The 57,671-nt window shown below is 70.5% G+C and carries 57 protein-coding genes (1 of these 57 running past the window's edge); 20 read left to right on the top strand and 37 right to left on the bottom strand.

Annotated features, from left to right (window positions below):
- The first annotated feature begins 4 nt into the window (after positions 1–4).
- Together ER308_RS11435 and ER308_RS11430 are read left to right on the top strand one after the other, a co-directional pair.
- Positions 5–2,098, top strand: coding sequence for a hypothetical protein (locus ER308_RS11435; protein ID WP_131155112.1), 2,094 nt, complete (start codon positions 5–7; stop codon positions 2,096–2,098).
- A 13-nt stretch (positions 2,099–2,111) separates the two neighbouring features.
- Positions 2,112–2,810: an ABC transporter ATP-binding protein gene (locus tag ER308_RS11430; protein ID WP_131155111.1), complete on the top strand. Its 699-nt coding sequence runs from the start codon at positions 2,112–2,114 to the stop codon at positions 2,808–2,810.
- Between the two features lie 97 nt (positions 2,811–2,907).
- On the opposite strand, the gene ER308_RS11425 is transcribed toward ER308_RS11430, so the two are convergent.
- A complete protein-coding gene (locus ER308_RS11425) occupies positions 2,908–3,837 on the bottom strand; it encodes an NADP-dependent oxidoreductase (protein ID WP_205745576.1) in 930 nt (309 codons plus the stop codon).
- A gap of 376 nt (positions 3,838–4,213) precedes the next feature.
- Between ER308_RS11425 and ER308_RS11420 the strand changes: the two genes are divergently transcribed.
- The 7 genes from ER308_RS11420 (at position 4,214) to ER308_RS11395 (ending at position 8,085) form a co-directional block, all read left to right on the top strand.
- A complete protein-coding gene (locus tag ER308_RS11420; protein ID WP_205745575.1) occupies positions 4,214–4,759 on the top strand; it encodes a class I SAM-dependent methyltransferase in 546 nt (181 codons plus the stop codon).
- Positions 4,756–5,394 (top strand): phosphatidylserine decarboxylase, encoded by a 639-nt coding sequence (locus ER308_RS11415; RefSeq protein ID WP_131155109.1) that lies wholly within the window; start codon positions 4,756–4,758, stop codon positions 5,392–5,394. The genes ER308_RS11420 and ER308_RS11415 overlap by 4 nt, the downstream gene beginning before the upstream one ends.
- Before the next feature lie 5 nt (positions 5,395–5,399).
- A complete protein-coding gene (locus ER308_RS11410; RefSeq protein ID WP_240732090.1) occupies positions 5,400–5,942 on the top strand; it encodes a CDP-alcohol phosphatidyltransferase family protein in 543 nt (180 codons plus the stop codon).
- A gap of 162 nt (positions 5,943–6,104) precedes the next feature.
- A complete protein-coding gene (locus ER308_RS21600) occupies positions 6,105–6,260 on the top strand; it encodes a hypothetical protein (RefSeq protein WP_165492019.1) in 156 nt (51 codons plus the stop codon).
- A gap of 47 nt (positions 6,261–6,307) precedes the next feature.
- Positions 6,308–6,811, top strand: a complete 504-nt coding sequence (locus ER308_RS11405; RefSeq protein ID WP_131155107.1) for an RDD family protein — start codon at positions 6,308–6,310, stop codon at positions 6,809–6,811.
- 191 nt (positions 6,812–7,002) lie between these two features.
- Positions 7,003–7,218, top strand: coding sequence for a hypothetical protein (locus ER308_RS11400; RefSeq protein WP_131155106.1), 216 nt, complete (start codon positions 7,003–7,005; stop codon positions 7,216–7,218).
- 252 nt (positions 7,219–7,470) lie between these two features.
- Positions 7,471–8,085 carry a GNAT family N-acetyltransferase gene (locus tag ER308_RS11395; protein ID WP_131155105.1) on the top strand — a complete coding sequence of 205 codons (615 nt, stop codon included), beginning with the start codon at positions 7,471–7,473 and terminating at the stop codon, positions 8,083–8,085.
- 59 nt (positions 8,086–8,144) lie between these two features.
- Here the strand turns inward: ER308_RS11395 and ER308_RS11390 are convergent, their stop codons facing one another.
- The gene (locus ER308_RS11390; RefSeq protein ID WP_131156994.1) at positions 8,145–8,690 is read right to left on the bottom strand and encodes a class I SAM-dependent methyltransferase; all 546 of its coding nucleotides are present in this window, start codon (positions 8,688–8,690) and stop codon (positions 8,145–8,147) included.
- Positions 8,691–8,941: 251 nt separating this feature from the next.
- Between ER308_RS11390 and ER308_RS11385 the strand changes: the two genes are divergently transcribed.
- The gene (locus ER308_RS11385) at positions 8,942–11,026 is read left to right on the top strand and encodes a M64 family metallopeptidase (RefSeq protein ID WP_131155104.1); all 2,085 of its coding nucleotides are present in this window, start codon (positions 8,942–8,944) and stop codon (positions 11,024–11,026) included.
- Between the two features lie 236 nt (positions 11,027–11,262).
- Here the strand turns inward: ER308_RS11385 and ER308_RS11380 are convergent, their stop codons facing one another.
- Entirely contained in the window at positions 11,263–11,703 is a 441-nt protein-coding gene (locus tag ER308_RS11380) for an ester cyclase (RefSeq protein WP_131155103.1), read from the bottom strand.
- A gap of 111 nt (positions 11,704–11,814) precedes the next feature.
- Between ER308_RS11380 and ER308_RS22800 the strand changes: the two genes are divergently transcribed.
- Positions 11,815–14,484, top strand: coding sequence for a LuxR C-terminal-related transcriptional regulator (locus tag ER308_RS22800; protein ID WP_131155102.1), 2,670 nt, complete (start codon positions 11,815–11,817; stop codon positions 14,482–14,484).
- A 191-nt stretch (positions 14,485–14,675) separates the two neighbouring features.
- Positions 14,676–15,053 (top strand): DoxX family protein, encoded by a 378-nt coding sequence (locus ER308_RS11370; RefSeq protein WP_131155101.1) that lies wholly within the window; start codon positions 14,676–14,678, stop codon positions 15,051–15,053.
- A 53-nt stretch (positions 15,054–15,106) separates the two neighbouring features.
- On the opposite strand, the gene ER308_RS11365 is transcribed toward ER308_RS11370, so the two are convergent.
- Both ER308_RS11365 and ER308_RS11360 read right to left on the bottom strand, forming a co-directional pair.
- On the bottom strand, positions 15,107–15,946 hold the full coding sequence (locus tag ER308_RS11365) for an alpha/beta fold hydrolase (protein ID WP_131155100.1): 840 nt from the start codon (positions 15,944–15,946) through the stop codon (positions 15,107–15,109).
- 75 nt (positions 15,947–16,021) lie between these two features.
- Complete coding sequence (locus ER308_RS11360; protein ID WP_131155099.1) at positions 16,022–17,581, bottom strand: HD domain-containing phosphohydrolase; 1,560 nt, start codon at positions 17,579–17,581, stop codon at positions 16,022–16,024.
- A gap of 526 nt (positions 17,582–18,107) precedes the next feature.
- Here ER308_RS11360 and ER308_RS11355 point away from each other — a divergent pair.
- Complete coding sequence (locus ER308_RS11355; protein ID WP_131155098.1) at positions 18,108–18,413, top strand: hypothetical protein; 306 nt, start codon at positions 18,108–18,110, stop codon at positions 18,411–18,413.
- Positions 18,406–19,167 (top strand): GAF and ANTAR domain-containing protein, encoded by a 762-nt coding sequence (locus ER308_RS11350; RefSeq protein ID WP_131155097.1) that lies wholly within the window; start codon positions 18,406–18,408, stop codon positions 19,165–19,167. The genes ER308_RS11355 and ER308_RS11350 overlap by 8 nt, the downstream gene beginning before the upstream one ends.
- Before the next feature lie 346 nt (positions 19,168–19,513).
- Here the strand turns inward: ER308_RS11350 and ER308_RS11345 are convergent, their stop codons facing one another.
- From ER308_RS11345 to ER308_RS11325, 4 genes are all read right to left on the bottom strand, one after another.
- Complete coding sequence (locus ER308_RS11345) at positions 19,514–20,461, bottom strand: permease (RefSeq protein WP_131155096.1); 948 nt, start codon at positions 20,459–20,461, stop codon at positions 19,514–19,516.
- On the bottom strand, positions 20,458–20,802 hold the full coding sequence (locus ER308_RS11340; protein WP_131155095.1) for an ArsR/SmtB family transcription factor: 345 nt from the start codon (positions 20,800–20,802) through the stop codon (positions 20,458–20,460). The genes ER308_RS11345 and ER308_RS11340 overlap by 4 nt, the downstream gene beginning before the upstream one ends.
- Before the next feature lie 263 nt (positions 20,803–21,065).
- Positions 21,066–21,878 (bottom strand): class I SAM-dependent methyltransferase, encoded by an 813-nt coding sequence (locus ER308_RS11330; protein WP_165492018.1) that lies wholly within the window; start codon positions 21,876–21,878, stop codon positions 21,066–21,068.
- 122 nt (positions 21,879–22,000) lie between these two features.
- Positions 22,001–23,659 (bottom strand): LuxR family transcriptional regulator, encoded by a 1,659-nt coding sequence (locus ER308_RS11325; RefSeq protein WP_131155093.1) that lies wholly within the window; start codon positions 23,657–23,659, stop codon positions 22,001–22,003.
- 185 nt (positions 23,660–23,844) lie between these two features.
- Between ER308_RS11325 and ER308_RS11320 the strand changes: the two genes are divergently transcribed.
- Positions 23,845–24,609, top strand: a complete 765-nt coding sequence (locus tag ER308_RS11320; protein WP_165492017.1) for a DUF72 domain-containing protein — start codon at positions 23,845–23,847, stop codon at positions 24,607–24,609.
- Here ER308_RS11320 and ER308_RS11315 read toward each other — a convergent pair.
- The 5 genes from ER308_RS11315 to ER308_RS11295 all read right to left on the bottom strand — a co-directional run bounded on the left by ER308_RS11315 (position 24,515) and on the right by ER308_RS11295 (position 28,687).
- Positions 24,515–25,621: a hemolysin family protein gene (locus ER308_RS11315; RefSeq protein ID WP_131155091.1), complete on the bottom strand. Its 1,107-nt coding sequence runs from the start codon at positions 25,619–25,621 to the stop codon at positions 24,515–24,517. The two genes, ER308_RS11320 and ER308_RS11315, sit on opposite strands and share 95 nt — an antisense overlap.
- Before the next feature lie 56 nt (positions 25,622–25,677).
- A complete protein-coding gene (locus ER308_RS11310) occupies positions 25,678–25,935 on the bottom strand; it encodes a helix-turn-helix domain-containing protein (RefSeq protein WP_131155090.1) in 258 nt (85 codons plus the stop codon).
- Entirely contained in the window at positions 25,935–26,618 is a 684-nt protein-coding gene (locus tag ER308_RS11305; RefSeq protein ID WP_131155089.1) for a DUF2975 domain-containing protein, read from the bottom strand. Before ER308_RS11305 ends, ER308_RS11310 begins: the two co-directional genes overlap by 1 nt.
- A gap of 351 nt (positions 26,619–26,969) precedes the next feature.
- The gene (locus ER308_RS11300; protein WP_131155088.1) at positions 26,970–28,244 is read right to left on the bottom strand and encodes an RNA polymerase sigma factor; all 1,275 of its coding nucleotides are present in this window, start codon (positions 28,242–28,244) and stop codon (positions 26,970–26,972) included.
- A gap of 11 nt (positions 28,245–28,255) precedes the next feature.
- A complete protein-coding gene (locus ER308_RS11295; protein WP_131155087.1) occupies positions 28,256–28,687 on the bottom strand; it encodes a YciI family protein in 432 nt (143 codons plus the stop codon).
- Between the two features lie 265 nt (positions 28,688–28,952).
- Here ER308_RS11295 and ER308_RS11290 point away from each other — a divergent pair, with 265 nt between their 5' ends.
- From ER308_RS11290 to ER308_RS21595, 5 genes are all read left to right on the top strand, one after another.
- Positions 28,953–29,489: a GAP family protein gene (locus tag ER308_RS11290; protein ID WP_165492016.1), complete on the top strand. Its 537-nt coding sequence runs from the start codon at positions 28,953–28,955 to the stop codon at positions 29,487–29,489.
- 154 nt (positions 29,490–29,643) lie between these two features.
- The gene (locus tag ER308_RS11285) at positions 29,644–30,012 is read left to right on the top strand and encodes a hypothetical protein (RefSeq protein ID WP_131155085.1); all 369 of its coding nucleotides are present in this window, start codon (positions 29,644–29,646) and stop codon (positions 30,010–30,012) included.
- 291 nt (positions 30,013–30,303) lie between these two features.
- Positions 30,304–30,639 carry a ferredoxin gene (fdxA, locus tag ER308_RS11280; RefSeq protein WP_131155084.1) on the top strand — a complete coding sequence of 112 codons (336 nt, stop codon included), beginning with the start codon at positions 30,304–30,306 and terminating at the stop codon, positions 30,637–30,639.
- A 38-nt stretch (positions 30,640–30,677) separates the two neighbouring features.
- A complete protein-coding gene (locus tag ER308_RS11275) occupies positions 30,678–31,208 on the top strand; it encodes a flavodoxin family protein (protein ID WP_131155083.1) in 531 nt (176 codons plus the stop codon).
- 635 nt (positions 31,209–31,843) lie between these two features.
- On the top strand, positions 31,844–32,458 hold the full coding sequence (locus tag ER308_RS21595; RefSeq protein ID WP_165492015.1) for a class I SAM-dependent methyltransferase: 615 nt from the start codon (positions 31,844–31,846) through the stop codon (positions 32,456–32,458).
- 81 nt (positions 32,459–32,539) lie between these two features.
- On the opposite strand, the gene ER308_RS11265 is transcribed toward ER308_RS21595, so the two are convergent.
- From ER308_RS11265 to ER308_RS11155, 23 genes are all read right to left on the bottom strand, one after another.
- Entirely contained in the window at positions 32,540–33,307 is a 768-nt protein-coding gene (locus ER308_RS11265; protein WP_240732083.1) for a cyclase family protein, read from the bottom strand.
- A 91-nt stretch (positions 33,308–33,398) separates the two neighbouring features.
- A complete protein-coding gene (locus tag ER308_RS11260; protein ID WP_131155080.1) occupies positions 33,399–34,709 on the bottom strand; it encodes a TRAP transporter large permease in 1,311 nt (436 codons plus the stop codon).
- Positions 34,710–34,845: 136 nt separating this feature from the next.
- On the bottom strand, positions 34,846–35,349 hold the full coding sequence (locus ER308_RS11255; protein ID WP_165492014.1) for a TRAP transporter small permease: 504 nt from the start codon (positions 35,347–35,349) through the stop codon (positions 34,846–34,848).
- Between the two features lie 94 nt (positions 35,350–35,443).
- Complete coding sequence (gene dctP, locus ER308_RS11250) at positions 35,444–36,514, bottom strand: TRAP transporter substrate-binding protein DctP (protein ID WP_131155078.1); 1,071 nt, start codon at positions 36,512–36,514, stop codon at positions 35,444–35,446.
- A gap of 84 nt (positions 36,515–36,598) precedes the next feature.
- Positions 36,599–37,540: a branched-chain amino acid transaminase gene (locus tag ER308_RS11245; RefSeq protein ID WP_131155077.1), complete on the bottom strand. Its 942-nt coding sequence runs from the start codon at positions 37,538–37,540 to the stop codon at positions 36,599–36,601.
- A gap of 25 nt (positions 37,541–37,565) precedes the next feature.
- Positions 37,566–38,777, bottom strand: a complete 1,212-nt coding sequence (locus tag ER308_RS11240; RefSeq protein WP_131155076.1) for a metal-dependent hydrolase family protein — start codon at positions 38,775–38,777, stop codon at positions 37,566–37,568.
- Positions 38,777–39,748: an NAD(P)-binding domain-containing protein gene (locus ER308_RS11235; RefSeq protein WP_276319839.1), complete on the bottom strand. Its 972-nt coding sequence runs from the start codon at positions 39,746–39,748 to the stop codon at positions 38,777–38,779. The genes ER308_RS11240 and ER308_RS11235 overlap by 1 nt, the downstream gene beginning before the upstream one ends.
- Before the next feature lie 41 nt (positions 39,749–39,789).
- Entirely contained in the window at positions 39,790–40,908 is a 1,119-nt protein-coding gene (locus tag ER308_RS11230; RefSeq protein ID WP_165492013.1) for a M24 family metallopeptidase, read from the bottom strand.
- A gap of 167 nt (positions 40,909–41,075) precedes the next feature.
- Entirely contained in the window at positions 41,076–42,401 is a 1,326-nt protein-coding gene (locus tag ER308_RS11225) for an alpha/beta fold hydrolase (protein WP_131155073.1), read from the bottom strand.
- 299 nt (positions 42,402–42,700) lie between these two features.
- On the bottom strand, positions 42,701–43,759 hold the full coding sequence (locus ER308_RS11220; RefSeq protein WP_131155072.1) for an alpha/beta fold hydrolase: 1,059 nt from the start codon (positions 43,757–43,759) through the stop codon (positions 42,701–42,703).
- 189 nt (positions 43,760–43,948) lie between these two features.
- On the bottom strand, positions 43,949–44,272 hold the full coding sequence (locus ER308_RS11215) for a DsbA family protein (RefSeq protein WP_276319895.1): 324 nt from the start codon (positions 44,270–44,272) through the stop codon (positions 43,949–43,951).
- Between the two features lie 216 nt (positions 44,273–44,488).
- Positions 44,489–45,919: a sensor histidine kinase gene (locus ER308_RS22795; protein ID WP_131155070.1), complete on the bottom strand. Its 1,431-nt coding sequence runs from the start codon at positions 45,917–45,919 to the stop codon at positions 44,489–44,491.
- On the bottom strand, positions 45,916–47,559 hold the full coding sequence (locus tag ER308_RS11205; RefSeq protein ID WP_131155069.1) for an FAD-dependent oxidoreductase: 1,644 nt from the start codon (positions 47,557–47,559) through the stop codon (positions 45,916–45,918). Before ER308_RS11205 ends, ER308_RS22795 begins: the two co-directional genes overlap by 4 nt.
- 324 nt (positions 47,560–47,883) lie before the next feature.
- Positions 47,884–49,374, bottom strand: a complete 1,491-nt coding sequence (locus ER308_RS11200; protein ID WP_131155068.1) for an MFS transporter — start codon at positions 49,372–49,374, stop codon at positions 47,884–47,886.
- 46 nt (positions 49,375–49,420) lie between these two features.
- Positions 49,421–50,839, bottom strand: coding sequence for an adenylate/guanylate cyclase domain-containing protein (locus ER308_RS11195; protein ID WP_131155067.1), 1,419 nt, complete (start codon positions 50,837–50,839; stop codon positions 49,421–49,423).
- Positions 50,840–50,996: 157 nt separating this feature from the next.
- Positions 50,997–52,070 carry a cell wall-binding repeat-containing protein gene (locus ER308_RS11190; RefSeq protein WP_131155066.1) on the bottom strand — a complete coding sequence of 358 codons (1,074 nt, stop codon included), beginning with the start codon at positions 52,068–52,070 and terminating at the stop codon, positions 50,997–50,999.
- A gap of 34 nt (positions 52,071–52,104) precedes the next feature.
- Complete coding sequence (locus tag ER308_RS11185; protein WP_131155065.1) at positions 52,105–52,755, bottom strand: DUF2510 domain-containing protein; 651 nt, start codon at positions 52,753–52,755, stop codon at positions 52,105–52,107.
- Entirely contained in the window at positions 52,752–53,609 is an 858-nt protein-coding gene (locus ER308_RS11180; protein ID WP_131156993.1) for a DUF4328 domain-containing protein, read from the bottom strand. The genes ER308_RS11185 and ER308_RS11180 overlap by 4 nt, the downstream gene beginning before the upstream one ends.
- 40 nt (positions 53,610–53,649) lie before the next feature.
- The gene (locus tag ER308_RS11175) at positions 53,650–54,309 is read right to left on the bottom strand and encodes an OmpA family protein (protein WP_131155064.1); all 660 of its coding nucleotides are present in this window, start codon (positions 54,307–54,309) and stop codon (positions 53,650–53,652) included.
- A complete protein-coding gene (locus tag ER308_RS11170) occupies positions 54,309–55,055 on the bottom strand; it encodes a hypothetical protein (protein WP_131155063.1) in 747 nt (248 codons plus the stop codon). Before ER308_RS11170 ends, ER308_RS11175 begins: the two co-directional genes overlap by 1 nt.
- Positions 55,056–55,156: 101 nt before the next feature.
- A complete protein-coding gene (locus tag ER308_RS22055) occupies positions 55,157–56,557 on the bottom strand; it encodes a serine/threonine-protein kinase (RefSeq protein WP_205745573.1) in 1,401 nt (466 codons plus the stop codon).
- Positions 56,557–57,195: an RNA polymerase sigma factor gene (locus tag ER308_RS11160; protein WP_131155062.1), complete on the bottom strand. Its 639-nt coding sequence runs from the start codon at positions 57,193–57,195 to the stop codon at positions 56,557–56,559. Before ER308_RS11160 ends, ER308_RS22055 begins: the two co-directional genes overlap by 1 nt.
- Positions 57,196–57,292: 97 nt before the next feature.
- Positions 57,293–57,671, bottom strand: partial view of an NAD(P)/FAD-dependent oxidoreductase gene (locus tag ER308_RS11155; protein WP_131155061.1) — the 3' portion only. The gene runs 1,025 nt beyond the window's last position; 379 of the gene's 1,404 nt are visible here — the last part of the coding sequence; the start codon falls outside the window, past its right edge; its stop codon occupies positions 57,293–57,295.

Below are 57,671 nucleotides of genomic sequence, written 5' to 3'. Positions count from 1 at the left end.
AGAGGTGGTCCTTCTGCGATACCGCACCATCAAGCTCACCCATCTGGTGTTGCTCGCCGCGTCGAGCCTCTTCGCGTTCCTGTCGTTGCAAGACCTCGACGACGTCCGCGTCCTCGGCAGCGACGGCGACGTCTGGATCACCGGCAGCGACGGCTCCGCGGAGACTGCGCAGGTAGCCAGGGCTGTCAGCTCATTCGCTCGAGCGCACGGGGTCTCGGTGGTGCGCGAGGAAGCCGACCCGGCTGAGCCCGACACGGTGACGCACCTTTATGTCGCGGCAGGCAATCCCGAGTCGGCGCCGGCGTCCTGGCTGGCAGAGGGCCACGTTCCCTTCGGCCACCGCATGGACGTCCACGTGCACGCGTTCGAGGCCATCAGCCAAGGTGATGCCCGCGGCGTCTACCACGTCTACGGGTCCGAGGAGGCCGCCGCCGCCCTGCAGGATGAGCTCACTGGCCTGGGACTCAGTGGAGAGGTGGTGGCGCCGTTCGACCTCAGGCAACGGTTCCTGTACCAGGCCGGGGCCGGGGCTCCCCTCGGGCTGCTGTTCGCGGTGGTGGCCCTCGGGGCAGCGTTGACGGTCGGGGCCAGCGTGCTGTTGGGCGCGAGGGACTACGCGGTGCTGCGTCTGCATGGGACGTCGTTTCCGCGAATGCTGTGGCATGAGGCGGCTCGGGTGCTGCCGTTCTGGGTGTTCGCCGCCGCCGGCGTGGTGGTTGTGACGTCGATCGTGTTGGCTCTCTACAACGGGTTCGCGCGCGCTGGCTTGTTCCTCGCCGTCGCGGCCGCTCTGGCCGGTGTGTTGAGCGCGGTCGCCGCGGTCGCGCATGTGGGGGCGCTCGTCGCGGCGAGCAGCACGAAAGCGCTGCGTGCCTTGAAGGGGGGTATCCCGACCAAGCCGTCCATGGTGGGCGTCTATCTGGTGCGGCTCTGCGCGGCACTGCTGGTGCTGCTGTTGAGCGAGAGCGCTGTGGAGTCCTGGCAGCGGACCTCACAACATGAGGGCAGTCAGGAGGAGCTCGCGGCGCTGGGAGAGGACGCGACCTACGTGGCGCTGCCCGGCAGTCGCACGCGGCAGGCAGCAGAGGCCATGTCCGAGGAGGTCGGCGAGTGGCTCCGCCGGGCCGACGAGCGGGATCAGATCATCGCCTCGTATCAGTGGCCCATGGCGCAAGTCTTGCCAGAGGTCGGCCTTCCAGAGCGCCGCGTGCTCCGCGTCAACGAGACGTTCCTCCGGCAGCAGCCCATCCTGGATGCCTCCGGGCAGCGCCACGCCCCCGATCGGGACAACGAGGCGGTGCGGGTCCTGATCCCGGAGTCGCTGCAGGACCACGCCGACGCCATCGTTGAGCGCGTGCCGGAGCTCGTCGATCCCGAGCAGGCGGGAGCCCCAGTGTCCGACGTCGAGCCAGCGTGGTCGAGGGATGGCCAGACCGTGGCGACCCTCCAGTCCGAGCAGAACACCAACAGTCTCGGCAGGGTGCTGGTCGACGATCCCGTGGTCATCGTGGTTCCCAACGGGTCGTCGGTGACCTCGCCAGCCAATTACACGGCGATGGCGACCAGTGACGGGATCATCTTCCCGGACCGTGACGACGCGTTGTCCGCGCTTGGGGAGGAGGTGTCAGCTGAGCACGTCGCCGGCCTCGCCCCGGTGGGCCATCGCGCCGCCGCCGAGCATGCGGACGCGATGCACGAGCGCCGGATCAACGTGCTGAGCCTGACGACGGCGGTGCTCGTGCTGTTCGTCACCGGGCTCGCAGTGGCTGGCATCTACGGCCGTCACGGCGCCCAGGCCATCTTCGCCAAGCACGTCAGCGGCTGGTCCTTCTGGGCCACCCACCGGAAACTGTTCCTTCTTGATGCGCTCGTCGCGAGCGCGCTCGTGACGTGGGTCGGCCAGAGCATCTGGGCGACGATCAACCGGGTCGAGCAGTTTGCCGAGCGCGGTGTCCCACCGCCGCCCAACCTCCCACAAGCCGACTGGTGGCAGCTCGCTGCCGCTGCCGGCGTCGCGGTGGTCGCGACGACCCTGTTGATGGCCACCACAGGCCTCATCCACCGACGCATCGTCGCCGAGCACGCAGCCGACGCCTGAGGGGGTGAGGTCCATGATCACGATCAATGGCCTGGCGAAGTCTTTCGGCCCGCGCACACTGTGGTCCAACCTGGACTGCCGTGTCGCTGACGGTGAGATGCTGGCCGTGACCGGCCCCAGCGGAGCGGGCAAGTCGACCCTGCTCAACTGCATCGGCCTGCTCGAGCGGCCCACCCACGGCCAGATCCTGTGCCGCGGCGCCGACATCACCCGCTTCGGCCCGCGAGCACGACGTCGGTTCCGACGCGACGTCCTAGGCTATCTGTTCCAGAGCTACGCGCTCATCGAGACCGCCACGGTCGCCGAGAACCTCAGGGTCACGATGGCTCCCAAGGGGCAGCGACGCGCGGTCTTGCGCGACGCGCTCGACCACGTGGGGCTGGCGGGACACGAGAACGAGCGGATCCATCACCTCAGCGGCGGTGAACAGCAGCGCGTCGCGGTCGCCCGGCTGTTGGTCAAGCAGCCGTCGGTGATCCTGGCCGACGAGCCGACCGGTGCCCTCGACCGCGCCAACGCCGCCGTCGTGATGGACGCGCTACGGGAGATGAGCGCTGCCGGCGCCGCCGTGCTCATCGCCAGCCACACGCCCTCGATCTGGAGCCGATGCGATGCCGTACTCGAGCTCTCGGCCCCGCGGCCCGTGGACGAGCAACCCGGCGCCAGCGCGGGCTCGCGGCCTGGGCGGGGCGTTCAGGCGGCTCGAACCTAGGGAGAGGCTGTTCTTCGACTGCAGTACCGCGAAGAGCTGGGGGTCAGGACTGAGGCGCCGCCAACGTTCGCTCCGCAGACCGTCTCGGCGCGCTGGTCTACTCGACGCGCAGGACGACCTTCCCGCGGACGGTTCCCTCCGAGGCCTCGGCGACGGCGGCCCTGACGTCGGCGAGCTCGTGAACCGACTGGACGCGGGGCGCGAGCCGGCCAGCATCGGCGAGTTCGGCGAGCGAGCGCAGGTGGTCGACGTCCGGGCGGACGAACACGTACGTGCCGCCGCGCTCGTACGCAGCCTGCGGGTCGCGGACGCTCACGACCCGCCCCGGGCTGCGCAGCACGGGGTCGCTGGCCGCCAGCGACCCCTGCGGTGAGAAGTCCGCGACGGCGTCGACCCCGTCGGGCGCGACCTCTCGAACGCGGTCGGCGAGCCCCTCACCGTAGGTCACCGGTTCGCCCCCGAGCTCGCGAAGAACGTCGTGGTTGGCCTCGCGGCAGGTCCCGACCACACGGGCGCCTCGAGCGAGGGCGATCTGCGTCGCGAGGTGGCCCACCCCGCCGGTCGCGGCGTGGATGAGCACGGTGTCGCCACGGCCGACCTCGAGATCCTCGACCAGCGCCTGCCAGGCCGTCATGCCCGCCAGCGGCAGGCAGCTCGCCGCGACTGCGTCGAGCTGCCGCGGCGCGGGCGCGATTCCACGGGCCGGCACCGCGACCTGCTCGGCCCACGTGCCCGCGCCCACGAAGTCCTTGCGGGCGTAGCCGAACACGGCCTGGCCTGGCTCGACGTGGCGCACGGCGGGGCCCACCCCGACGACCTCCCCGGCGACGTCCCACCCGGTGATCAGCGGCCAGATCACCGGGAACGCCGCGTCGAGGCCGCCCTCCACGATCTTGTAGTCGACCGGGTTGATGCTCGCGGCGTGGACGCGCACGAGCGCGTAGTCCGGCCCCACCTTCGGGTCGTCGACCTCGCGGACCTCGAGGACGTCGGGAGCTCCGTAGTCGTCCGCGACGGCAGCGCGCACACGGCACCTCCTCATCGGGCACGGGCGCAGCGTCCCCACTGAAAGCGGGTGGCATCCCTGCCCAGCGCTGCCGACACTCGGCCCGTGGCCGTGAGGCGCGACTCGGGGGAGGTGGCATTCTGCGCAGCGCTGCCGAGACCCCGAACGATCAGCGGGCACGAGCAGGCCGGACCGGTTTCCATGTCGAAAGACGGTGAGCGGGTCGCGTCGGCCAGGATGCGGCTGCACCTCGGTGGCATGGCATGGCACGATGATGAGATTCCTGGTGGCACCCTGTCACGCTGGAAGTGCAACCACCCCGAGCGCTGGGTCCGATCTGTCCGACAAGCTGCTGTTCCTACGCTCCTTCGCCGCGCACCCCCGACGAGTCGGAGCGGTGCTCCCGACGTCGCGCCGTGCGGTGGAATCCATGCTGGCGATGGCCGAGCTCGGACAGGCCGAGCTGGTGGCCGAGCTCGGAGCGGGCACGGGCTCGCACACGCGGGCCATCCTGTCGCAGCTGGGGGCCCGGGCGCGCCTGGTGGCCTTCGAGATCGACCCCGCGATGGCCGCGACGGTGCGCGAGCGTTTGCCCGACCCCCGACTGGAGGTGGTCACGGCCTCGGCCGAGGAGCTGGAACACCACCTCGACGGTCAACGTCCCCAGGTAGTGGTCTCGGCGTTGCCGTTCACGTCGCTGCCCGCGGGCGCCGGCACCGCGATCCTCGACCGCACGGCGCGGACACTGGCCCCGGGCGGTGTGCTGCTGGTCCTGCAGTACTCCCCTCTGATCACCTCGGAGCTGACCCGCCGCTTCGGCTGGGTGCGTCGCAAGATGTGCCTGCGCAACGTGCCGCCCGCGTTCCTCTTCGCCTGTCGCGATCCGCGACCCGCCGACGACGGGCAAGATGCACCCGGCCTCGCCAGTGGACCCTCCTCATGAGCCGGCGCACCTGGCCGCTGGCGTGTCGCTACGCCGTCCCCGCGCTGGCTGCCGGCGCCCTGCTGGTCCGGTCGGGACGGCGCGTCGGCTGGCCCCTGGTCGGGCTGGCGGCTGGCGTGATGGCGTTCTTCCGGGACCCCGCCCGGCCGCTGCCGCGCGAACCCGGCGTGGCCTATGCCGCGTCGGACGGGTTCGTGGCGGCGGTCGACCACCACGTCGAGGAACCGTGGCTGCCGGAGGGACGAGCGACCCGGATCACGGTGTTCCTCTCCTTGACCGACGTGCACGTCAACCGCAGCCCGCTCCCCGGGCGGGTGCAGCGGATGGAGCGCCTCGGGGCGGGCTTCGCGCCAGCTTTGTTGCGCAGAGCGCAGGACAACCACCGCAATCGGCTCCTGCTCGAGGGGCCGGGCGAACCCGTCGTCCTCGTCCAGGTCGCGGGAGCGATCGCCCGCACCATCAGCTGTTGGGTGCGCACGGGCGACGAGCTCGCCGCCGGCCAACGAGTCGGGCTGATCCACTTCGGGTCCCGCACCGACGTGCTGCTGCCGGCGGGTACCGCTGACGTGCTCGTCTCGCCCGGCGATCGAGTCCGCGCCGGCGTCACCCGCCTCGCACGGCTCAAGGACCGGTGAGCGCCATGCGCGAGCACCTCAACTTCCCGAACCTGATCACCAGCGTGAGCCTGTCCGCCGGTTTCGCCGCGCTGCTCCTGGTCCCGGCACGGCCCCTGGCGGCCACCATCCTCGTAGTCGTCGCGGCCGCACTCGACGGCGTCGATGGTTGGCTGGCCAGGCGCCGCGGCGGCGATCTCACGTTCGGGGCGCAACTGGACTCGCTGTCGGATCTGCTGTGCTTCTGCGTCGTCCCGGCCTTCGCGCTGTACCAGGTCGCGGAGCCACTGACCGCCTCCGCCGGGTCGATCATCGCCGGCCTGTTCCTGCTGGCAGGAGCGTGGCGACTCGCCCGCTTCGCACTGCTGCAGCGGCGAGACCACTTCGTCGGGCTCCCGACGCCCGCCGCCGGGATCCTGGTCATGCTGCTGGCGTTCTGGACACCGGTCGTGCCCGCGCTGCTGGGCACCGCCCTGCTCGCGACGCTCATGGCCAGCACCTTGCGATTCCCGACCGTGGCCACCGCCGCAGCCGTGGTGCGGTCCGGTCGCCCGGGGGGCCGATCCTGAGGCGAGCCCCGCTGCGGGTTGCCGCGCACCCACCGCACGAGAGGCCATGACCCCGCTGAGGGACCGCCTTGATGTTCTCGCGGAAGGGAAGCGTTAGCGTGAGTCGGCGTCACCAACGGTCTGGGGTGGCTGATGGCAGGTCTCGGAGGTAGCGGGCGCAGCGTGGCGACCCGAACCGAGAAGGACGCGAAGCTGTTCCAGAAGCAGCAGCGGGAGCGCTCGACGTCCCTCTCGCGCTGGTCCCCGCGGGCCCGCCGGCTGTGGGCCGTGGTCTTCGCCGTGCTGGGTGTCGCTGCGCTCCTCAGCGGCCTTCTCTGACGGCATCGGGACCTGCCGACCGAGCGCGATCGAGGAGGAGGCCCCGTATGGCCCAGGAACCCACGCCACCCGAGGGTGGCCCCCCGCCCGGCGAGGGTGGCTCGGGAGGCATGCCCGTTGCTGGCGCCGGATTGGGGCGGCGATTCCTCGCCCGCCTGCTGGACGGCATCCTCGTGGGGGTGGCCATCAGCATCCTCGCGCCGGTGCTCGGCCTCCCCCCGCCCACCATGGGGCTCGGCGGTCTCGACGCGTGGACCACCGCCGCGGTCACCTCGGGGATCTGGCTCGCCTACTACGTGGCGACCGAAGCGCAGCTGGGCACGACGCTCGGCAAGCGGCTCCTGGGGCTACACGTGGTGGGGCCGGACGGAGGTCACCCGAGCGTGACGGCGGCGACGATCCGCAACGTGTGGCTCCTCTTCGGCCTCGTCCCGCTGGTGGGTGGGCTCGTCCAGCTGGTCGCCGTGATCATCATCGCCGTCACCATCGCCACGAGCGACACCCACCGCGGCAAACACGACGAGTTCGCGGGAACCGCCGTCATCCGGTGAGCAGCCTCGGCGCGGGAGCGTGTTGACCGGCCTCGCGGCGGAAAGCCTCGGGCAGTGATCGGACGGCGGACCAGCGGGGTGGCCTGTGGGCCATCCACTGGAGTGCCGACCGGACCAACGTCGCGCAATTGCGCCCCGTCGAAGCGTCGGGGCTGGTAGCCGAGAAAGTCGAGTGAACCGTGAGTGCTTGGATGAGCCTGTTGGCCGCCTTCGCGACCCCGCTGGGGATGATGGCCCTCGTGCTGCTGGTCGCTCGCTACGAAGCCCGGCTGGTCGCGCCGGACGAGCGTGCCGAACGCATCCGCGGGCTCCTTGCCAGCCCAGCGCATCCGGACGAGATCGAGAAGACGGCCGTCGACATCATCGACTCCGCGTGGCCGCACCGGGAGCGGAAGGACAAGGCGTAGCGCGCCGCCCGACCGCCGCCACGGACGCGTGATCGGAAGGCGGCGAGGCCCACTCGAGCACGCCTCGTCCCGCACGCGCTCGCGCAGCCGGCCGAGTGCGGGCTCTCGGACACCACCCAGTATTCGCTCGTGCCATCCCTTGACGAGATTGCACGGTCGTGCACACTTAGATCGCACGTCCGTACTGTCTATCCGTTCCGCACGGCACGAGGGAACCTCGTCCCCGACGTGCGACCGATCCAGGAGGAGAGCATGTCGGAAGCGACCGTCCCCGTGCCCCACGCCACGACGGCCGACGTCCCCATGGTGGCCGGCGTGCTCGCCCGGTCCTTCCAGGACGATCCCGTGTTCACCTGGAGCATCCCCGATCCGGACCGGCGGCGTGCGCGCTTGCCGACGGTGTTCACCGCCTTCGCCAAGCTCTACCTGCCACACGAGGAGATCTACCTCACCGAAGGCGGGACGGGCGCGGCGATCTGGGCGCCGGCACACGTCGACCCCTTCGACGGCGCAGCCGGGGAGGCCTTCGGCCAGCGCATGGCCGCGCTCCTGGACGAGGCCGAGACCCAGCGCTTCCTCACGGTCGGAGAGGTGTTCGCCGAGCACCACCCCGCCCAGCCGTGGGTGTACCTGCAGCTCATCGGGGTCGAGCCCAACCACCAGGGACGCGGCTTGGGCAGCCAACTGCTGGCGCCGGTGCTCGCGCGCTGCGATGCGAGCGGCACGCCCGCCTATCTCGAGGCCTCGACGGTGCACAACCGACGCCTGTACGAGCGGCACGGCTTCGACACGATGCGCGAGGTCACTCTGCCCGATGGCGGCCCGACGCTGTGGTTGATGTGGCGTGAACCGGGGCGGCCTGGCTAGGGACGATCGCCCTCGCTGCCCACCGACACACCGGGCCGCTGTCGCGAACCCTCAACCGTTCACGCGGCGCGGTGCACCGAGACGGCGTACTCGCTCGAAGCCTCGAAGGGGTCGAGGTCCCAGGTGGCATACCGCTCGACCAGCGAGAGCCCTGCTGCCGAGGCCTCGGCGTCGTAGGTGGCGAGGTCGTAGCTTTTGTCGAGCTGGAAGCCGGTGATGAGCCACCCGCCAGACGTGAGGTGCCGGGCGCAACCGGCCACGACCCCGGCCGTCGTGCCCGGCGCGGTGAACAGCGGGACGTTCCCGGCCATCACGACGACGTCGGACCGGCGCGCGAGATCGAGGTCGGAGAGGTCGGCGCACACCCATTCGATCGCGGGCTCGAGGCGTCGCGCGGTGGACAGCATGGACTCGCTCACGTCGGCGCCCACCACCTGGTAGCCGCGCCGGGCCAGCTCGATGGCCACTCGTCCGGTGCCGCAGCCGGCGTCGAGCACCGTACCGGGCGCGTAGCGCTCGACGAACCGCACCTCCCCGTGCGGGTCCTCCTCGTCGGCCAGTCGCTCAGCGATCCGGCGCTGGTAGTCCTCACCATCCGTGTTCATCATGCGGCCAACCTAACCGCGCGCTCCCCGCGACGGCGTGGGGATCCCGACAACTGACGACATCACCGGCGTGCGGACCGCGGACGAACCTGCGCCGGACGCAATCAAACGGCCGTCGTCGATGCCCTCCACGTTGGATCCCGTTCGCGATGTCGAGGGCGACGAGGCGAGCAGCCCGCGGCATCGGACGAGGGACCGCACGGCCACGGGGCGGTCTGAAGGGGCCGCCAGGCGATCAGGGGGAGGACATCGTGACCCGAGCAGACGACGTCAAGTATCTCGACCGCTTCGTCAAAGACCTTTGGCCCCTCGCAACCGATGTGATCGGCGCGGACGTGACACACGAGGCCGTCGCCGACTCCTCGGACGAACTCCCGGGACCGTTCCGGCTGTCGCGGTCGCGGACACGGCTCGACCTGTCGGCGCCGCCCGCCTTCAGGCCCGACGGGAGCGCCGGGGTCAAGCTCCACATTCCGGACAGCGGTGTGAACACGCTGGAGACACGCATCGCGTACCTGCGGCCACGGCCGCGCATCACGGTCGAGCTCGGCCTCGAGCTGGCGATCTCACCCGACGCCGAGCCCAAGCTCGACGTCGACATGAACGTGGACACCAACCGTCGCGGAAGCTTCTGGGATGCGCTCCTGAACTGGATGGACGAGGTCCGGGAGGGGTTCGAGGAAGGCGATCTCCGTGACGAGTTGGTCTTCTTCTCGAGCGCCCGCTACGACCGCGACGCGGTGCCCGACATCCCCGAGGCCGAGCTCGTCTTCCCCGACCGAGAGCTGCTCGAGGACGGCATCAACCTCGTGTTCGTGCCCGACGGCTTCTCCTCCGACGACCTCGAGCAGTTCGACGAGCTGGTGGAGCAATGCCGCGACCGCCTCCTCGCGGCGGCCGACGACCACGCGAACGAGCCGTTCCACAGCTTCAAGACCGCGCTGCACTTCTGGACCATCAAGCCAGAGCAGACCCCCGACGGCGACCACGTCGTCGGCAGCTACACGCGGGGAGGGTCCGAGCGCGTGGCGCTGGCGAACCTCGCACGTCTCGCCGCGATCGGGCGAGTCGCCGAGCAGGCGTGGCCGGGCCCGACGATCCTCACGTTCGTCGCCAACGCCGACGCGGACCACTTCCCGAACGGGCCGCCCCGCGCGATGGCGCTCGGCAACCTGATCCTCCAGCCGGTCCGCGCGGACTACGCCGACGTGTTCCTCCACGAGCTCGGGCACACGCCGCTCGGCCGCCTCGGCGACGAGTACGTCGAGTCGGGCCGCGGGGACGTCGAGTACCAGGGACAGCCCCGCGCCGTGCCCAACCTCACGAGCGACTCGGACCTCGACAAGTGGGAGCGCTGGCAGGGCGCCTCCGGGAAGCTGCCGGAGTGGGACACGCGCCCGATCGAGGGGTTCGAGGGGGGCGGCTACTTCGGCGAGGGCGTCTGGCGGCCGGCCGAGGACTGCGTGATGGAGAGCTCGCCGGTCACCGCACCGTTCTGCGCGGTCTGCCGCGAGGCGCTCACGAACGGCATCCGCGACGCGCTGCCCCAAGGCCAGCTGCTGTTCGCCGTCGAGCGGGACTCCGGCGAGTCCGGGCACGCCCACCTCGATGCCGACGAGGCCTCGGAGGCCGGGGAGGACATCGTCGTGCCCGCCGGCGGCCCGAGCGAGGTGCGGCTCTCGCTGATCGCCGCGACGCTACCCGAGCCGTGGGAGGTCTCCGCCGAGCTCGACGGGAACGGCGAGCTCAGGACGCGCCGGGATCATCGTGGGGCCCTCGGGCGACCCAACCCCTGGACGACGCTGGAGCTGTCCGCGCATCCGGGCGACCGTCTGGAGGTCTCCATCGCGTCCGCGTGCCCCTTCACACCGTGGGACGAGCTGCCGAGCCACACCGTCGAGTTCATCTTCGTGCCCGACCCCGACTCGGTGGAGCCACCGACCACGCCGACCGACGTCGAGGCGACGCAGTCCTCCATTGGACCGCCCGGGACCAGCCAGGGCGCGAGCCTCACAGCGACCGCGGAGGACCCGAACGGGCAGGATCTCAAGCTCCAGTTCGAGGTCGTGCGTGCCCAGGACTCGTTCACCGGTGGCGTCACCGAGGAGACCGACTGGCTCGACGGTCCGAAGGCCACCGCCTCGACGGGCTACCGCACACCGCTGGAGGGCGTCTTCCAGGCTCGGGCACGCGCCCGGAATCGCTCCGGGCGCACATCCGGATGGTCCGAGGGGGTGCGGTTCACGCTCGAAGCCCAACGTCCCGGCGGCGGTGGTCCCGGGGGCGGAGGTGGGGTGAGGCCACCCGGAGGAGGTCGCCCGCCCCAGACACCCTGAGGCGCGGCGGCAGCGCGGCGGAGACGCCACCACCGGCGACCGCGGATTTTGACGGTCGCCGGTGGGACGCGCGGCGGGCGCTCCCCGAACGTTTCGGGCGAACCGGCTGTCCGGGCGAGCGCCCGCCGCCGTCCCCCACCGCCCGCAGTGTGGACACGACCGCTCCCCCGCCCCCACGGTCCAGTCCACACCCAACCGCACCCAGCCTCCGTGAGGCGGCTGGCACTCGGTGCGGGCTACTCGGGGGCGGGGATGTGCCCCAGGCGGGTGAGCAGCCCGAGTTGGTCGTAGTACACGTCGCCCGCGACGGTCTTCCCGCCGCCGTCGAAGCGCACCACCTCACAAAACGCGGTCTCGGTGTGGATGTTCGACGGCGGGAACGGGCCCAGCGGCCCGTCCTGGACGCCGCGCCCGACGAAGCGGCTCACCGACACATCCCCCGCCTCGAGGTACGTGGCGTCCTCGATGCGGGCGTCGGAGAAGGCCGCGCTCCACGTAGCCAGCAGGCCGACGACCTCGTCGGGCCCGTGGGCGGTCACCCCCTGGGCGTGATCGGTGTAGGTCGCATCCGCGGCGACCATCGCTCGCAGGGCACCCCAGTCGCGACGGTTGAACGCGTCCGCGGTCCTCGCGTGCAGCTCGGCCACCGACCTCGTCTCCTTGGTCGCATCGGTCATAGCCTTCCCCTCCTCGCTCGATACCGGCTCGTGTCGTGGTGCGATCCCGCAGGCCGCAAGGTGTGATCGCGCCCGCGGTGCGTCACGTTCACTCACGCCAGCACGGGCCGCATGAGCGCCTACCTACTCAATCCGCGTTGTGGTTCACTACTCAGAGCACTGGACCTGGCGTTCGGGGGCGGGATGGCTGTTCGGTGGCCGCTCGTCGGTCGCGAGGTCGAGCGCGACCGGATCCTGGGGGCGCTGAGGGAACAGCGTGGGGTCCTGCTCTGCGGCGCCGCTGGAGTGGGCAAGACGCGCCTTGCGCAGGCATGCCTCGACCACGCCCGCCACCGCGCCGGCACGACGGTCCACGCGACCGCCACGGAGGCGCTCGCGAGCATCCCGCTGGGCGCGCTCGCGGTCGTTCTCGACCTGGACTCCGGGAACGACGAGCTGGCCCTCGCCCAGCAGGCGGTGCGCGTTCTGCAGGCCCGGGCGAACGCAGGACGCGTCGTTCTCGTCGTCGATGACGCGCACCTGCTCGACGGCCCGTCGACGGCAGTACTGAACCTGCTCGCCGACGTCCGCGGCATCGGCCTCGTGCTGACCGTCCGCGCGGGCGCACCCATGCCTCGGGAAGTCGAGCAACTCTGGACCTCAGGCCGTGTCGAGCGACTCGACGTGGAACCCCTCGATCGAGGCGCGGTCGAGCGCCTGATCAGCGCCGCGCTGGACGGCCCGGTGGCCTCGGCGACCACCGCCGAGCTATGGCGTTTGAGTCGCGGCAACCCCCTCGTGGTGCGCGAGACCGTGGAAGGCGGCCTGGACAGCGGCCTGCTGTATCACCGGGACGGGGTGTGGCAACACCGCGGCTCACTCGCGTCCACGGGGCGGCTCGCCGCGCTCGTGGAGCAGCGTCTCAACCGCCTCCCCGCTGCCGAGCGGAGCGCCCTGGAGCTGATCGCCGTTGGTGAACCGATCGAGCATGCGCTGCTCGAGCGCCTGGTCGGCACGTCCCGCGTGGTGCAGCTGGAGGAGCGCGGCCTCCTGCGTATACGCGAGAACGGCCGGCGACGCAACGCGCACGCCGCGCACCCGCTGCACCGCGAGGTCCTGCGGGCGGGCATGCCCCACGCGCGCCGGAGGCAGCACTGCGGTGCACTCGCCGTTGGGTTGGAGCTCACGGGCATGCGCCGACGCGAGGATCGCCTGCGGCTCGGGGAGTGGAGACTCGAGGCAGGTGGGGTGGTCGAGCCGGGGGTCCTGGTCGAGGCCTCCCGGGGCGCGCTCCTTGCCGGCGCACCCGAGCAGGCAGTGCGGCTCGCGGAGGGCGCCCTGGACACCGGCGGCGCGATCGCTCGCATCGCCCTCGGGGAGGCACTGGCGGGGGCCGGCAGGCGCGACGCCGCGGAACGGGCGTTCTCGATCGCCGCGGCGCACGCGGCCGGCGAGCGCGAGCAGATCGCGGCGGTGATCTCGAAGGCCGAGCACCTCCTCTACGGCGAGCACCGCCTCGACACAGCGCTGGCGATGCTGGACGAGGCGCGCGCGACATGCACCGATCCCCGCCTGCGTGCCGAGCTCGCGTCCGCCGAAGCCATGTTCGTGAGCTTCGCAGGGGACTTCGACGCGGTGCTGCGGATCGCGGAGCCGGTGCTGTTCCAACACGACGTCAGCGACCGGGCTCGCCTGTCGATGGGGCTGATCGTCGCACTGTCACAGGCCATGCTCGGCCAGCCGAGCGCGGCGCTGCGCAGCATCGAACGGTCCGAAGCGCTCGTCCCCCGCCTTCGCGAGGAGCTCCCTTGGGCGGAGACGTTCCTCGGGATCAGCCGCATGTGGGCGCTGTGGACCCTGGGACGTGTGCACGAGGCCGAGCGGATCGCCCGAGGCGGCTACCAGCGAGCGATCGACGCCGACGCCGTCGACCTGATCGGCGGATGGGGGGTCTGGCTGGCCGCGGTGCTCGTCGAGCGGGGCCGGGTGGCCGAGGCCGCGCACCGCCTCGCCGAGGTCACTCCCGCCCTCGAACAGCACGACCGGTTCGGCATCATGCCCGCTTGTCTGGGCCTGCGGGCACAGGCCGCGGCCCTACTCGGCGCGGTGGACGACGCCCGGGCAGCGCTCGGGCGGCTCGACCACGCTCACGAGCCGGGCGAGCACCGGTTCATGTCGTGGCGCGACCGAGGGCTCACGTGGCTCGCCGCCGCGGAGGGCGATCTCGAGAGCGCCGGCGAGCACGCCCGGCAGGGCGCGGCCTGGGCCGAGGCGCACCAGCAACACGTGTGGGCCCTGTGGTCGCACCACGACCTCGTCCGCCTGGGGCTTCCCGGCCCCGCCGGGGCCGCCCTGCGCCGCGCCGTGGAGCGGATCGACACCCCCTACGTCGCCACGCTCGCCGCGCACGCGACCGCGCTCGAGGAGGAGAACGGCGAGGCGCTCCTGGCCGTCGCCGACCGGTTCGACGAGGCGGGATCGTCCCTGCTCGCGGCCGAGGCGGCCGGCCAGGCAGCGGCATCGCACCGTCACACCGGGTCGCAGGGGCCAGCCCGAGCCACCGCGCGCATGCGCCAGCTCACGCGCACGTGCGACGACGTGTTCACGCTGGTCCTCGAGGAACCGCCGCCGGAGCTCACCGACCGGGAACTCGAGATCGCACGGCTCGCCGTGCGGCACCTCACGAGTCCCGAGATCGCCGAGCACCTGACGATCTCGGTGCGCACGGTCGACAACCACCTCCACCGCGTGTACGCCAAGCTCGGTGTCCGCGGACGAGACGAGCTCGCCGGCCTCGTTTGATGCACCGCCTGAAAGCGTCAGCCCGCAAGATCGAGGGGTGCCTCGCGGCCGCTGGGGTGGCGGCACGGGTCCCCACCGTCGCGGCCAGAGTGGACGAGGTCATTTTCGACACGGTGGTGTGCCGATGAGTGCCTCGCGCCCACCGTGCAGCACTACCTCGCCGGAGACATCGAGGCAGGAACGGGGACATCGTGACCGCGCTGGACGCCGTCGCCATCGCGCTGGGCGCGTTCCTGATCCTCGTCGGGATCGCGCACTTCCTTCTCCCGCGCTACTTCCGTTCGCTGGTGCCTCCGTGGATGCGGACCCCGACCGCAGCGGTCGCCGCCACGGGCGCGCTCGAGATCGCCCTCGGAATCGCCGTCCTGGTACCTGCGACACGCGCCGCGGGCGCCTGGGTGACGGCAGCGCTGTTCGCCGTCTACACCGTGGCCGTGCACGGCGACGCGGCCCTGCGTGCCTCCCAACAGCAGGAGCGATGGCTCGACCGGCCGAGCGGGGTCGTCGCCCGGCTGCTCATCCACATCGTCTACCTCGCATGGGCGGTCGGGATCGCGCTCGGCGCCTGAACGAGGGTCCGCTCAACGCCGCCATCGACCACGCGAACCCGGCTGAATGGCGCTCAGGCCCGGGCGGGCGCCCGCTCGAAGAACGCGGCGAGCTCGCCCGCGAGCTGATCCGGATGAGCGGCGGTCGCCAGGTGACCGCAGCCGGGCAGTTCGCGGAGGCGCGGATCGGCGACGTGCGCGGCGACGTGCTGCACGCCGTCGCGGAACCAGGGCATCGGTGTCGCCGCGCCGTACGTGAGCAACACGGGCACGCTGATGCGTGCGAGCCGTGATGGGTCGGTAGCGCTGAAGCCCTCGGAACGGGCGGTCTGGCGGATCTCCTCGAGATCAACGTGGACGTTCCGCCCAGCGGCGTCCAGGTAGCCCGGCTTGGCAGCAATCACCGCGAGTTCGTCGTCGTTGGTGACCCCCTCGAGGAAGATCCGGGCGGCCTCGGCGTGATCACCAGCGGCAGCCGCCTCAACCATCGCCTCGAGAGCCTCCTCGAATCCCGCCAGCGTGTCACCGTCGATCACCTCGAACACCACCGGCTCGTGCGCCGCGACCGCGGACACCGCCGCGCTCTGAGCCGCTGCCGCGAGGACCCACATGCCCCCTCCCGAGACCCCTGCGAGGCGGACCGGCTCGCCGATGCTCTCCACGTAGGCGGTCACGTCCTCGGCGAGGCGCTGCGGGGCGAGGTCGGGGCTCCGGCCACTCGCTCCCCGGTTGCGGGTGCTCACGAGGTGACAGGTGAAGCGATCACGCAGGAACGGGACGACCGCTGCCCACTCGCATTCGCCGTCGGCCATCGCCCCGTGCACGAGGACGAGCGGTGGCCCGACTCCATGGACGGAGCCGGCGATCTCGGTGCCGTCGGGGGACACTGCGCGGTGTTCACGGTCGGCGGGCATCAGAGTGCTCCTTGGTGGGCGAGGTACCGTCGACGAGGAGCGTGCGGGGCGGCTTCCCGGAGCACATTCGTAGAATTACTGATCCTTGGGGCGGGGGAGAAGGTGGTGCTCCATCGCGAACAGCGCCGCCGCGGCCCGACTCGAGACGCCGAGCTTGCGGTAGACGTGCTGCAGGTGCTGCTCGGCCGTGCGGCGCGAGATCACGAGGCGCTCGGCCACCCCTGCATTCGTGCAGCCCTCGGCGACGAGCGCGAGCACCTCGACCTCCCGGTCGGTGAGGCCACCCGGTCGCCGCCCGCCGACCACCGCGTCGTGGCCGGCCGCCGACAGCACGGCCGCGACCGCGTCCGCGTCGAGCCGGCCGGCGCGGGCCTCGACACGCAATCGCTGCTCTGCCTGCTCGGGAGCCCACGCCGAGCGGTGTGGTCGCGACTGGGTCATCGCCTGGTACACGTCCGCGGCGGCGAGCACACGGGCGGCCAGTGGCTGCGCCGCGGGCCCGCAGGCGCGGTGATACCCGCTAGCGTCACAGCGCTCGTGGTGCATGCCGACGATCGGGGCGAGGGCGGCGAGCGGCTGGGAGGCCGTGACGATGCGCTCCGAGTGGTACGCGTGCAGGCGGACCTGCTCCCACTCGTGCGCGGTCAGCGGCCCGGGCTTCTCCCAGAGGTTGTTCGAGATCGCCACGCGCCCGACGTCGTGCAGGTGGGCGGCCGCCTCGAGGTCGGCGGCCTCGGAGGATCCGAGCCGCAGCCGCTCGCCCGCGGTGCGCGCCAGCGCCGCGACCCCGCTGGCGTGGCCATGTGTGAAGGGCGTCTTCAGGTCGGCGAGATCGCCGAACACCGCCGCGACTTCGATGAGCTCCGCACTCGACCGCGTCGCCGTCGGCCGCGGTTCGGCCTCCCGCACCAGTTGCAGGGGGTCGACGGCATCGAGCTCGCCGAGCATCGGTGCGGCACGACGCGCGAGATGCTCGACCATGGTGGGGTCGAGGATGCCGCCAGCGCGTTCGCGGACCGCCTCGACCACGAGATCGGGCCCCCCGAGGGTATCGAACAGCACCGCGGTGTGGCTGAGCTGCGCTACCCGGGCACCCACCGGGATGTCCTCGCCCGCGAGTCCTTCCGGGGCGCCCCTGCCGTTCCACCACTCGGAGGAATGGTAGACGCCTCGTTGCACCTCCGTCGGCAGCCGTAGGCGGCGTGCGGCCTCTCGTCCGACCTCGCAGGAGGCGGTGTCGAACGCGCGGCCGAAGCGCGGCCCGCGGGCGAGCAGGAACGCTGCGATCCGGAGTTGCTCACGCGCGGAGCGGTTGCGTGTCAGCGCCGGTACGAGGGTGGTGGCGACGTCACGTGGGGAGGCGACGTTCGTGCGCTCCCCGGCGAGGTGCACGACGTGCTCATCACCGAACCGCCGCGCGGTCTCGTGCGCGTAGCCGACGCAGCCGATGTGGAATAGCAACGCGGTGTAGAGCGCGGCCCGCACGTCGTCTGCCCGCAGGTCGAGCGAGCGGGCGAGCGCGGCGGCGAGTGCGGACGCGCGCAACGATTCGCCCGCCTGCAGACCGAAGCCGAGATCGGCCAGGCGGGACAACCCGGCCACCAGGTCCGCCAGCCGCACGGTTCCGAGTTCCACAGCTCCATCCTGGCCTGATCGCGCCCAGGGTCACGGGCACGTGCGAGATACTTGCCGCAGAAGCTGTCGGGCGAGCACTCGACGCGCTCGATCCGAAGCCGCAGCGTTCGATCATCGGCTCCAGGAGCCAAGGCACGTCGAGTGTTCGTCGCGAACGTGCTCCTCGATGCGGTATTCGCGGCGAGTTGATAGGTCACTGTCTGACGGCTAGCTTGTTGATTGTACGTAATAGGTCCCGTAGTCACGTCTCGGCTACGGTCGGACCCGTCGAGTCCGTCTCCAGACATTGCGGACGGTGCGTTGCCCGGATACCCGGTGCACCGAGTACCTGGAGAGGCTCCCCTCTCGGATTGCGCTCCTCGTTCGTTGGGCCACCGGCCCGGGATCGACACCCAGCCGGAAGCTCCCCGACTCCCTCCCAGGGGCGATGTGTTGCACTACAGACATTCGAAGGTGTGGTCGGGTCGCGAGCACGCCGAGCGTTGGCGGGACCAGGCCGGCAGTCCTCCGTCCCGGAGCAGGTCGGATGACGGCAACGGACCGACAGGCCGCGGTGTCGGCCACGCTCATCCAACTGGCGGATACGCTGGTCTCGGAATACGACCTGCTGGAGCACCTCGACCTACTGCTCCATCGATCCGCCAACGTGCTGGAAGCCGAAGCCGGCGGCGTGATGCTGTCCAACCGTCGAGGCGAGCTGCAGCTCCTGGCCTCCACGGACGAGCCTGCGCGGCTGATGGAGCTGCACGAGTTGGCCCGCCAACAGGGGCCGAGCGTCGAGTGTTTCCAGGGCGGAGTACAGGTCGAGGAACTGGAACCCGCACGTGAGTGACGGCGCTGGCCGTGGACCCGACCGGCACTTGGACGGCTCCGGTGTCCCCGACGAGCCTGACCGCCTCGATCGCATCTACGCCCTGGTGGCCAGCCATGACGGCGACGCGCGTCCGTTCGGCCGCCTGCAAGCCGCGTGCCGGGCGGCCGTGGACCTGTTGCCCGTGACCGGTGCCGGCGTCATGTTGATGTCCGATCGCGTCCACCAGGGCACCATCCACGCGACCGACGAGCGCATCTCCTCACTCGAGGAGTTGCAGAACGCCGCCGCGGAGGGACCGTGCATCGACGCCTACACCCTCGGCCGGCCCGTGCTCGAGCCCGACCTCGCCGGCCGAGGCGCGCGGGTATGGCCGGTGCTCGCCCGCGCGGCACTGGACGCGGGCATGCAGGCGCTGTTCAGCTTCCCCCTGCAACTCGACGACACTGCGCTCGGTGCGCTGAACCTGTACCGCGACACACCCGGCGGGCTCGACGACGACCAGGCCGACGACGCCCGCCTGCTCGCCGCGATGATCGCCCGCCAAGTCCTCGCCATGCAGGCGCAGGCCGAACCGGGATCGCTGCCGGCCCAGATCGCTGATCTCTCCGGTGACCGCGCCGCGATCGAGCAGGCCACCGGCATGGTCTCCTCCCAACTCGACGTGTCTATCACCGAAGCGGCCAGGCGACTCCGCGCCTTCGCGGGCGAACAGCAGCGGTCCCTCGCCGAGGTCGCCTACGACGTCGTCAACCGCACGATGCGGCTCGACTGACACGCGTTGAGCCGACAGGTGTGGACACGACGGCCCCCCTCTTCCACCGGTGTGGTCCACACCCGGCCCCGACGGCCGCGGCCTCCACCGAGGTGTGGAGCAAACCACCGGTTCCTCCCGACGGCCGTGTCCACACCCCGAGGACGACTGGCCCTCACAGAGTCGCGCGTGGACGGTTCGGCACGTGGGACGCGCCGACTCGTCCACACCTCGCGGTCCACCGGTGGGCGTCGGCCACCCGGGAACGGTTGCGGGTCTTCACCGCGCACTCACCTCCGACCCCGGACACACGAGAGCGGAGAGTCCGTGGGGGCGAGCAGCCGGGATCGGCTCCGCGGGCTGGCAGTCAAGCGACGAGCGGGACGAGATAGCCCGCGAACATCGCCGCGCCGACCACAGCTGCGGCGTACGCGAACAGGAGCCGGGGACGCATGGTCCTGGCGAGGAGCGCGAGCTCCGGAAGATTGATGCCAGCGGCGGAGATCACCAGGGCGAACGCAGCGCCCAGCCCCATCCCGTTGGTGTGAAGCGCGGACGCGATCGGCAGGAACGCCTCGGTGGAGACGTAGAAGGGGGCTCCCAGGACGGCGGCCGCGGGGACCGCCAGCGGGTTGTCCGGTCCCGCCAGTCGAGCGACGAGCTGGTCGGGGACGAAGCCGACGATGGTCGCGGCGATCGCCACGGCCACCGCCATCGGGACCGCCAAGGCGCGGACCAGCTCCCAGGCGTATTTCCCGGCCAGCGGCATCTCGCGGCGCAGGCCTCGCCAGGGGCGTTCATCGACGAAGGGGTCCCCCACACACGCCGCCGCGGCGGACCCGCCGGTCGCTCGCCCGGTGCCGGCACCCACGCGGCGAGGCGCGGGTCGGAGCCAGCGCTCCACCCCCGCGGCATCGGCGAGGAGCGCGAGCACGACGACGGCCGCGGCGATGAAGGCGGTATAGCCGACCGTGGCCTGCCATCCGAACAGGATGATGAGCACGGCCAGGACGATCGGGTCGAGCAGCGGCGCAGCCAGCAGGAAGGCGCCCCATGTGGCGGTGCGCACACGGGCGTCGACCATCCCGACGAGCATCGGGATCGCCGAGTAGGTGCAGAACGGCACGATGAACCCGAGCCCCAGGCCCTTGAGCGCCGCGGAGCGAGCGCTGCCGCCGAGCCACCGCTGCAGGCGCCCCAGGCCCGTGCAACGCACGGCCAACGCGAGCACGGTCGAGACCACCGCGAGCATCACCAAGAGCTCGACGAACAGGAGCCCGAACTCGGCCGCGAGACCGCGCATGTTCAGAGTCACGAGGCCGCCTCGGGGCCCGCCCCTTCGACAGCGGCGCGTGCGTCGTTCTCGCGGTCACCGCCCATGATCGCCGCGGCCGCGGCCGGCAGCGCGATCAGGCAGTCCTCGTTGATCCGCACGTACGTCGCCGTGCCGACACGCTCCACCCACACGAACCCGTCCGCCGCGAGTCGCCGCACGTGACCGGAGACCGAAGACTGTCCCACGCCCACGGCCTCGACGAGCTCCCCGACGGTCATCGGCTCCCCGCCCTCGGCAAGGACACGCAGCAGCTGCAATCGCGTCGCGTCCGCCAAGCAACGGAACCAGCGCGCGTACTCCTCCGCCTCGGACCGCTCCACCCGCGAGCCCTCCTCGGGTCGCCTGCCTTACATCTATAATCGGCGATGATAGATGTAAGGCTGCAACTCGGCAAGGCCCGTCAGCGGGTCCGCCGCCGTGGCACGCCTACCGGATGATGCTGACGACGGTGTTCGCGTTCGGAACCGCCGAGCCCTACGGAGCAGACCGGTTCGATCTCGCCACGACCACTTGACCCCCTGCACCGGTCGTGACCGGTGCAGGGCGTGGTGACCATGCGTACCGGTCGCCACGCGGCCGCGGCTCACCGGCGCTGTCCGGTGATGACCACGTACTCGGCGGGGAACACGACGCGGCCGTCGTCGGCGGTCTGCGCGGCGAACAACTCGCTGAGCTCGGCCTGCAGGGCCGGCCAGCGGCCGTCGGCCTCGGCGAGCGTGCGGGCCTGCACGACCGGCCCCAGATTGTCGACGTAGCAGGCGACCGCGGCCTCGACCGAGGGATGGGCGATCTCCCACGTCTCCCGCGCGAAGCCGAGCGTGACGTCGGTGCCCTCGAACAACTCGGCGACACGGCCCTCGTCGCCCCATCCGAGCGGCGGGTCGACGAACTCGGGATCGGGCGGCAGGTATCCGGCCACGGTGCGGAAGAAGTCGCCGAACACCCCGTCGGGGGTCCAGGCACACAGCCCGATCCGCCCGCCGGGGGCGAGCACCCGCGCGAGCTCGTCGGCGACGACCTCGTGGCGGGGAGCGAACATGCAGCCGAACGTCGACAGCACGACGTCTGCGTGCCCGTCGGGCAGCGGCAGATCCTCGGCGTCGCCCTCGACCCACTCGACGGCCACCCCGGCGCGCTCGGCGCGGGTGCGCGCGCCCTCGAGCATCGCCGGTGAGAGGTCCACCCCGGTCACCCGCGCACCCGCCTGGGCGGCAGGGAGGGTGGCGTTCCCGGTACCGCAGGCGACGTCGACGACCCGTTCACCGGCGGCGACGCCGAGCCGGCGCACCAAGCGTGCACCCACCTCGTAGAGCCCCTCGGCGCGCATCATCGCGTCGTAGTCGCCGAGCGCCCACACCGAGCGCGCGGCGTCCTTGACGTCCGCAACTTCCTGCACGCTGACCCTCCTCGCTCGTGGATGACGGAGCGGGAGTGTCAGCGAGGCACCGCCCGAAGGCTTCGCCTGCGCGGGCCAACCTCGGCGCGACGGTGTGTGGCCCGATCGGGCCATCTGTCGAGTCAGAGCACGCCGAGGCGACCGGCCCGGGCGACCGCGGCCGCCCGCGACGAGCAGCCGAGCCGCGTGTAGATGTTCGCGAGGTGGCGGTGGACGGTGTGCTCGCTCAGGACGAGCCGTGCCGCGATCTCCTGCTCGGTGAGTCCCTCGGCCGCGAGCCGCAGGACCTCGACCTGCCGCGCCGTGAGCGGCGCCGGTCGGCCGCCCGCCGGACCACTGCCAAGCTCCTCGACGAGCGCCGCGGCCCGAGCGGCCTCCGCCTGGGCGCCCAGTCCGGACAGCTCGGCGTGGGCGCGGCGGGCCTCCACCTCGGCGAGCCCTGCCTGCGAGTCCGCCGAGAACGCTCGCGCGAGCTCGAGCCTCGCCTGTGCCGCCTCCAGGGGTGCACTGGCCCCCTCGTACGCCGCCACGGCGTCGGCGTACCGCTCGCCAGCCTCCGCGAACTCCCCGCGTGCAGCGAACAACCTCGCCTCGGCGAGGCGGGCGCTCGCTCGCACGGGACCGGTCGCGACGACCTCGGCGATGGCACGCAACTGCTCGGTGTAGCCGGCGGCGGTGTCGAGCTCGCCCAGCGCAATACGGCAGCGCATCGCGACCTCCAGCGCGTCCGCGCGGCGGGGACTGTGCGCCGGGGTCTGGCGCAGCCCGCGCTCGGCGAGGCCGGCCGCGCCGGCGGCATCGCCGTCCCCGAGGCGCAGTTCGGCCAGCCCCACCAGTGCCAACGGGTGCTCACCGGCCTGCTCGAACGCGCGCGCCGCGTCGTCGTACCGTCCCTGCCGGCGCCGCAGCTCGCCGAGCCGGGCCGCCGCGTCGCGCTGCCACGACACCGGGCCACGGGGGAGGCTGCGCAGCGCGGCCGTCAGCTCGCGCTCGGCCTCGTCCCACCGGCCGCAGCGAGTGAGGATGCTGCCGTGGTGCGCACGGCAGTTGCCGAGCACGAAGCCGCCGCCGAGGCGGTGGCCGAGTGCGATGACCTCGTGGGACCACTGCGCACCGCGATCGACGTCGCGCAGTTCCTCGCACGCCGACAGCAGCAGGCAGCACGCCCACGCCGCCGGAGCGAGCTGCTCGTACTCGCCGGCGAGCGCGGCGGCAGCCGCCTCGTCGAGGCATCGGAGCCCGTCATCCACGGCTCCCTGCTCGAGGCGGACCGTGCCCTCGGTGGCGAGGCCGAACATCTCGAGGTCGACCGCCTCCTGCGCCCGACCGATCCGCTGCGCCTCGCGGGCGAGTCCCCGCGCCGCCTCGAGGTCAGCCGCGCGAAGCCGGACGTGCGCCTCGAACACCGCCAGCCACCCGTGTTCCGGGCACTCGGGGAGGTCGTCGAGGAGCTTCCGGGCGCGAGCGAACCAGCCGTCGGCAACGGCCCCCGCCCCCCGGAAGAACAGGTGATCGTCGCCGGCCCACAGGGCCATGCGCGCAGCGCCTCGCCGGTCGCCCGTCACCCGGTACGCCCGGAACGCGCGATCGCGCGCAGCGAGGCAGGCGTCGAGGTCCTCCTGCCACCAATGCACCCAGCTGAGCCCCTCGAGGGCGGCAGGGTTCTCTCCCTGCTCGAGGACCGACTCGAACGATGTCCGCGCGTGCTCCCACGCGCCCCGAGCCAAGGCGTCGCGCCCGGCCGCCAGTTCGTCGCCCGCTGCCGTGGCCTGCTCGGCCATCCGCGCTGGCCCCTCCCGTCGGGGGTGGGCTGTCCCACCCTGACGGCAGTGTGTGCGCACCGGCCCGGTGCCGTCGATCCCCTGGCCGACGCGCCCGCTCGACCTCCCGCGGTCGACGCGGCACCGGTGGAGGAAGCGGGCAAGCCGGGTACCGTGCCCCGGCGAGGATCGCGAGGAGCGTGAACGTGTCGGGAGAGATCCGGGTCGGCACGAGCGGCTGGCAGTACGACGACTGGCGCGGCGTCGTCTACCCCGACGACGTGCCGAAACGGCGCTGGCTCGCGCACTACGCCGCGCGGTTCCCCACCGTCGAGGTCAACTCGACGTTCTACCGCCTCGCACGCGAGTCGACCGTGGCCGAATGGCGGGACGCCGCACCGAATGAGTTCGAGTTCGTCCTCAAGGGCAGCCGGTTCATCACCCACCAGAAGAAGCTCAACGAGCCGACCGAGGCCCTCGAGCGGTTCTTCGAGCCGCTCGGCCCGGTACTCGACCGCACCGCGGCGATCCTGTGGCAGCTGCCGGGCAGGTGGCGGCGCAACGCAGAGCGTCTGGACCAGTTCCTGACGGCCCTGCCGACGGGGCACCGCTACGCGGTCGAGTTCCGCGACGACGATTGGTTCCACGAGGAGACCTACGAGGTGCTCGATCGGCACGGCGTGGCGAACGTGTGGCTGTCGTCGAGCCTCACCGGCTCACACGAGCTCGTCGCCACCGGCGACCACGTCTATGTCCGCTTCCACGGCCTCGACCCCGAGGAGCCGTACCGCTACGACTACTCGCGCGAGGAGCTGGAACCGTGGGCCGAACGGTTGCGCGACGTCGCCGATCAGGGCACACCGGCGTGGGCGTTCTTCAACAACGACCACCAGGGCCACGCGCCGCGCAACGCCGAGACGCTGATCGACCTGCTCGGGGAGGCCGCGCGGGCGTCGCCGGACGAGAGCTGAGCGTGCGTGGACAAGCGGTCAGGGCTCGGAGGAGCCCGGCGGTGGGTCCGGAGGATGCGACGGGACCAGGTGGACGCGGTGGATGCGGCGGGCACTCGCTTGCGCCACCTCGAGGCGTCATCCACCGAGCGCGAGGCCCTCGCCGACGGCCGAGCGCTCCGAGGGTCTCGGGGAGCACGACGGGGGGCCGCGCAACGTCGCCGACCTGTCCGGTCGCGTCGTACAGGTCCCGCAGGTGCGCGATCCCGACGACGTGGTCGAGGTCGCCGGCATAGACCGGAGCGCGCGAGTGGCGGGTCTCCACGAGTCGACGCGCTGCAACGCTGACGTCCGCGTCGTCGGGCAGGGCAGTGATGTCCGGGCGCGCGACGAGGATCTGCCGCAACGTGCGGTCGGCAACCGCGAAGGCGCCCTCGATGACGGCCCGTCGATGCGCGTCCAGGTCCGGTTGGGCCGCCACCATGTCCCGCAGCTCCTGTTCGGTCACGGCCTGCCGATCGAGCGTGGGGTCACCACCGAGCGCCCGCACGACCGCGTCGGTGATGCGGCCGAGCACCCAGATGACCGGGCGGGCCACCGCAGCGAGCACGGCCAGGGGACACGCCGCCAGCAGGCCCCAGGCCTCGGCGCGCTGCATCGCCAAGCGTTTGGGGACCAGCTCGCCGGCGACGAGGGCGACGAACGTCAACGCGAGCACCACGAGCACGACCGCGGTGGGACGCGCCGCGGCTCCCAGCGGCGCGAGCGGCCCGACGAGCGGCTCCGCGAGCGTCACGGCCGCGGTGGCCGAGGCGAGGAAGCCGGTCAGCGTGATCCCGATCTGCACCGTGGACATGAACCGGTTGGGATCGGGGGCCAGCCGCGCGAGCGCACTGCCGGCCCGACCGCGCTCACCGAGACGGGCCAGTTGACCCTCCCGGAGGCTGATGAGCGCGATCTCGCTGCCCGACAGCAGCGCGTTGATCAGCACCAGGACGGCCACGATCAGCACCTGCACCCAGACGGCGTCCACGACGGGCGCTCCTTCGCGTCGAAGCTCTCTCAGTGCCAGGATCGCGCATGAGCGAGCTACGAACCCCCCGCCTCGTCCGTCGCTGGCTGGTCGACGCTGAAGAGGTCGCCCGGCTGGCACGCGAGCGCCTCGCACAGGGCGGTCAGGGTCGTGAAGCGCACGGCTTTGGCCCGGTTGTTCTTCAACACCGACAGGTTGACCACGGTGACCCCGACCCGCTCGGCGAGCTCGGTGAGGGTCATGCCGCGAGCGGCCAGCAGCTCGTCGAGGTGGCAGCGCACCCGGTGCTCACCGGTGCCGTGGTCCGGCGGCATCAGACCAGCCCTTCGACGTCCTGCGCGAGACGCTGGCCGTGCGCGAACGCTTGTGCCAGCACCATGAGGACAGCCGCGAGCAGGAGCCACCCCGCGTCCAGCTGCAGGATCGTGTAGCTCAGCGACGCCGGCGATTCCGCGATGCCCAGGTGGTCGAACACCGCGGCGGCGGCAGCCCCGTCCAGCATCCTGGGGAAGAGCGCGCTCGCGAGCACGACCACGGCCAGCCAGCGCAAGCGACCCGGTGCGGCGCCCGTGAAGGGCCGCCCGGAGCCGATGTCCCGGAGGACCTGAGCCAGTAGCCACGCGCCCGTCACGCCCAGCAGGCCGCCGACGAGGGTGCCCGCGACGGTGAGGAGCCGAAGTGCGAGGGGGAGCGTGTCGGCGACCAGCCGGTAGCGCGCCTCATCGGCCTCCAGGTGGGTTCCGTCAGGCAGTCCATCCTCGACGGCGGCCTCGTCGAGCAGCACATCCTCGACCCCCACCGCCACGTCGGCGCCCGAGCTCCCGACCGCCACCACGGCCTCGACTCCCACGGCGACGAGCACCACGACGGCCACGAACATCACGAACCCCGCCAAGAGCCGCCCGCCGCCGACCGGCTCGACGGGTTCATCCGGTTCGGTCGGCTCCTCCGGCTCGGTCGCTTCCCCGTCCCGGCCTCCCACCTGCTCATCCGACATCTCCAGCCCCTTCCACCCGACGCCTTATCGAATAACGATAAGGTATCGATAAACGATATGCAACCTCCGGTTCACCGGGTGAGCCGGGCGGGTCCCCACCGCGCGCCGGGACGATCACCCATGCCGCTCAGGGATTGCACCGATGAGTTCTGCGCCGCGAACGCGTCACACTTCCGGGAGCACCGACGCTTCACGTCCTCGCTCCCGAGCGGCCCGTTTCCGCGGCCGCGGTGGCCGTCGGGCGCCGACTTTCGTGGGGGGAGGCGGCGCCCGACGGGCCACCACGACGGCACACGAAGGCACGGACGCCGACGCGGTCTCCGTGACACCACCCAGCGGAGGCGCTCCGAGTCAGCGCACGCAGTTCGCCGCCCGCTCGAGCAAGAGCTCACGCTCCCGGGCGTTCTGTGTGAGCTCAGCGGCCCGCTCGAACTCGGCGCGCGCGTCCGCGGCACGACCGAGACGTTCGAGGAGGTCGCCGCGCACGCTGGGCAGCAGGTGGTAGCGCGCCAGTGCTGGCTCGTCGGCGAGCGCATCGACGATCTCGAGGCCCGCCTCCGGACCGAAGGCCCGGCCGAGCGCGACGGCACGGTTCAGTTCCACCACCGGGGAGGGCGCGACCTGGGCCAGCGCGTCGTAGAGCGCGGCGATGCGCTCCCACGGCGTCTCCTCGTGCGTGCGCGCCGTGGCGTGGCAGGCCGCGATCGCCGCCTGCAACCCGTAGGGGCCCAGCGCACCCCCGAGGGCCTCCGCCCGCGCGAGAGCCGCGAGTCCGCGTCGGATGAGCAGCTGGTCCCAGTGGGCCCGGTTCTGGTCGTGGAGCAGCACGGGCCGGCCCGCGCCGTCGACGCGGGCGCGCAGCCGCGAGGCCTGCAACTCCATCAGCGCGACCAGGCCGTGCACCTCGGGCTCCTCGGAGAGCAGCTCGCCGAGGATGCGACCGAGGCGCAGTGCCTCGTGGCACAGGTCGCCGCGGATGACGGCGTCGCCGGAGGTCGCCGCGTACCCCTCGTTGAAGACCAGGTAGACGACCTCGAGGACCGAGGCGAGCCGCTCCGGCAGCTCGGACGGCGAGGGCTGCTCGAAGGGCACCCGTGCCTCGGCGAGCGTGCGCTTGGCCCGCACGATGCGCTGCGCGGCGGTCGCCCGCGGGAGGAGGTACGCGCGGGCGATCTCGTCGGTGGTCAGGCCCCCGACCAGGCGCAGCGTCAGCGCGACCCGCCCCGTCGTGGGCAGCACGGGGTGGCAGGCGGTGAACACCACCCGCAGGAGGTCGTCGTCCACCCTGCCATCGAGCCGCGCGTCGACGTCGGCTTCGGGATCGTCGTCGGGCGCGACCGCGGCCTGCGCGCCGAGCTCGGCCAGCTTGTGGGCGTGCCGGTCGTTGCGGCGGACGTGATCGATCGCCCGCCGCCGGCCGATCGCCATGAGCCAGGCAGCCGGGTTGCAGGGAATCCCCTCGTCGGGCCACTGCTCGAGTGCCGCGACGAGGGCGTCCTGCGCCAGCTCCTCGGCAACGCCCAGGTCGCGAACGATCCGGGCGCAGGCGGCGACCAACTTCGCCGACTCGATGCGCCAGACGGCCTCGATCGTCTCGCGCGTCGCCTGCTGGTCGCCGCCTGCCATTCGGCGGGCCCCTACGACGTCTCGTCCGCCGAGCGTTCATCGAGCTGCTCGGCCATCCGCGTCTCTCGCTCCTCGAGCTCGGGCGTGTACGCGTCGCCGAAGTCCTCGGGTGCGAACACCTGCCGCAGCTCGAGCTCGACATCGGATTCGGGCCAGCGCTTGACCCACTCGATCGCCTCCTCGCGGGAGCGCACCTCGATCAGCGTGAACCCGGCGATCAGCTCCTTGGTCTCCGTGAACGGCCCGTCGACCACGGACGGCGTCCCTCCGGAGAACGTCACGCGCGCGCCCTTGGAGGAGGGCTGCAACCCCTCGCCGCCGGCGAGCACCCCGGCCTTGAGGAGCTCCTCGTTGTACGCGGTCATCGCCTCCATCTGGTCCTCGGTCGGCAGCTCACCGGCCTCGGTGGCGGCATCCGCCTTGCGAATGATCATGAAGCGCATCTCGTCGCCTTCCTTTCTGGTCGTGTGCGACGTACACCCGGTGCGTCGAACACCTCCCGGCGGATTCGACACCACGCGCCGAGGAATGTCTCGGTGTGAGCGCGGCATCAGCGGCGGTCCCGTCGACAGCGGTCTCGTGCCGGGGGGCGGCCTCGGCCTGCGCGGGCTCGCCCATGAGCACCCTCCGTCCCAAGCGGTCACGCCCTTGGCCAGCGGGTGCGCCCGGGCGACACTGCGCTGACCGTGCGACGTGACGGGAGCCCCGTTGTTCAGCACCCTGACCGCCCTCGCCCTCGCGGACAGCCTGCACTTGCTGGCCATCGCCGCGGCCGTCTACCTGCTCGGCACCGAGCAACCGTTCCGGCGCACGGCGACGTTCGTCGCCGGGTTGATCGGCACCCACTTCGCGGGTGGGGTGCTCCTCGTCGTCGGATGGGGTTTCGTGCCGATCACCCCGCCGCGATGGTGGTCCGTCATCGAGTGGGGCGTGATCGCGGCGATCCTCGTGCTCGCGATCGTGCGGTGGCGCCGCGGCGGTGCCCGCTTCCGCCCCCCGGCGTCGCTCACGCTGCCGACGACCTTCGGGCTCGGGGTCGTGGTCTCGCTGGCCGACCTCGCCTTCGACCTGCCATACCACCTGGCGGCCGCGCGCATCGCCGCGAGTGTGCCGACGATGGGCGAGCAGGTCGTCTGGCTCGCCTGGTTCAACCTCGTCTACGCGCTCCCGCTCCTCATCGCGATGGGCGCCTACGCCGTACTGGCCCTCCGCCGCCCGGCACCTCCGGCCCCCACGCCACCGTGAACGCCGCAGCGGCAGGTGGCGGACTCGAACGACGATCCGGGCCATCGGCCCGTAGAAGCAGGGACCACCGCCTCATGTGGGGAGGTGGACCGAGGCGGCACCCTGGGTACCGTCAAGGATCCGCGCACGGGCGCGTCCAGGCGAAGGGACCGTCGTGAGCACACCACCCGAGCCGACGCTCGGCCAGCGAGCCCATGAGGCCGGCGTCGCCACCGACGCGAGGCTGGTGCAGCTTCGCTTGATCATGCGCGTCGTGTCGTGCGACGAGCGCGTCCGACTCGTCGGCGACGGACACGGGGTCGAGCTCACCACCGACGGCGCCAGCCGCGTGCGCGTACACAACGAGCTCGTCGTGTTGACTGCCGACGACCTCGTCGATGCCTCGCCCGAGCAGCTGCGCGCACGGCTTCGGCGGGTGCAGGCCCTTGATCAGCGCGTGCCCGTGGAGGTCCTGGAGACTCGTGGCGGCGGTTCGGCGGGCGTCCGTCGGATCACCGTGGCCGAGGACTGCGACGTTCTCTGAGCTACCAGGGGCCAGCGCATCCCGGGGCGGCTCGTCCCGGGCCGGCTGGTCCCGGGGCGGCTGGTCCCGGGGCTGCTCATCCCGGACACCGGCCTCGGATGCCGCCCATGCTGCACCGCATGCCGGTGATCGCGCGTCTGGAGCCTTCCACAGGGACGGATGGCGCGCTCGGCAGGGCCGACCGGCCGTATCCGCGGGGGAGGAGGCGGAAAGCATCGGGTCGAGGCGACCAGCGCGCACGGTGTGGGGCGCTTCTCAGCGAACCCACCGGCGCCGACCGGAGGAACGGCCATGGCCCACGTCATCACCGCACCGTGCATCGACGTGAAGGACGCGGCCTGCGTCGACGAATGCCCTGCCCACGCCATCTACGAGGGTCCGCGGATGTTCTACATCCACCCCGACGAGTGCACCGACTGTGAGGCGTGCACCGACGTCTGCCCCGTCGACGCGATCTACTACGAGGACGACGTCCCCGCTGAGTGGGTCGCGTTCATCGCGATCAACGACGAGTTCTTGGCTGACGCGGTGACCGGGCTCGGCAGCCCCGGAGGGCGGAACCCTCGTCGGACCCAGGCCGTCGACCACCCGAAGGTGGCCGCCTGGGGGACCTCGCAAGCCGCCTGAGGGAACTGGCTGCGTAACGAGACGAGAAGGGTCGCCGGATGAGCGTGCTGGTCGTCTTCGAGTCCATGTACGGCAACACCGAGGCGATCGCTCGCGGCATCGCCGCCGGGCTCGCCGACCGTGCGGCGGTCCGGATCCAGGAGGTCGGGGCCGCCCCCGCCGCGATCCCCGACGACGTCGAACTGCTCGTCGTCGGTGGACCGACCCACGCGTTCGGGATGAGTCGGGAATCCACCCGGCGGGACGCTGCGCAGCGGACTTCCGAGGCGCTCGTGTCGCCCGGCATCGGCGTGCGCGAGTGGCTCGACGCACTCCCGAAGCTCTCGAGGGAGGTCGCCGCGACCGCCTTCGACACGCGCATCGCGAAGCCGCGGGTGCCCGGATCGGCAGCACGCGGCGCCGATCGACGCCTGCGCGCCCTCGGGTTTCGGCGCATCGCGCCGCGCAGCTTCTACGTCGGCGATACCACCGGTCCGCTCAGCGAGGGGGAGGTGGAGCGCGCCCGCCAGTGGGGTCAGCGCCTCGCCCAGGAGCTGACCTCGGGCGGCCCCCGCCAACGGATCGGCTGACCTCGGGCGGTCCCCGCCAAGGGATTAGCTGAGCCTCGGGCGGCCCCCGCCAACGGATCGGCTGAGCACGGGCGGTCCCCACCCACGGATTAGCTGAGCACGGCCCCCGCCAACGGATCGGCTGAGCACGGGCGGTCCCCACCCACGGGTTACCCGACTCAGACCCTGTCGGGGGTGTGATGCCGGCGGTGAGCACACCCGAACCACCGGCTCCGTGCGCTGAGTGCGTGTTCCGCGCTGCGCCGAAGTGTCCTCGTCGATCCAGCGCGAGATCTTGCACGGAGGTGCGTTCGAGATCCCAACGAAGGTTGCACCAGATTGACCATGACGCTCGGACGCAAGATGTCGCGCTCAAGCGTTGCCGACGGTCGAGCGCAGGTCCGGCGCCACCCGTGAACCCGGGCGCCCGACCTCACGAACGCGGCGCCACCCGCGAACGCGGCCGCACCACGCGAACCCGGCCGCACCACGCGGCCCGGGCCCACTGCATCCAGGCCTCATGGCCGCTCGTAGACTCCCGGTCGTGGACGAACCCGCCCCACACGCCCCGAAGCTCTACGGCGACCTCGCCGAGTGGTTCCATCTTCTCACCGCCGCCCGAGGAGTACGCGGACGAGGCCGAGCAGTACCGCCACTTGCTCGGGCACGCCACCCGGACGGTCACCACCGTCCTCGAACTCGGCAGCGGCGGCGGGAACAACGCGAACCACCTGAAGGCCCACTTCGACCTCGTCCTCGTCGACGCCTCCGAGGCGATGCTCGAGACCAGCCGGCGGATCAACCCGGAATGCACCCACCTGGCCGGGGACATGCGCACCGTCCGCCTCGGCCGCCGCTTCGACGCGGTGTTCGTCCACGACGCGGCGAGCTACCTCACGACCCTGGACGACCTCCACGCGGCGCGCACTGCCTACGACCACGTGCTCCCCGGCGGTCTCGCGCTGTTCGCCCCCGACTTCGTCAGGGAAACGTTCACCACCGGCACCCACCACGGTGGCCGCGACCGGGGCGAGCGCGACCTGCGTTATCTCGAGTGGACCTGGGAGGCCGACCCGGACGACCCCACCTACATCGTCGACTTCGCGTACCTGCTGCGAGAGGGCGCCACGGTGCGCGCCGTGCACGACCGGCACGTCTGCGCGGCGTTTCCCCGCGACGACTGGTTCGCGGCGCTGCGGCGAGCCGGCTTCGACGAGGCCTTCACGCTCTCCGGGCCCGACGCGAACGACGTCCTGCTCGCTCGCTGCTGACCCCGGTGGTGCCCACGTGCCATCGTGTGGCTTCCTTGCAGGCAACAAGAGCCCTCGGGATGCGCAGCTAGCCCCGAGCTTTCAAACCAACGCGAAGACGCGAGCGGGGCTGCCCGACCCCCCGACGATCCGCAGCGGAGCCACGACGAGTGTGACCCCCGTCTCAGGCAGTTGCTCCAGGTTCGCAAGTTGCGTGAGGCCGTACTTGCCGGCTCCGTGCAGATAGTGATGGATCGGGAACGGCGGATCCTGTTCCCACGCGAGCCCGGAATCCGTTCCCACTGTCTCGACCCCGAAACCGCAAATCGGGCGCTCCTCGCTCAGCCATCGCGCACAGCGTGCGGTCACCCCGGGCGTGTGACAGCCCCTTTCGTCCGCGTTGAGGAAACGATTCTCCTCGTGGGCGTACCGCCCCCATCCCGACCGGTATAGCAACCACCCACCGTCGGGCAGCGGTCCATGCTGCCCCTCGAACTCCTCCACATCGGGAATGTCGAGCAAATAGTCGGGGTCCTTTTCGCATTGCGCGACACGGTCCAGAACGACCGCCGGCCCGATGAGCCAGCGGGGCTCAACCTGGTCGACCGTTTCACCCCCTTGCCCCGACACCCAGTGGACAGGCGCATCGAAATGGGTTCCCACATGCTCTCCGCCAACGAACCAATTCCAGTACGCGACCGGACCGCGCTCGTCGTACCGACTGATTTCGTGCATCTCGAACCGTGGAGAGCCCTCGTATGGCCGCGGTATCGGGATAACGGGTGTATGCTCCGAGAGCGGTTGTGTAAGGTCAACGATGCTACGGATGCTCCCTCGTCCAAGCTCGACTTGAGAAATACTCTCATCCATCATCCACCTCCGCGCAATCGATTTCCCACTACTTGGGAAGTCTCGGGGGCTCCATTTTCGGATTCAGGTGCATTGCTGGGGCTTATCCCTGTTAGCCCATCATGCCGGGCAACCACAGTACCAGCGCGGGCGCGACGATAAGTATAACCATCACGACAGCGTCAATACCAATATAGGGTAGCGCGGCTCGGGTTACATCTGCGATAGTAATATCCGCCGGAGCCACACCCTTCATTACGAATAGTAGGATTCCGTAGGGGGGCGTCGTCTGTGCCATCTCCACGGCGAGTAGCGTGAGCACCCCGTACCACAGGGGGCTGAATCCCAGTGTCTCGACCACAGGGATGAATATCGGCAGGGTGATAAGCATTAGCGGGACGCCGCCAATAAACATACCAAGAATAAGCGTCATGACCAGCATCATAGCGATGATAAGGATCGGTGGGAGCGGCAGGTTGACTGTCCAGTCCGCGAGTCCGCGGTGCGCTCCAGTCAGCGCCAGCACTTGGGAGAATGCCTCCGCGCCAGCTAGCAGAACGAGCACCATCACAGACGTCCGCGCGGTCGTCATGACAGCCCGCCGCGAGCCCGCCCATGAGAAACCCCCATAGACGAGCGCTAGAACGAAGGCCCCCACCACACCGAGCGCCGCTGCTTCCGTCGGTGTGGCAATCCCCAGGAAGATCGTACCAACCACAAGAAAAAGTATCAGCGCCAAAGGGGCTATGTACTTCAAACCCATCCACAAGCGCGCGGACATCGGGATGCGCTTCACGTCGTAGCGGGGCGCTTCCTCAGGGCGCATCACAGCGCGCGCGATTATGTAGCTAGCGTAGGCAAGACCCAGTATGACCCCGGGAATAATGATGGCGATCAGAGTCGCGCCCACGGAGATGCCAGCTATCACGGCGAGGATAACTGCGAGCCCGCTCGGTGGAATCATGATCGAGATGCCGCCACTGCCGAGCACCGGCCCTAGGCTCATGGCCTTGCTGTAGCCGCGCCGACGCATCTCCGGCACGAGCGTGCCCCCAAGCATTGCAGTGCTCCCGATGCTCGCCCCGCTCAAAGCCGACATGAGGGCCCCTGCCACGACCGCAAGAATCGACAGCCGGCCGGGCAGTTTGCCCAGCCAAGCGTCCAATGCGTCCAGGACTCGTTGGGCAACGTCTGATCTAAACATCAACTCGCCCATGAAGATGAACAAAGTGATGGGCAAGAGCACAAAGAGGGCCAACGAGCCGTAGACGCTCCGGATAAGCTGCTCCAAGCCCGCACTGCCGAGAAGCACATAGAGCCAAGCAATGTTGACCCCGAAGAACGCGTACACGACCGGTACGCCGAGCAGGACCAGAATTAGAAACCCACCGAAGAGGAGCACGAGAACTAGCGGCCATTCCATGAGCTAGCCTCGCCCCTCAGCACTCGGCATGCGCACGACCCCTCCGACCAACCCGCTCGTTGCTCTCGCCATAACCAAACACGACCAACAGCCCGCCACCATGCCGTTGCGCGAACCCGACTTGCCCCAACGCCCGCTACGCATCTCCCGCCTCACCGGGTTCCGCTCGATCTTGACGGCTGGTGGCCGCTGTCCATCCGCGCCGCAGCAGCTGGAGGAAGAGAAGTGCGCCCCCGACCGGAATAACCGCCATTACGTACGCCTGCGGCAGGTACTGCATCCGAAAAAAGTCGTGGGTTCCCGCCACCCACATGTCGTAGCTTACCTTCGTCCCGTAGTAGGCGAGGACCGCTGACGCCACGAGCCCGACCGCCACGGCCAATAGTTCAAGTACTACCCTACTGCGCCCATGGAAGCGATCCACTATCGCATCCATGGCAACATGGCCTCGTTCGCGCTCCAACCAGGCGGCCCCCAGGAATGCCATGCACACGACGCTCCACTCCGTGAGCCCCAGCACCGCCGCGATCGTGAAGTCAAAGAAGAAGCGGGTGGCGACGTTCACCGCGACCGCGATGGCTTGGAACACAACCAGAAAGCCGACCAGCGCGCCCGCGATGTCGAGTACCCTGTCGAACAACCTTCCCATACTAGTCATCGGGGACGGTCACCGTCGGTCAGCCTTGCCATCAGTCGCTCACACCTTGGCTGCTGTTAGGACACTGCAGAACGTTCTAGTTTCCCGTGAGTTCGCGTGCCTCTTCCGCCTCCGCCGCAGTTAAGAAGTCGTCCTCCACGAGCCCCTCGAACCGGGAATCTATGTAGAGTTCCTGAAATTCCTCGGCCTCACCCTCGGGCAGCGAGAGGAACTCCATGCCAGCCTCCTCCAGTCGCTCGCGCTCCTCGGCATGCCACCCTTCGATTAGTTCGTCGATCTCCCCTTCGAGGTCCTGCTGCACACCGAGCATCAGTTCCTGTAGGTCCTCCGACATCCCCTCAAAGGTATCGGTGTTAATGTAACTCCACGTGGAGTGGGAAGTCCCGAACGCCGGCTCTACTGCGTACTCTGCGACTTCGTGAATTCCGAGGTCGTAGACGTACAGCGGGTAGGGCGCCGCCTCAACAACACCGCGGTCGAGGGCAGAGTAAATCTCACCGATATCCATGTGATGCGTTTCCATTCCCAACGCATGGAAAAAGGGGTCATACCCTGAGTGCGAACGGATATCCATCCCCGACAAGTCATCCATGCCCTCAATAGGCTCTGTGGAAAAGATCTGGAACCCCGAGTTGGTCGTTGCCCGACCGATCGGCGTCACACCGATGCGCTCCTCGTGGGCTTCGACGAACCAGTCGTAATAGCCGCTTCCGCGTTCCTCCTCGGGGGTTAACCTAGAGAGCGGCGCGGTCTCCACCTCGGGAACGTCCCCCGCATGCGCTGTGAACGTCAACACCATGTCGAAGGCTCCATCGGCGACCGTCGACATCTGGTCGCCGGTGGGAATTGTTTCTGGCCCAGCCACGTCTTCAAAAACGATCTGCCCGTCGCTCTCTTCCTCCACTCGGTCCATGTAGAGCCGAAAGAAGTTGATACTATCCTCTTCCTTCTCGGGTTCCTCATAAATGAGTGCACTCAGCTCGATATCTGCTTCTCCCGCTGATTCCTCGTCGGTCTCCTCGTTCGCCTCTTCATCGGCCTCCTCATCCTCAGGTGGCTCGGCTTCAACTTCGTCGGTGTCATCGGCACAGGCCATTGCGAGCAAACCCACAAGACCGACCAGTATGACGCTCAAGGATCTAGCCATGTCTAACCTCGCTTATGGTGCTCTGAAACTCGTATTCATCGACCATTCAGACGCGGGCCTCCCGACTTGCCGTCCACCCCCCTCTCAGCCAGGCTCCCCCCTCGGCAGGGTCACCCTCGTGTTCCACTCCTCGTAGCCCGCAAGTTGTCCGCGAACCGCCTCCGCATAGAGTTCGCGCAAGCGCTGGGTCACAGGTCCGATTTTCCCCGTCCCCACCTGGCGCTCATCAATTTCGCCCGCGGCAGCGATCTCTGCCCCAGTCCCGCACAGAAACACCTCTGAGGCCCGATACAGCTCAGAGCGGTCCACCACGCGTTCCTCTACCTCGAGGTCGAGTTCCTGCCGCGCTAGATGCATGACGGTGTCGCGCGTGATCCCGACGAGGATGTCGTCCGTTGTTGTCGGTGTAACAAGCTTCCCGGACTGATCAACGAGGAATATGTTCTCGGTGCTGCCCTCAGCGACTGTGCCGGCCTGTGTCAGCATCACGCACTCGTCATACCCTCGCTGCACAGCCTCCGTCTTTGCTAACGCCGCGTTCACATACGCGCCGCCGATCTTTCCTCGCGCTGGGATGGCGTTATCGTCAAGCCGTCGCCACGACCCGACGCCCACGCGCAGCGGTCGGTCCGCGGGAACGTAGTCTCCTTGCGGGAACAGATAGGCCAGAAACGCATCGGGGGCACGATCGAGGCGCACTCCGAGCCCATCCGGTGCATCCTTGTACAGGATGGGACGCAGGTAGACGTTCTCTCGGAAGTCACCTCTGCGGATAAGATCGCAACACGTCTGGGTGAGCCATTCGACGTCTTGGAAGTCGTTCATCTGCAGCAATTTTGCCGAGCTGACCATGCGCCTGAGGTGATCCTCAAGTCTGAAGATTCGGACCTCCCCGGCTGCTTCCACCCAGTAACCGCGTATACCCTCAAAAACACTGATGCCATAGTTGAACGCGTGTGACCGGACGCTGACTTTCGCTTCCCGGAGATCGATGAATTCGCCGTCGAAATAGGCGGTACCCTGCACCTTACGTCCTCTCACCTTCGTGCCTTTACGTTCCCAGCAGACCCAGCGGGCCCTCGGGGGTGTCGCAGGGCGGCGCCCAACTACCGGCGACCATCACAGCGCGCGGCTCCCTGAGCACGTTCAAGTCCTCGAAGGGGCTGCGGTCGAGGACCAGCAGGTCTGCCGACTTGCCCTTCTCGATGGAGCCGCAGAAGGACTCGATCCCGAGGTTGCGCGCAGCGTTAATGGTCCCAGACTGCAGGGCCTGCAGTGGGGAAGCGCCCGCGTCGACCATCAGTTCCAGTTCCAGGGCGACCCCTCCGTGTGAATTGAAGGGCGTCCCCGCATCCGTTCCGACGGCTACGTTGACCCCCGCTTCCAACGACCGAACGAGGCTGTTGCGGTTGTCCTCATGGGCCCCCGCTGCCTTATTGACGGCCTCTTGTGGTACTCCGCCCTCGACGCCGTGGTGGATCACGTTGTAGTAGGCCGACAAGGTCGGCACGTGCGTGGCGTCCCGCTCCAGCATCATTTCGATCGCCTCGGCGTCGAGGTAGCTGCCGTGCTCGATCGAGGTGACGCCCGCTCGAAGCGCGTTCTTAATCCCCTCGGTGCCGATTGCGTGGGCGGCGACTCGCCGCCCCAAGAAGGCCGCCGCTTCGACGCCCGCGGCCATCTCCTCCGCAGTGAAGGAAGGGGCGCCAAGGAGCGTGCCGGGAGTCAGCACTCCCCCACTCGCGGCGAACTTGATCCAATCCGCCCCGTGCTTGATCTCCTCCCGCACCATGGTTCGCACACCGTCGGCACCGTCCACCTCGACCCCGGTCCAATGTCCGTGGCCGCCGGTCATGGTGATCAGGCGTCCGCTCGACAGTACGCGCGGCCCCGCCAGTCTTCCGCGGGAAACCGCCTCCCGCACCACGGTCGCCGCCCGCGTTGGACTCCCGCAGTCCCTTACCGTCGTCACTCCACCATTGAGGGTCTGACAAGCGTGTCGGGCCGCCACGAGCGCTTCTTCCCCGGCGCCACGGTTCACCCGCGTGCTCGGATCTGCCTCACCGCCGTAGCTCAAGTGCACATGGCAGTTGATCAGTCCCGGCATGACTGTTGCCCCGCCGAGGTCCACTGGCTCGCCGGCCCCCGGCACGCGGTCCTCTTCCCCGATCCAAAAAATTCGCCCGTCCTCGACCTGCAGCGACCACCCTTCCCGGATCTCGCCTGAAAGGACATCAAGCAGATTGAAGTTGCGTAACAGCATCAGTGCCCCACCTGTCTCGGCCCGAGGTCCACCGCGAGCCGACCGCTGGCTCCGTTACGTGTGAGGAGATCCGCAGCCAGCGCGATGTCGATGCTCGCCTTACCAGTCGGTATTCCGACGAGACGTGACTCGTCGGGCTCCCGTGCCGCCATTGCCCCCGCCGCGATTGCGCCTATATCGCCGTAGCCACCCAAGGACCCCCAATCCAGACCATAGTTTGGAGCAGCGTTGACCAGGAACTGCTCGGCGTCCCCTATGAGGCGGGAGGCCTCGATAAAGGTTCTACTATCCCACGCATGGAGGTGATCGAGCGCAATTAGGAGAGAGCCGGGCGCCAACCACTCCGCCCGAAACGGTGGCGTCGCGTGCGGCACGATGGCGCTGACCACAATCTCGGCATCCTTCACCGCCTCTTCGGCCGTTTCGCACGACCGCAGGTTCCAGGCCCCTAGCGGTGCCAACTCCTTGCAGAAGGAGTCTCGGCTCTCCCTACTCCTCGAGGTGACCCGCACTTCACTCAGCGAAGTGAACTCCTCAGAAAGCATGGCGAGCGACCAACGAGCCAGACCGCCGGCGCCAAGCAGGGCCAAGCTCTGGGGGTTCCGCCGTGCTGTGAGATACCGGGCAAAAACTGCTGCACACGCTGCGGTTCGCGCGAACGTAATCCACATGCCGTCCAGGATTGCCTTCGGATGCCCCGTCTCGTAATCGTTCAATACGACTATCCCAGTGGAGTCCACCAACCCTTCGTGGGTGTTCCCCGGGTAGTACGCGACCCACTTCATCCCGACCGCGCGCCGGTACGGCAGACACGCGGGCATCGCGTGGAGGAATGAGAATTCTCTCGAGGGGGATGAACACCAATCTTGTCCGGAACTTCCACGTCGCCAGCATGATCGCGAACGTAAACTTCTTCCGTCAATTCGATGATGTCTCGTGGGGCCATATTTATGGCTTCCATGTCTTCCCACGAGACAATCCGAGTCATGGCCCCTCCTGTCCGCGCACGGAGTTACCGAACAATGAGCTCAGGAGGCAAGGCGACCACTCGCTCACCGCCCTCGGGACTTACTAGTACTGTCTCGCTCAACGCTACTGCGAAGTCCGGAGTACTGAGGAACGGGACGACGTGGAAAACCATACTGGACTTGATCTCCTCGTCACCGGCGGGACGGAGACTGAACCCGTCGATCCAATTGTTAAAGCCCATCCCTATTGAGTATCCGGTGCGGTGGCGGAAGTGTTCACTTAAGCCGAGTTCAGCAACAGCGTCGCGACACGCCTTATCGACGTCTCCGGATGTCGCGCCGGGCTTCAACGCCTCCACCGCAGCCGTCGCGGCGGCGCGACTGCCTTCCTCCAATGCGCGGGCCTGCTCGCTGGGCTCGCCAATGGCGATGGTGCGCATCGCACCTGCGTGGTAGCGACGGACACAGCCCCCCCCTTCCAGGAAGATCAGGTCGCCACGTTCAAGGGGCCGACCTTCCCAAGAGCTGTGGCCGTACGACGAACGGGGGCCTGACCCGACCAGCGGGCCACTAGCTGGTTTCTCACTACCCTCTGCAATCATGGAGCCGAGAAAGGCTGCTGCCAGGTCATTCTCCGTCTTCCCTTCCGCTGCAGCTTCGGCGGCGGCCCGGAACGCAGTTCGGGTGAAACTCGCTGCCTGGCGGATGTATTCAATCTCCCGGTCGGACTTGGTGGACCGCAGGCGGGCCACGAGTCCGGTCGCGTCAACCCATTCCGCGCCCGGCATGGCGTCCTGCAACTTGACGGCGTCCACAGGAGATAGGTGCTTACTCCCGAGCGGCACACCAAGCCGATTCCCGGCGCCGAGCCCTTCACCGCGGAGAGCTTCAATGGTCGCCTCAATCGGATTCTCGTCGTCCCCGTACGCGTGGTAGCGCTGACTCCACGAGTTGGCGAGGTACATCCGCTGCTCGAGGACCCTTGAAAGCATGAGCGGTTCCCCGGACGGCCGCACAATCAGCACCTGGTGGGCGAAGTAGCCCATCGAGCGGTAACCAGTGAGGTAGTAAAGGTCCTCGGGCCCCATGACGAGCAGACCGTCCAACGCTTGTGCGTGCATCTCGCGGCGGACGTTCTCGAGGCGGGTTTCGTACTCGTCCATAGGGAATGGACTGGCCTTGGCTTCCCACGCGTTCGTCATCCCAACCTCCGATGGTTACGCCAGATGAAGCATGAACCGTCGGGGCCGCCGAGGCACCGACCGACGGTTCCAGGCCCCGAGGCCCGCTCGCGAGGGGCGAACGACCCCGGGGAGAGCTGCTAGCCGCGTCAGTCTCGCGAGTCCCAATTTGAAATCTGACAGTTGATCAAACCTCTGTCAAGGGTTGCGTCTGGGATGCGTGTTGGTCGTCTCGTTCGGCCAGGCCAGGGATGCGCTGGAGCTCCGGAAGCGCTCGGCGGAGATGTCGCCGCAGCAGTTGATCCACGACGGTTCCGCCGCTGGTCGACTGCACTAGCCGAGGCGGTCGAGCTGGCCGTCGAGGAGCCGGCCGTCGGCCACCGTCTCGACGCGTCAGGCCCAGCCGCGGGCCCCGAGGCATCGAGGAAACGGTCGAGGAGTTCGGCTACCCCCTCGGCGTCGTCGAGCCACGGCAGGTGCCCGGTGCCCGCGATGTGCAGGCGGGCATCCGGAAGGAGGCCCGCGAGCTCCTCGCCGACCGCGGGGCCACCGAACGGATCCTCGGAGGGCCACACGAGCAGGACGGGGGACTTGAGCTCACCCAGCTCGTCCGAACGGATCTCGACCGTGGTCGCCCAACCACCGAACCCGGCCATGCGAAGGCTGTCCTGGGCGAGGCTGCGCCACGTCAGCGCGTACGTCGGCAGTCGCTGCACGGCGTGCTCGAACTCGAGGGCCGCCGCAGGCAGCCGCTGCGCGGTCCCGTTGGGGTGGCCGAACGCCTCCTCGAAGCTGTCGGCGGCGTCGGACGGCGCATCCGAGACCATGACCGTCGCGGCAGCGATCCGGTCCACGCCCGGTATGCCGAGCACGACGAGCGCGGGAGGCACCACCGTGCCTTCCACGGCCACGGGCACCCCGAGCTGCCCGACGGCGCTCACGCGCTCGGGACGGTCGAGGGCGTACCACAGCGCCCAGGTCCCGCCGACAGAAGCCCCGACGACGGGGACCTCGTCCAGGCCGAAGTGGGCATACACGGCATCGAGCGTGGCGCGAGCCATCGGGCGCTGGTCGACCGCCCGCAGGTCGATACCGTCGCTGGCTCCGCCACCCGGGAGGTTGACGAGCAGGAACCGGTAGCCCTCCAGCTGACCGAGCAGGGGGGCCAGGCGAGCCGCCTCCCCCGCCGCGGGGGGCAGGACCAGTACCGGCGGTCCCTCGCCGACCTCGAGCACCCGGACGCGCAGCGCCGGGTCCTCGACCGTGACCGCGTACTCGGTGTAGTCCACGTCGTGGTGGTCCATCAAGGCGCGCTCCGCCTCGAGGAAGGTCACCACCTCGGGGAGGTCGCGGTCGATCGTCACCACCGTGTCGGTGGGTCGGTCCGTGACCACGCCCACCCCGATCACCAGGGCCAGGAGGCCGAGCACACCGGCCAGCAGCAGCCCCGCCACCCACGCGCTGCGACGCACCATCACGATCCTCCCCTTCCATGCCTCGTGCACGACGGGTGCGGCGCGGATCCCCTTCAGTCGCGTCCCTCAGGACCGGAGCCGGATGCCGGGCCTCCCACGAGTGCGACGGTAGGCAACGCCTCCGCGACCCCGCGTCGGGAGGACCCCGCGAACGGCTGTACGGGAAACCCCGCACCCATGGCGGCCGGGCTCGGGCCGAACTCGCTCGAAGTCGGGGCCGGGCAGTCGGGATCCGGGCTGCCGGGCCGGGCAGTCGGGGCCGGGCAGTCGGGCTCGCGACCCGGATCGGCCGAGCTGGATCAGGCCGAAGGCTCGCCGGGGACGAGCTCCATCGCGACCGCGTGGCGGGTCGCGTCGGCGCGCCCGCCGGCGCCGAGCTTTCGGTACAGGTTGGTGACGTGCCGCTCGACGGTCTTCGTCCGGATCCGCAGCGCCGAGGCGATCTGCTGGTTGGTGGCGCCCGCGGCCAGCTGGCGCAGCACCTCCTGCTCACGCGGGGTCAGCACGGCGCCATCCGGCCTCGGCGCCGCACCAGAGGGGATCGGTCGCCCCTCGACGAAGGCGAGGATGGCCTCGACCACCGACCCGGCGTCGCGAATGAACGGGTCGTGCTCGTTGCCCTCGAACAGGTGGAACTCGGCGCCCGGCACGAGCACGGCGATCTCCTCGCTGGCCGTCGCCGGTATTGTCTGATCCTCCCGGTCGTGTGCCACCAGGACCGGACAGCGGATGTCCGGCAGCACGTCCCGTACGTCCATCTCCCAGGTGTGGGCGAGGAGGAGCGCCGCCATTTCCGGCTCGGCCGCGACGCGCTGGAAGCGGCTGAACCACCGCAGGTCCCTGGAGGAGGCGTTGGGCAGGAGCCGGGTGGCCAACAGCTGCGAGGCCATCGACCAGTCGGTCCGGATGAGCTGCTGGAGCGCCTCGAGGCTCTCGCGGGGCATCATCGCCGTCCCCCGCGCGAACCCGGAGTAGAACACGAGGCGGCGCACCCGATCCGGGAAGCGCGCGGCGAACAGCGCGGCGGGCGGCGCGCCGAAGGAGTAGCCGATCAGGTCTGCGGAGCCAATCCCGGCGGCGTCGAGTACGGCGGTCAGCTGCGCGACGTCGTTCTCGATCGACAGCTCGAACCCGTCGCGGTCCGACAGGCCGCAGCCCAGGCGGTCGTACCAGACGAACCGGTGGGATCGCGCCAGCTTGGTTCGTGCGCTGGCCGCAGCGTGGTGGCTCCAACTCTCCTCGAGGTGACACAGCCACCCGGGCACCATGACCACCGGCGGGCCGGTACCGGCGGAGGCGTACGCCACCCGCGAGCCATCGGGGAGGCGACAGAACCGGACCGTGCCGGCGGAGACCATGCGCGGGCTTTCCCCACCTCGTCGCGACCGGGCCGCCCTACCTTACGCGTCGTCGAGTCCGGCGGGCAGTCCTCAACTGCCATCCACCCCCTCCGAGGGCGGCGGGATCGGGTCGATCATCGCGCTCCCATCGCCGGTCGCCGGTGCCCGCCCCGATCCGAGGAGGCGTCCGGCACCAGCGCTCGGTCGTCAGGTGACCGGCCCGAGGCGGTCCTCGATCTCGCTCATGAGCCGGTACGCGTCAACAAGGTCGTCGCGTCGTTCCCCGCCAAGGAAGAGCGTCGGCGTTCCGGCGACGCCACTGGCGACGCCGCTGCGCACGTCCTCGCGGACCCGCGGCCGGTGCGTCCCCTCGGACAGCTCGCAGGTGACCCGGTCGACGTCCAGCCCCAGCTCGCCCGCATAGGCGAGGAGGTCGTTGCGCGCAAGCCGGTCCTGGCGGCTCAGCATCAGGTCGTGCAGTTGCCAAGGCGACCCCCAGCCCCGAATAGCCCCCGGTGGCGAGCGCCGCACCACCAACGGCGGCCCCGGCGAGGTAGCCGTACTGCGCCGCGGCGGTCCTCACGCTCATGACCTGGAGGGGACAGCGCGAACCGAGAACCAGGCCGAGGCTGCTGCCCGATGTCGTCGAAGTGGGGCGCGAGCACCGGCGAGTCGAGGACCCTGCCGTAGAACGCGCTCACCACTCGGCCGACCTTCGCGAAGCCGCCGTAGCGCTCGAAGATCGTCCTAGCCATCGCCGCTCCTCGCCTGTTCCCGCCCGTCGTCGGCAGATGAAACCCGCGACCTCGATCCGGGCAGCGTCACGATGACGGCGGTTCGACCGGAATGCGACTCGATCTCGAGTCCGCCCCGGTGTCCCTCGACGACCACCGCTCGCGCGGTCGCCAGGCCGAGGCCGGTCCCGGCCCCGACCGGCTTGGTCGTGTAGAAGGGGTCGAAGACACGGTCGAGCCGGTCGGGCGGGATCCCTGGACCGTCGTCGATGATCTTCACCTCGACGCCGTCATCGATCGCCCGCGTCGCGATCGTGACCTCTCCTTTCTCGCCGACCGCGTCGATCGCGTTGTCGAGCAGGTTCGTCCACACGCCGTTGAGGTCGCCGGGGTGACCCTCGATCCATGGCAGGGTCGCCGCGTAGTCCCGCGTGATCGCGATCCCCGCCCCGACCTTGTGCCGCAGCAGCGTCAGGGCCGCCTCCAGGCCGTCGTGGACCGCGACGTCCTGCACCGGCGCTTCGTCGTGGTGCGCGTAGCGTTTGACCGCCCCGACGATCTCGGTGACCCGCTCGACGCCGGTCGCCGCTTCGTCCAGCAGGCGTGCCCGGTCGGCGCGCGCCGCGAGCCATGCCACCGCCCGGTCGACCGTGGCGGGCTCCGTGCCGTCCAGCATCGTCAGATGCTCCGCCGTGATCCCGGCGGCGGCGAGGGCGCTAGCGGGCACCCACGCCCGGGCGACACCCCGCTGATCGAGGAACCGACGCAACGTCTCCTCTGCCTCGGCCTGCGCGAGCGGGCCCTGCTCGGGCGAGCGACGGGCGCCCTCCACGAGGACGGCGAGGCGTGAACGCAACCCCGACTCACCCGCCGCGACCAGCGCGGCGCTCGCCCGCTCCTCGGCATCGAGGACGTCGGACAGGCGGGTCACGGCGCGGTGGACCGCCGCCGCGGGGTTGTTCAGTTCGTGCAGGAGTCCGGCGGTGAGCGTCCCGAGGGTCGCCATGCGACCGTGCTCGCGCAACAGGAGTTCTTGCGTCTCGCGCCGTCGTGTCGCGGTGGCCAACGCCACCCGGGCGGCGCCGGGATGCGCGAGGACGGCGTCGAGGGCGACGGCGTCGATCCGCACCAGGACCGACGGGACCGTCGCCTGGATCCGCACGGACCGGGGCTGACCCGAGACGAGCCCGAGTTCACCGACGAGCTCACCGGGCCCGACCGTGCCGACCGCGACCCATGAGCCACCCACTCGCTTGTGCGCCTCGAGCTCGCCCTCCACCACGACGAACATCGCGTCCGCGACAGCGCCCTCCTCGAGCACGATCGCCCCCGCCTCCACTCGACTCCTCGTGCCCTGGGAGGCGAGCTCGTCCAGCAGATCCTGGGGCAGCGCCTCGAGCAGTTCGGAGCCGCGCAGGGCCCGCGTGCTCTGGGTAGCGCTCACAGGTTCGCCAAGTGCTCGTGCACGAACCGGACCGCCATCGCTCCCTCACCCACCGCGCTCGCGACGCGCTTGATCGAGCCCGCGCGCACGTCCCCCGCCGCGAAGACCCCGGGGGCGCTGGTCTCGAGCTGGAGGGGTTGCCGCGCCACGTTCCACCCCTGCGGCCTCACACCCACTTCCAGACCCGTGAGCAGGAACCCGGCCGGGTCCGTGGCGACGACGGGCTGGACCCAGTCGGTGCGGGGGGCCATGCCGATGAACACGAACAGCGCGTCCGCCGGCACGGTTTCGGTCGTCCCGTCGCCGCCCGCGAGGACCAACGCTTCGAGGTGGTCGCTGCCCTTCACCTCGGTGACGACCGTGCCGTAGCGAATCGAGAGGTTGTCCGCGGACTCCAGCTGCTCCTGCAGGTAGCGCGACATCGTGCCGGCCAGCGACGGCTCGCGGACGAGCAGGGTCACGTGCGCGGCGTGGTTGGTGAGGAACATCGCCCCCTGCCCGGCCGAGTTGCCCCCGCCGATCACGAACATCTCGCCGCCCTCGTGGTCGAGCGCCTCGGACCGGCCGGCCGCGTAGTACACGCCGGCACCTGTCAGCCCCTCGACGCCCGGTACCTGCAGCGTGCGGTAGCTCACCCCGGTGGCCACGACCACGCCAGAGGCCGTGACCTCGCTGCCGTCGTCGAGTCGCACGATGCGGTAGGGGTCGACGCGATCGATTCGCACCGCGCACACGGGGGTCAGGATCTCCGCACCGAACCGGGAGGCCTGCTGGTGTGCGCGCATCGTGAGATCCGCTCCGGAGAGCCCTGCCGGGAAGCCGAGGTAGTTCTCGATGCGGGAGCTCGTCCCCGCCTGTCCCCCGGCGGAGATCTGATCGACCACCAGCGTGCTCAGGCCCTCGGAGGCCCCGTACACTCCCGCCGCGAGCCCGGCCGGTCCCGCGCCGATGACCACGAGGTCGTAGGTGGCCCGCTCCGCCTGCACCTTCAGGCCGACCGCCTGCGCGAGCTCGGGCAACCCGGGCCGGGACATCGCGTTGCCATCGCCCAGCACGACCACCGGCAGCCCGGCGGTGTCCTCGCCAACGAGTTCCAAGAGCGTCGTCGCTTCCGGCTCCCGCTCCAGGTCCAGCCAACGGTAGGGCACGAGGTTGCGGGCAAGCAGCTGTCGCACGGCGTGCGAGGCGGGAGACCAGCGGTGGCCGATGACCCGTAGGTCCGCCACGAGCGGCGGCGGTCGCCACGTCTCGAGAAGGTCGTCGAGCACCGGGTAGAGCCGCTCCTCGGGGGGATGCCAGGGCTTGAGCAGGTAGTGGTCCACGCCGGCGTCGTTGATCGCCGCGATCGCCGCCTCGGTGTCGGCGTAGGCGGTGAGCAGGGCACGCTTGGCGTCCGGGTACAACTCGACCGCGTGCTGCAACAGCTCCACCCCGGTCATGCCCGGCATCCGCTGGTCGGCCAACAACAGGGCTACCGGGTCGTCGCGGGCGCGGAGCCGGCGCAGGGCGTGAAGTGCCTCGTCACCGGAGGAGGCCCCGACGACGCGGTAGTGCTCCGCGTAGTGGTCCCGAAGGTCCGCCTCGACGGCCGAGCGCACGGTCGGATCGTCATCGACGGCGAGGATGACGGGCGCAGTCATTCGCCGATCCCTTCGCGTCGCGCACGGAAGGGCTCGACCCGACCGCACTCCCGCGAATCCGCCAACCTGAGCACCGCAACCCTCTCCGCGCGACGGGAGGACCGCGGCATCGGCCGTCCGCGAGTGGTACGCCCCGGATCACGACGAGAACGTCCCCGGATACGCAGTCCCCAGGCAATGCACGTTGCTCCCGTGGTTTTCGCCCGTCAATGGGCCCCTCATGCCTCGTCAGTCGCCAGCGAGGGGGCGGAAAGAAAGTCATCACGATGGCGCTTCGTTCGCGTTCGATCCCTCATGGCGTCGCCCGCACCGATCGCTGTTCCGTCAGGGTTCCAGCGGTGCTCCGTCGACCGCGCAGTGCCGGCGGCGCGCCAGCCGGCTGGCCGGGCATGCCGGCCTCCCGCCGAGTGATTCGTCGCGGATCGTGAGCCACGCGAGCACCCCGCCCGATGCCACGATGACTGCGGCCACGAGCATCGCGTCGCGGAACCCCGCCGAGAGCCTGGCAGGGTCGGCGAACGCGTCGCCCGTCAGCCCGACGAGCGGTGGAATGGCGGCCACCGCGAGGAGCCCCGCCGTGCGGGAGATGGCGTTGTTGATCCCCGACGCGATCCCGGACCGTCCCTCGTCCGCGGCCGCGAGCGCCGTCGCGGTCAACGGCGCCACCATCAGGGCGAGCCCGAAGCCGAACACCGCGACCGCCGGCAGAACGTCGACCAGGTAGCTCGCATCCGCATCGATACTTGCCACCAGCACGAGTCCTACGGCCATGACGAGCGGACCGACGGCCATCAACCGGCGCGGCCCCGCGCGTTCGGCGACCCCTCCCGCCCGGGCCGACAACGCCAGCATGAACAGGGTGATGGGCAGGAGCGCGGCCCCGGCGAGGAGCGGCGAGGCACCGAGCACCTGTTGGAGCTGCACGACCAACAGGAAGAACAGCACCGCCATCCCGCCGTAGACGATGAACGTGACCGCGTTCGCCGCCGAGAACTGCCGGGCGGCGAACAGTGCGAGGGGCATCATCGGCTCGGGGGTGCGTCGCTGCACCCAGAGGAAGGCGGTGAGTGCGAGGAGCCCCGCCGCCCCGATAAGCCAGACCACGGGCTCGGCGCCCCGCTCGCCGACGGCGATGAGGGCCCACGTGACGAACCCGAGCCCGAGCGTGGCCAGCACCGCGCCCTCCACGTCGAAGCGCCGGGCCACTCCGCTCGCCGCCCGCGACTCGGGCACGTGGCGCAGCGTGATCCACACCACGACCGACGCCACCGGCAGGTTCACCCAGAAGATCGTCCGCCACCCCACGGTCATGACGAGCACTCCGCCCACCAGGGGACCGACGGCTGCGGCGATCGCCCCGAGCCCCGACCACGCGCCGATCGCGCGCGCGCCCTCGGCGAAGGAGGCCTGCAGGATCGCGAGGCTCCCCGGCGTCAGGAGCGCGCCGCCAACGCCTTGCAGGGCACGCGCGGCGACCAGCGTTTCGAGGGTCGGGGCCCGGGCCGACAACGCCGAGGCCGCCCCGAACCAGACGATGCCGATCACGAAGACGCGGCGACGGCCGAAGCGATCCGCCAGGGACCCCGCGAGGAGGATCAACGAGGCGAGCGTGAGCGTGTAGGCGCTCACCGTCCACTGCAAGCCACCGACCGTCGCGCCGAGCTGACGGCCGATCGACGGCAGGGCGACGCTCACGGTGGTCGCGTCAAGCAGGGCGAGCCCACTGCCGGTTACCGTGGCCGCGAGCACCCATCGGGCCGCGGGGGAGCCCCAGGCGATGCCGTGATGCGCGGACTCGGTCGCCCCGGGGCTCACGGCCGATCCGCGACGGCTGGGGTCGGCAGCGATGCCGAAGCGCGGGTCACCGACTCGTCTCCTCGGGCCGCGGGTCGGGCGTGCCGAGATCGTGGAGCAGGTACGCCGTCACGGGCTCGGCCTTCCCCTTGAGCACCAGTGGCGCCAGCGCCTCGACGCGAGCCTCGGCCGGCAGCCGGGCTCGGGTCCCCTCTCCGATCAGGACCCCGCCGATGGGAGCCTGCCCCTCGAGCCGCGCTGCGAGATTGACCGTGTCGCCGATGACGTCGTGTTTGCGGTGGCCCCGTTCCCCGAGCACACCGGCAGCCACCTCACCGGTGTTCACGCCGACACGGAACCGCGGCCAGTCCGGACGGGCCTCGGCGATCTCCTCGGCCGCCGTCTGGAACGCGAGCGCCGCACGCGCGGCGAGCAGCGCATGGCGCGGTTGATCGCCGTTCTTGTTGAACACCACCATGACGGCGTCACCGATGAGCTGGTGCACCTCGCCACCCAGCTCAGCCATGAGCGGCACGAGCCGGGCGAAGTACGTGTTCAGCATCGCTTGGACCGCCCGGGGCTCGCTGCGCTCGGCGAACGTGGTGAAGCCCGCGAGGTCGGCGAACAGGACGCTGGCCTCCTGCGTGTGTTGCAGGGTGCGCTCGAGATACAGCGCACTGAAGCGCTCCTCGTGCCACTCCCGGCGGGCCGCGGCGGCGATCAGGCCGAACGCGGCGAGCATGAGCACGTGCCACTCCCACCAGGACAGCTGCCAGTTCGCGGCGAACGCGATCACGATCATCGCGGCAGCGAGGAGCGCGAACCCCGTGGCGATCGCGAGGACCACGCGCGCGCCGCGACGCCGGTGCAGCCGCAGGTAGCCGATCGAACCCGCGCCGTACCCCAGAACCCCGACACCGGCCAGAACGAGTTGCCATCCCTGAAGGGCCTCCTCGGGCACCGGATCGTGCAACGGGGGGAGGCCCGCGAGGGAGAACCCCGCCCACACGATCATGACGGCCACGAGGACACCCAACAGCCACCCCGACCATCTCGTGATGCGTCGCGCGGTCGACGGTCGGAACTCAATGGCGGACATGGCCACGAGCACGCCACCGATGGTGAGGCCGACCGGTGTCGCCAGCTCGAAGCCAGCGTTGGGGCCGAGCAGAACACCTGGCGTGGCCAGTGCGTGCAGGCCCAGGAAACCCGCACCGGCAAGGAACGCCAGCGAGACCACGAACAGGCGCGCATCCTGACGCCGGCGTGCGGCCCCGACCATGGCGAGGCCGAGGGTGGTGGCGACCGCTGACGCGGCCAGCACCAGCCAGAAGTGCGCGGGGTGGTTCTCCCACCGAACGTCGAGGACGGGCCAGAGCCGGAGCACAACGAGCAGCCCGAGGGCAACGACGGTGGCGGCGGTGATGGTGAGGACGTCGCCGCGACGGAACGCGGCCCAGCGGTGACCCGGTTTGGCGCCGAGCACGGGGCGGCCTCCTCCACTCGCGCGGCCAGGACCGGCCGATGGTGGTTGCGGTCCCCCTGACCCCCGAGCATCGTGGCCGTCCCCATCGGAGCATGCCCCACCCCGGCGGACGGGTCCAGTGGCCCATCGCGCACCCCGAACCAACCAGCCCCACGGCTCAGCAGGGGGAGCCAGGTTCGGGGGGACACGGACCGTTGCCGTTGCCGTTGCCGCCACCCTGCTCGTAGTAGCGCAGCTCCTCCTCGGTCGAGCTCGAGACGGCCGAGGTGCCGCCGAGAACGATGATCTCCTCCGCTTCGCGCTCCCGCAGCTGCTCCAGGACGGGCTCGGGTGCGTGGTCCTGGGCGACGAGCATGACGGGGTCGCCCCCGTACCCGGCCAGCGCGCCCCCGGTCAGGGCGTCCGGGTAGTCCTCGCCAGTGGCGACGAACGCCTGCCGACCGCTGATGAGCTCAGCGACCCGCGCGGAGGTATCGTAGCGGTTCGCGCCCGCGATCCGGAACACTTCCGCGGAGGTGGTGGAACGAATCTCGGAGATGACCGAGTCGGAGATGGCAGCCGTTCCACCGATCACGAACACTCGGTCCGGCGAGAGCCGCGACAGCTCGTCCTCGGTCGGGCTCGGCAGGTGGTCGCGCGCGGTGAGGAGGGCCGGGCCGCCCGCCGCCCGAGCGAGCGGCGTGCCCGACAGGGCGTCCGGGTAATCCGTGCCGGTCGCGACGACGACGTCACCGCCGGTGCCGCTGAAGAACGTGCGCGACACTTCCGCGGCCGTGTGGAACCGGGTCGGCCCGGCGATCCGCTCGACGTCGTTGGCCAGGCGGTAGAGCTCGGCCTCGACCTCTCGCGAGACCGCCGCGGTGCCGCCCACGAGGTAGATCGTGTCGGGCAGGATGTCCCCGATCCGATCCTCGGTCACCGACGGCAACACGTTGCGAGCGGTCAACAGGATGCTGCCCCGACCCGCTCCGGGCTGGTGCGCCGCGGGTCCGGCGGCGAGCGCATCCGGGTAGTTCATGCCCGTCGCGACGATGATGTCCTCGGGGAACTGGTAGTAGGGCTGCTGCTCGGACACGGCCACCGCGGTGCCGAACCGATCGTCCCCCTCCATGCGCCAGACGTCGGCGTCCTCGTCCGCGTGAGCCACGCCGGCGAGCAACGCGGTGAACGCGAGGACGAGGATGGCTATCACCGCGCCGCGCGCACGGGCGGGATGGTGTCGGGTATGCATGGCCCCTCCTTTCGGTCACGGGTGGGTCTTGCCGTCAGACCTCCTCGTCGAGGTCCTGCGGTGTCGCGTCGTCGTCGGGCGTGAGGTCGCACACGCGCCACGACTCGTCCTGTTCGCGGAGTTGGGCCCGCCACGCCTGCTCGCCCTCGGGATGCTCGGTGACGAGCGTCGCGTGCCCGACGGGCGACGATCCGCGTGAGGACCGCGCCTCGGCGTCGCGGAGCTCCCCGAGCCGCGCTTCGACCGCCTCCAGGTCCCGCCACACCTCGGCGGAGTCGCGCGCCGCGTCGGGCGGTTCGCACCAGAGGGCCTCCAGCCCGCCCTCGTCGCCGGCCGCGAGCAACTCGGCAGTCGTTCCGGCCGCCTCGAGCGCCCCGATGCCAAGATCGTCGAACCCGGGGAAGTCGGAGAACGCGTCGTCGAACACCCCGAAAACGGTCGTGAACGTCCACGCGGCGAGGCCGCCGAGCGCCAGCAGGGTCACGCAGACGATGACCGTCACCCAGAGCCACGTGCGGCTGCGATTCGCGTCGCCGGAACCGGCTCGTGCCGCGTCGACCGTCCGGGTCGTCCACTGGGCCCCGTCCCAGTAGCGCAGCCCGCCGGAGCCCTCCGGGTCGGGATACCAGCCGCTGGCGGGTGGCCCGGAAGACGGGTGCGGGGGGCTCGGTGGCTCACCGCTCATCGCGTCCCCCCGGGTCGCCACGTCCACTCGAGGCCCACGCGCGCGAGCTGGCGGCGCGTGATGAGCGCCACGACCGCGATCGCGAGCACGGTTGCCGCCGCCTGGGCCGGTAGCGTCACCCACCACGGGAAGAAGAAGTCGACCCCATCGCCGCCCCAGTTCGCCTGGAACTCGAACGTGCTGGCCGTGTAGGCGAGCGCCGCGGCCCACCACGCCGGGATCAGCCATCCCGCGGGCCGCTGGCGTCGACGCCACTCGCGGTCGCGGAAGCGGATGTGGTCGTCGGGGATGCCCGCGGTGTAGGCCTCCCAGGCCATCGAGTAGGGGCGGATGAGGTTCAGCACCGGCACGAACCACGTGCCCACGGCCCAGCCCGTCCCCAGACGCGAGCGGACGTGGCTGAGTCGCGACACGTTCGAGTACACCTGCCAGAACCAGACGATGAACACGACCGTGCTCGCGACTCCCAGCAGGCCCGTCACCACCCCGAGGCCGAGCCACGGCGCGATTGCCCCCGCGAGATCGCCGAACCCGCCGATGTCGGCGACACCGGGGAAGAACAGCAGAGCGGCGACGGTGCCGAGCAGTTCGAGGACGAACGGCGCGGCCAGCAGCACGACGAGCAGTTTCGCGGTCGTCGACAGCTGCCCCGTGAGGGGCGGTGCCGCCGTGACCGCGGGCTGCCCGGGTCCGCCCCCGACCGCCGGGTCAGCCGGGTGATCCCCTGCGCCCGCGGAGGTGTCCCGGGCCTCCTCGGCGCGCACCTCATCGGTCCAGTGCGAGCCGTCCCACCACCGCACACCCCCAGATCCACCCGGGTCCGGGTACCAACCGGCCGGAATCTCCGCGGACATCAGCGCCTCCTCATCTCGTCGTCTGCCGAACCGATCCGACTCACCCGTCCTCGAAGCTGAGCTCGACCCGGCGGTTGCGCGCCCGCCCGTCCTCGAGGTCGTTGCCGTCCTCGTCCTCCTCCGCCGCGATGGGCTCGCGGGAACCGCGCCCCTCGGCCTCGAACGCGATGCCCGACAGCTCGTCGCGATCGGCGAGCTCGGCGATCACCGCCTCGGCACGCTCGAGCGACAGCTGGTCGTTGTAGTCGTCGTCGCCGATCCCGTCGGTGTGCCCCTCGACGAGGACGTCGTCCGGCTCCGCTTCCGCGAGGATCTCGGCGGCCTCGGCGAGCACCTCCATCGCCTCGTCGGTGAGGTCGGACTCGTCGAACTCGAACAGGATGTCGGCGGCGGTGGAGATCTCGGTCCCGTCCTCGCCCTCGGTCACGGTGACGCCGTCGACGTCGCCGTAGAGCGAGGCGATCGTGGCCTCGAGCGCCAGCGGCTCGCCCTCAAGCGGCACCAGCTCGCCCTCGAGCGGCACCGGCGCGTTGCTCGCGCCCGGGAGGTCGGCCACCCCGGGCGCCTCCGGGGCGCGCTCGTCCTGCTCGTCGGCCACCGCGGGCACCGCGAGGAGGAGCAGACCGGCACCGCCGACCCCGAGCGCAGCGGCGAACACGGTCCACGGCGGCCCCCCAGCGGCCAGGGCGCGGGCAGCCATCACTCGAACTCCAAGTCGATCGAGCCGAAGTGCGGGATCTGCACCGTCATCTCGTCGACGTCATCGGGCGGGGCGGGGTAGGTGGCCGACATCCCGACGCTGTCGCCCGAGTTCAGGTTCGGCGCGTCGGAGCTGCACGTGCACCGTCCGTCCGGGTCGCGCATGGGGTAGTGGCGCTGCGCGTTCTCGCTGTCGACGAGCGTCACCCCGTAGATGCTGTGATTGGCGGGGTCGTCGTCGTCGAGCCCGCCGTCCATCATGCTGGGTCCCTCTCCCCAGCCAGACCCCCAGCCCTCGCTCTCGTGCGAGTTCACGATCGTGAACGACAGCTCCACGAGCTCGCCCCGGCGGGCGAACTGGTCGATGTAGGCCGTCACCTCGCCGTCGAGGGGTCCGGGCAGCTCCGCCAGCGGCTCACCCCGTGTCCGTGTCGTTCCGGGCTGCACGCTCCCGTCCTCGGCCTCCCCCTCGGTCTCCTCGTCGTCGGACCCAGCCCCCTCATCGCCACCATCGGGCCCATCGGCTCCGTCGCCGGCCGCCTCGCGCGCCTCCTCGAGCTCGTCCTCCAGCTCGGCGATCCGTTCCTCGTCCTCCCCGTCCTCGGCCTCGTCGCCCGTCTCGGCCTCGGTCTCCTCGTCGTCGACCGTCTCGGTCTCGGCGTCCTCGTCCTCACCGCACGCCATGAGAGCGAACGCCAGCACCACGAGCAGCCCGAGGAGGCCCCCGTGTCTCCACCAGTCCCGCATCGTCATCCCCTTTCGACCCGAACCTTTGGCTCTGCCCTTCACTCCGTTCGTCGCAGCGCCTCCGACGTCGGTTGCAGCGATCTCGACAAGCGATCTCGACATCAGTCCGCGATCACTCGGACGTCGTGGGTCACCTCCAGCGGATCCCCCTCGTCGGGGACACCGAGCAGCCGCACCGTGGCGACCCCGGGCGTCGAGGTGCGGAACTGCAGACGCGACTGGCCTGCGCGCACGGTCCCGTCGGGCGCGATCCACGCCCACCCGTCGACCCCGTCGAGGTCGGCGACGAAGACGGCGGTCTCACCGACGGGCACCTCCTCGGGGCCGGCGAGCGCCACCGACGCATCACCGGCGGAGCGCTCGACGTGGACGTCGCCGTCGCCGAGATCGCGCAGCTCGACGGGATCCCGATCGAGGAGCAGGCCGCCGAGGATCCCGACGCCCAGCCCCACGCCCAGCAAGGCCAGACCCCGCAGGACCCGAACCGGCATGGACGAAGAGCCCTGCCGGGCCGCCTCGCCAGAGGGGGCTGGCAGATCGTGGCGGTCCTGCGGATCGGGTGGAGGGCCGACCCCGTCGTCCGAAGGCCCCTGCGCGAACGTCCCTGGATCACCGGCCCCGGGGTCACCGCCTCCTGCGCGCGGCCCCGCGCCAGGGCCTCTCGGCGGCGCGACCGCAGCGTGCACGCTCCGCCACCACTCCGTGCCGTCGGCATGGCGCTGCCCCGGGTCGTGGGCGAGGCTGCGCTCGAGCACCTCGCCCAGCGACCGCGGCAACCCCGCGGACGCGATGGCGGCTGGCACGTCCTCGACCTGCTCGGGCGCCCGCCCGACGACCAGCCACACGAGCAGTGCCGACAACGCCCACAAGTCAGCGCCGGGGGACACCACCGCGGGCCCGGCGCGTTGCTCGGGCGGGCGGAACCCGTCGGTGCCCCCTGCCGCGGTGAGGCCGGAGTGGCGGGCGAGATCCTTGCAGAGGCCGAGATCGGCGACGAGCAGACGCTCGTCGGCGTCGAGCAGCCCGGAGCTCGCGGACGTGCTCGGCGCCACGGTCGAGCGGATCAGGAGGTTGCCGGGACTCAGGTCCCGGTGCACGAGATCGGCGCGATGGACCGACTCGATCGCCGCGGCCAAGGGCTCGGCGATGGTCAGGACGTCTTGGGGGTGAGCGGCCCATCCCTGCGCGCGGCGCGTGGCGACCCGGTCGGCCAAGGTGCCGCGGTCGGCGTGCTCCAACACGAGGTAGGGCTGTTGGCGATCGGTCTCGCCGAGGTCGTGAACGCTGACGACGTGTGGACTGTCGATGCGCCGCAACACCCGGCCCTCGTCCAGGAAGCGTTCCCGCACCTCGGGGTCGAGGCTGTGGTTCTCCGCGAGCACCTTCACCGCGACGGTGTCGCCGAGACGTTCGTCCTCGGCGCGGTGCACGGTCGCGAACGCGCCGGTGCCGATCACCTCGACGAGGCGGAACCGCCCGACCCACTCGAGGGCACCCCGCATCAACGCGCGCCCTCGCCCGGGAACGGCTCCAGCATCGTCGCCAGCAGCGCGCGCCCGCGGGCGACATGGGCCTTCACGGTGTTCTCGTTGCGGTCGAGACGGTCGGCGATCTCGCCGTAGGGCAGACGCTCGACGTCACGCAGCCGCACCGGCTCGCGGTAGTGCTCGGGCAGACGCGAGAGCAGCTGTCGCGCGGTCTCGCGCCCCGCGATGAGCGAACTCATGCGCTCGGCGTCACCGACGTCCTCGGCCTCGAGCGGGGATGTGGCGCGCTGACGCCGCAGGTGGTCGACCGCACGGTTGCGAGCGAGCGCGTGCAACCAGGTCGAGAAGCGGGCCTCGCCGCGGAACGATCCCACCGACGTCGCCACGCCCACCAGCACGTCCTGGGCGACGTCCTCGACCGCAGCCTCGTCGACCAGGACCCGCGCGACCGCGCGGCGCGCGAGGCCCGACTCGTCGATCGCCTCCACGAGCAGCTCCAGCGCGACCGCATCGTCCGCGGCGCGCGTCGCCAACTGCTCCATCGCGTCGTCCCACTGCCCCGAGTCCCCACGGAGTCCCGCCAGACGACGGCGCGCAGCGCCCTCGTCGCCACGCGCCAGCGCATCAGTGAGGCCTGCGACGTCCCACGTCACGCGCCCCCCGATACCTGTCGTTCACCGTATCCGCACCCCTTCCCTGGCGGAGTCTAGGCATCCGCTGATCCGGGCGTCGAGCTCGGGGGCGGGACCCTCACCGAGTGGGGCCGGGGCGACGCAGCCGCGAGCGGAGCACCCGCGCGCGAAGCACCCGCGCGACGGTGGTCGGATGCAGCAGCCGGGATGGCGGGTCGACGAGGCCCGCGACGCGCACGAACCGCGCCGCGAGCTCCGGTTCGTGGGCAGCCGCGGCGTGCAGGCTCGCCAGGTAGCGGTTGATGGCCCGGGCGGGCACGCCGCGCCGTCCCTCGACCGCACGGACCGCGAGATCAGCCCCGATCGCCTGGTCCCACGCGGTGTCCACCACCGGCGCGATGGCGGTGAACCAGGTGCGGGGGGTGGGGACATCGCCCGAGCGCAGCAGTCGTCTCAGGCTGGTCGCCTCGATCGAGGCCACCGACATCCCCTGTCCG

The organism is Egibacter rhizosphaerae (assembly GCF_004322855.1).
Taxonomy (GTDB): domain Bacteria; phylum Actinomycetota; class Nitriliruptoria; order Euzebyales; family Egibacteraceae; genus Egibacter; species Egibacter rhizosphaerae.
The sequence above is the reverse complement of the archived record's forward strand: the minus strand, read 5'-3'. Positions and strand labels throughout refer to the sequence as shown.

Coding starts and splice junctions, on each gene's coding strand:
- ER308_RS11430 (WP_131155111.1), top strand. CDS start 2,112: ATGATCACGATCAATGGCCTGGCGAAGTCTTTCGGCCCGCGCACACTG.
- ER308_RS11180 (WP_131156993.1), bottom strand. CDS start 53,609: ATGTCCGCGGAGATTCCGGCCGGTTGGTACCCGGACCCGGGTGGATCT.
- ER308_RS22800 (WP_131155102.1), top strand. CDS start 11,815: ATGAGCGCCTACCTACTCAATCCGCGTTGTGGTTCACTACTCAGAGCA.
- dctP (WP_131155078.1), bottom strand. CDS start 36,514: ATGGCTAGATCCTTGAGCGTCATACTGGTCGGTCTTGTGGGTTTGCTC.
- ER308_RS11390 (WP_131156994.1), bottom strand. CDS start 8,690: ATGAACACGGATGGTGAGGACTACCAGCGCCGGATCGCTGAGCGACTG.
- ER308_RS11380 (WP_131155103.1), bottom strand. CDS start 11,703: ATGACCGATGCGACCAAGGAGACGAGGTCGGTGGCCGAGCTGCACGCG.
- ER308_RS11410 (WP_240732090.1), top strand. CDS start 5,400: ATGCGCGAGCACCTCAACTTCCCGAACCTGATCACCAGCGTGAGCCTG.
- ER308_RS11400 (WP_131155106.1), top strand. CDS start 7,003: ATGAGCCTGTTGGCCGCCTTCGCGACCCCGCTGGGGATGATGGCCCTC.
- ER308_RS11355 (WP_131155098.1), top strand. CDS start 18,108: ATGACGGCAACGGACCGACAGGCCGCGGTGTCGGCCACGCTCATCCAA.
- ER308_RS11275 (WP_131155083.1), top strand. CDS start 30,678: ATGAGCGTGCTGGTCGTCTTCGAGTCCATGTACGGCAACACCGAGGCG.
- ER308_RS11295 (WP_131155087.1), bottom strand. CDS start 28,687: ATGCGCTTCATGATCATTCGCAAGGCGGATGCCGCCACCGAGGCCGGT.
- ER308_RS11265 (WP_240732083.1), bottom strand. CDS start 33,307: ATGGATGAGAGTATTTCTCAAGTCGAGCTTGGACGAGGGAGCATCCGT.
- ER308_RS11190 (WP_131155066.1), bottom strand. CDS start 52,070: ATGCATACCCGACACCATCCCGCCCGTGCGCGCGGCGCGGTGATAGCC.
- ER308_RS11260 (WP_131155080.1), bottom strand. CDS start 34,709: ATGGAATGGCCGCTAGTTCTCGTGCTCCTCTTCGGTGGGTTTCTAATT.
- ER308_RS11310 (WP_131155090.1), bottom strand. CDS start 25,935: ATGCCGCCGGACCACGGCACCGGTGAGCACCGGGTGCGCTGCCACCTC.
- ER308_RS11185 (WP_131155065.1), bottom strand. CDS start 52,755: ATGAGCGGTGAGCCACCGAGCCCCCCGCACCCGTCTTCCGGGCCACCC.
- ER308_RS11365 (WP_131155100.1), bottom strand. CDS start 15,946: ATGCCCGCCGACCGTGAACACCGCGCAGTGTCCCCCGACGGCACCGAG.
- ER308_RS11175 (WP_131155064.1), bottom strand. CDS start 54,309: ATGGCTGCCCGCGCCCTGGCCGCTGGGGGGCCGCCGTGGACCGTGTTC.
- ER308_RS11300 (WP_131155088.1), bottom strand. CDS start 28,244: ATGGCAGGCGGCGACCAGCAGGCGACGCGCGAGACGATCGAGGCCGTC.
- ER308_RS11220 (WP_131155072.1), bottom strand. CDS start 43,759: ATGGTCTCCGCCGGCACGGTCCGGTTCTGTCGCCTCCCCGATGGCTCG.
- ER308_RS11205 (WP_131155069.1), bottom strand. CDS start 47,559: ATGACTGCGCCCGTCATCCTCGCCGTCGATGACGATCCGACCGTGCGC.
- ER308_RS11325 (WP_131155093.1), bottom strand. CDS start 23,659: ATGGCCGAGCAGGCCACGGCAGCGGGCGACGAACTGGCGGCCGGGCGC.
- ER308_RS11240 (WP_131155076.1), bottom strand. CDS start 38,777: ATGCTGTTACGCAACTTCAATCTGCTTGATGTCCTTTCAGGCGAGATC.
- ER308_RS11415 (WP_131155109.1), top strand. CDS start 4,756: ATGAGCCGGCGCACCTGGCCGCTGGCGTGTCGCTACGCCGTCCCCGCG.
- ER308_RS11305 (WP_131155089.1), bottom strand. CDS start 26,618: ATGTCGGATGAGCAGGTGGGAGGCCGGGACGGGGAAGCGACCGAGCCG.
- fdxA (WP_131155084.1), top strand. CDS start 30,304: ATGGCCCACGTCATCACCGCACCGTGCATCGACGTGAAGGACGCGGCC.
- ER308_RS11405 (WP_131155107.1), top strand. CDS start 6,308: ATGGCCCAGGAACCCACGCCACCCGAGGGTGGCCCCCCGCCCGGCGAG.
- ER308_RS22055 (WP_205745573.1), bottom strand. CDS start 56,557: ATGCGGGGTGCCCTCGAGTGGGTCGGGCGGTTCCGCCTCGTCGAGGTG.
- ER308_RS11225 (WP_131155073.1), bottom strand. CDS start 42,401: ATGGTGCGTCGCAGCGCGTGGGTGGCGGGGCTGCTGCTGGCCGGTGTG.
- ER308_RS11170 (WP_131155063.1), bottom strand. CDS start 55,055: ATGCGGGACTGGTGGAGACACGGGGGCCTCCTCGGGCTGCTCGTGGTG.
- ER308_RS11230 (WP_165492013.1), bottom strand. CDS start 40,908: ATGGACGAGTACGAAACCCGCCTCGAGAACGTCCGCCGCGAGATGCAC.
- ER308_RS11395 (WP_131155105.1), top strand. CDS start 7,471: ATGTCGGAAGCGACCGTCCCCGTGCCCCACGCCACGACGGCCGACGTC.